Here is a 57,671-nt window from a genome sequence, read left to right on the forward strand (position 1 = left end):
CGAGATCGGCAGCGCAGGCAAGGCCGGTGTCGGCACCGGCGGCATGGTCACCAAGGTCGAGGCCGCCCGGATCGCGGCCGCCGCCGGCATCCCCGTGGTGCTCACGAGCGCGATCCACGCGGCCGACGCCCTCTCCGGCGGGGACACCGGCACCTACTTCCACCCCACCGGCAAGCGCTCCGCCGACCGCCTGCTGTGGCTGCAGCACGCCTCCACCCCGCAGGGCCACCTCACGCTCGACGACGGTGCGGTGCGCGCGGTCGTGAAGGGCCGCAAGTCGCTGCTGCCCGCCGGAATCGCCGCCGTCGAGGGCGAGTTCGGCGCCGGCGACCCGGTCGAGCTGCGCGACGGCGAGGGGCACGCGGTGGCCCGCGGGCTCGTCAACTTCGACGCCAAGGAGATCCCCCAGCTGATCGGACGTTCGACACGGGAACTGGCTCGGGAACTGGGGCCGGCGTACGAACGCGAGGTCGTACACAGGGACGACCTGGTGATCCTCCACCCGTAAACCGGGGCGTAACGACCGCCCCCGGTGGGGGACGTTCCGTAAAACCGCCCCGCGGAGCCGTGCGGCCTGCTCAACTTTCTCTCAGGAACACGTTCCCGAGTCGCTGCGTGAAGGAGGCCGTCGTGAGACGAGTGCGCCCTGGGGCGGCGGCGTCCCGTGGTGCTCTGACGAGCGTCGCGGCCGGGGACACCTACGAGGAGCCCAAGGACCTGCCGCGCCTGTGGCATGTCACCCTCAGCGTCTCCGGGGGCGAGGTCCCGCTGAAGGACCTGCGGCGCGCCCTGGAACAGCTCGCCCATGACCACCCCTTCCTGCTCACCAGCCGGTACGCCCACGACCACGCGGAGATCCGCTACTGGGAGGAGGCGCGCGACCTGCACGACGCTGCCGCCGTCGCGCTGCGCCTGTGGGGCGAGCACCGCCAGACCGCCGGGCTCCCCGCCTGGGAGATCGTCGGCCTGGAGGTCATCGACCGCGAGACCTACCACCAGCGCGTCGCCGAGGGCTACGGCCCGCCGCCCGCGACCCCGGTGGGGATTCACCCCTTCTGATCCCTTGCGGGCGCCTTCCGTGCCCTTGTGGGGCCATTTCGCTCGCTTAGGCACGTTTCACCCGCTTTGATCCCGTCTCGCGGTGTGGAACAACCGCTGGACCGCCCAGGCGGGCGCACTACCCTTCCCTCATGACGACGCTCTCGCCGTACGACGCCATGTCCCCGGTCACCCAGGCCGCCTACCGCGCCAAGGCCGCCGCCGCCGACCTCGCGCCGCTGCCGCGTGCCGTGAAGGACGACGCGCTGCTGGCCATCGCGGACGCCCTGGAGGTCCGTACGAGCGAGATCGTCGAGGCCAACGCCAAGGACATCGCCAAGGCCCGGGAGGCCGGCACCAGCGAGGCCATCGTCGACCGGCTCACCCTCACGCCCGAGCGGGTCCGCGCCATCGCCTCCGACGTGCGGGACGTCGCGGGGCTGCCCGACCCGGTCGGCGAGGTCGTCCGCGGCTCCACCCTCCCCAACGGCATCGACCTGCGTCAGGTCCGCGTCCCGCTCGGCGTCGTCGGCATCATCTACGAGGCCCGCCCGAACGTCACCGTCGACGCCGCCGCCCTGTGCCTGAAGTCCGGCAACGCCGTCCTGCTGCGCGGCTCGGCCTCCGCCTACGAGTCGAACACCGCCCTCGTCCGGGTGATCCGCGACGCCGTGGGCGGCGCCGGGCTGCCCGCCGACGCCGTGCAGCTCGTGCCGGGGGAGAGCCGCGAGAGCGTGCGCGAGCTGATGCGCGCCCGCGGCCTGGTCGACGTGCTGATCCCGCGCGGTGGCGCCTCGCTGATCCAGACGGTCGTCTCCGAGTCCATCGTCCCGGTGATCGAGACCGGCACCGGCAACTGCCACGTCTACGTCGACGCCCGGGCCGACATCGACATGGCCGTCGAGATCCTGATCAACTCCAAGGCCCAGCGGGTCAGCGTCTGCAACGCCGCCGAGACCCTCCTGGTCCACCAGGACATCGCCGCCGAGTTCCTGCCGCGCGCCCTGGACGCCCTCGCCGAGGCCGGGGTGACCGTGCACGCCGACGAACGCGTCCTGGCGTACGCCAAGGACTCCAAGGCGACCGTCGTGGAGGCGACCCCGGAGGACTGGGAGACCGAGTACCTCTCGTACGACATCGCCGCCGCCGTCGTCGACTCCCTCGACAAGGCCGTCGAGCACATCCGGCTGTGGACCTCCGGCCACACCGAGGCGATCGTCACCACCTCCCAGCAGGCCGCCCGCCGCTTCACCCAGCTGGTCGACTCCACGACGGTGGCGGTGAACGCGTCCACCCGCTTCACCGACGGAGGCCAGTTCGGCTTCGGCGCGGAGATCGGCATCTCCACGCAGAAGCTGCACGCCCGCGGTCCGATGGGCCTGCCGGAGCTGACCAGCACCAAGTACATCGTCACCGGCGACGGCCACGTCCGCCGCTGACGGATGCCGCCCTCGCGGGCACGTGAGAGGCGTCTCACCAGACGGATGAATTTCCATACCGTCTGCCCAAATTGACCCCCCAGGTCTACTCTGGATCCGTGCCGGAGGACGTGGGGGGCACGCCGTTCCCGGACGGCTGGGAGCCCGACGACGACCACGACCACGGGGTGTCGGACGAAGAGTTCGCCTCCGTGGTCTTCGATGAGGCCTTCGTACGCGCGGCCGTGGTGCACGAGCCGACCGCAGTCGAGCGCCTCCTGGCCGCCGCCCAGGCAAGAGCCGAGGCCTCCGAGGCCGAGGCGCGCCGGGCACACGCCGCCGGCGAACGCTTCGACGACGGGTACGGCCCCGACGGACACGATTTCGGCCGCGACCGCGACTTCGACGACCTGGACGACACCGAGGTCCTCGACGACGGCTACGGCGCCCCCGGGACCTACGGCAGACAGGTCCGCTGGCACCGCCCCGTCGCCTGGGTGCTCGCCCTGGTGATGGGCATCGGCATGGTCGCGCTGGCCTTCGCGGCCGTCTACCGCAGCGCCTCCTCGGGCGACCGGGACCAGGTCCCGCCCCCCGCCTCGACCGGCCTGGAACAGGGCACCGCGGCGGCTCCCTCCGTGTCCGCCGACACCTCCCAGCCGGCCGTCTCGGCGATCCCGCGCTCGCCCTGAGCTGCCTGTCGTCCTCCTGGTGAGAACCTGTCAGAACTTGTCGTGTACCAGGGCGTTTACCCGAGCCTCTCCAGACCTACTCTGAAAGTATGGGCGGGCCTGGAGACCCACCTGAGGGGACACCCGAGGGCGGCCCCGTGGGTGGTGAGGACGAGTACCGATCCGTCGTCTTCGACGAGTCGTTCGTCCGTGCTGCCCGGCTTCAGGAGTACTCCGCGCAGGAGCGCATGGCCGACCACGCGCCCGCCGTACGCCGTCGCCCGCCCCTGCACCGGGGGCTGACCCGGCAGGCGCTGATCCTCATCCTGCTGATCGCCGTCGCCTTCGGCACCGCGATCTACATGGGCGTGCGTCACCCGTACAGCTCCCCGCAGGCCCGGCAGCCCGTCGAGCCCCTGCGGATGACCGTCATCCCGCTCTCCCCACAGGGCAAGGTGCCCGGCTCGGCCGACGCCGAGTACCTGTACACGCAGAGCCCCGCCGCGCAGTACGCCGTCGGCGCCGAGGGGATTCCGCTGCCCGCCTCCCGGCGCACCGTCCACTTCTCGGACAGCGACGTCGTGACCGCTCTGAGCACGGCGAAGGACTACATAGTCCGCTCCGCGCTCTACCCCGAGGTGCTCAACAGCAGCCAGACCCACCCCGCGCGCGTCCTGGTCGACCCCGACCAACTCGACCAGTTCGACCAGAGCTTCGAGCACCCCGCCGCGGACGGCCGGCACGCGCCCACCGGCTGGCTGGTTCGCTTCGACCCCTCCCACGCACAGCTGGCAGACCGCAAGATCCGCGTCCAGGGCACGCTGCAGGCCGCCGAGACCAACTCGTCCACCCTTGAGGTCACCGCGGACCACACCTTCGTGTACGCGCTGCGGCCGGCCGGCGCCGACGCCAAGGCCCTGGTGTCCCTGTTCACCGTCCGCCGCGAGCTGACATTCCGCTTCGACCGCGACGACCTGCGCACCCACCAGACCCAGCTGGTCGTCTCCTATGTGCAGGCGGGCCCTCTCTCCTGCGCCGAGGACTCCACCAAGTACCTGCACCCGCTCCTGGCCGGCCAGACCGCCAAGGCAGGCGGCCCGGCGGGCACCAACCCCTACGCCACGGGCAGCGCAACGGCCCTCTGCGGAACCCTGGCCACCGGGGCCGAACCGACGACGTGAGAGGGGCTGCTCGAGGCGGCGGGGGCGGGCCGGACCGGGCCGGCCCGGACTGGGCGGGCCCGGACTGGGCGGGCCGGGACCGGGGCGGAGCCGGCGCCCGTGCCCGGCCATTGCCGCCGGTGATGGCGGTGGTGGCGGTGTCGGAGAAGGTGCCTGTCCCCGTGCCGGGTCCTGCGTCAGCAGGCGGCGGAGCTTGCGGCCGCAGCTTTGCCCCATGCCCTGCGCGCGTCTTGGCCGCGCCTGTCCTGGCCGTGCCGGTCCTCGTCCGTGCCCGTGCCTGCCCCTGCGGTGTGGGCCTCCCCGGCGCACCAGCGCGCTGCCGTGATGGCGCGGAGCGACCGTGCCGGAGCTGATCCGTGCCCGCTCGGCCCGCGCCCGGGGTCGGCCGACCCCGCCGTCACTCCTCGTCCTGCGGCGGAGCCTTCGGCGGGGGCTGGCTCGTGAAGCCGTCGAAGCCCCGCCGGACCCGGCCGCCCAGGTGCCCGGCCCCGCCCGCGAGGTCGGTGACCAGCTTCATCAGCGGGTCCTTGGAGGTCTTCACATCACTGGCGTAGCTCTGCGCCGACTCACGGAACGAGTCGCTGACCGAGGTGTCCTTGTCCTCGCTGCGCCGCGGGTAGTGCCCGTCCATGATCCGCTGGTGGTCGCGGCTCTCGGCCCACTTCTTCAGCTCGGCCGCCCGCACCGCGGTGAAGGGGTGGGAGCGCGGCAGCACGTTGAGGATCTTCAGCACGGAGTCGCGCAGGTCGCCCCCCGCCTCGTACTCCTCGGCCTGCTGCAGGAACGCGTCCACGTTCATCTCGTGCAGATGGTTGCCGCCCGCGATCTTCATCAGGCCGCGCATCGAGGCCTGCAGATCCTGGCCGACGAGCAGCCCCGCCCGGTCGGCGGACAGCTCCGACTTGCGGAACCACTCCCGCAGCGCCGTCACGATCGCCATGATCGCGAGGTTGCCCATCGGTATCCAGGCGATCCTGAGCGCGAGGTTCGTCAGGAACAGCAGGATCGTGCGGTACACCGCGTGACCGGACAGCGCGTGCCCCACCTCGTGGCCGACGACCGCCCGCATCTCCTCCTCGTCGAGCAGCTCGACGAGGCCCGTGCTGACGACGATGATCGGCTCGTCCAGGCCGATGCACATCGCGTTCGGCTGCGGGTCCTGCGTGACGTACATCGGCGGGACCTTCTCCAGGTCCAGGATGTAACAGGCGTCCCGCAGCATGTCGTTCAGATGAGAGAACTGCTGGTCCGACACGCGTACCGAGTCGGACAGGAACAGCAGCCGCAGGCTCCGCTCCGGCAGCAGCCCGCTGAGCGCCTTGAAGACGGTGTCGAAGCCGCTCAGCTTCCGCAGTGCCACCAGCGCGGAGCGGTCGGCCGGGTGCTCGTAGGCACGCGAGGAGATCCCCGGGAAGCGCCGGCGCTGCCTGCTGGGTACGCGCTCGTTCCCGTTCTGCTCGTGACCGTCGCTGGACATGTCATCCCCCATGTGCGTCTGTGTGCCCTATGTGCCCCCAAGGCAGAGCCCAGCCTAGGCGGAGATACCGTGGACGGGCAGTACAGCCGAAGGAGCCACGTCATGGAGCACCACCCCGCAGCCGCCTGGCTGACCGAGGCCGCGAGCGCCGCCCAGCAGCACGGGGCGGGCAATCTGCTCCGGATCGTCCTGATCGTGATGTTCTTCGGTTGTGCACTGACCGGCTGGTTCCTGCTGCGCGGGTACAAACAGAAGGACGACTGAGCCGCCGCGAACGTTCCCCGCTCGTCCCCAACGGCGGAGTCGGCGCGAGGGGCGCAGGGCCGCCCGCTTACGATGAGCCGACATCTTTATCCCGCCCACACCGGATAGGCCTGCCGAAGATGAGCTTCCACAGCACCGCTGCCCAGTTGGTCACCCTCGCCGCCGAGGGCGAAGAGGGCGGCAACCACAACAGCCTCAACCCTCTCGTCACCGGCGGAGGCGCCTTCATCATCCTCCTGCTCCTGCTGTGGATCACCACCCGCTTCAACCGCGACCGCTGAGCGCGGACACCCGTCGCCGGGCCGTCCCCCGAGGTCTGACGGACGAGGCCCGTAGGCCGGGCCGGTAGGGTCTGCACGCATGGAGGAGCAGGACATGCCTACCGGTCCGGCGAACGACATGGCGAACGACATGGTGAACGGCCCCGAGCGCGGGCCCGGCAACGGCCCCGTGAACACGGGCAAGCGCCGTCTCGGCGTCATGGGCGGTACGTTCGACCCGATCCACCACGGGCACCTCGTGGCGGCCAGCGAGGTCGCCGCGCAGTTCCACCTGGACGAGGTCGTGTTCGTCCCCACGGGCCAGCCCTGGCAGAAGACCCACCGCAAGGTCTCCCCGGCCGAGGACCGCTATCTGATGACGGTCATCGCGACCGCGGAGAACCCGCAGTTCTCGGTGAGCCGTATCGACATCGACCGGGGCGGCCCCACCTACACCGTGGACACCCTGCGCGACCTGCGCGCGCTCAACCCCGACACCGACCTCTTCTTCATCACCGGTGCGGACGCCCTCGCCCAGCTTCTGACCTGGCGCGACACCGAGGAACTGTTCTCCCTGGCGCACTTCATCGGGGTCACCCGTCCGGGTCATCACCTCTCCGACGCCGGACTCCCGGAGGGCGGGGTCTCGCTCGTTGAGGTTCCCGCGCTGGCCATCTCTTCCACAGACTGCCGTGCGAGAGTCGCCAAGGGCGACCCCATCTGGTACATGGTGCCGGACGGGGTCGTGCGTTATATCGACAAGCGCGAGCTGTACCGCGGCGAGTGAACCGAGAGGGGCACCGGTGAACGACCGATACGACGCGGGATACGGCGGCGATCAGTACGAACTCGTCGGCTACGACGAGTACGGGCAGCCGGTCTACCGCCAGATCCCGGCGCAGCAGGCTCCGCAGGCTCCGCGGCAGACGTACGACACGTACGCGCAGCAGGGCTACGGGTACGACCCGTACGCCACCGGGCAGCAGCAGCCCGTGCCGCCGTACGACGCCTACGACACCGGGCAGCGGCCGACGGTGTCCTACGACCCGTACGGCACGGGCGCCCCCGGCGGCGGCCAGGCACCCCCGTACGACCCCTACGGGCAGAACGCGGCAACCGGCCGGCAGCCCCGGGCCGCCGGGCAGACCGCCCACATTCCGCAGCAGCCCGGGCCCGCCGAGGAGCCGGAACCGCAGGCCCCGGCGGCCCGTGAACGGGACTACCGCACCGAGCAGTTCGCGTTCGTCGAGGAGCCGGACGGCAACTCCGAGGACGTCATCGACTGGCTGAAGTTCACCGAGAACCGCACCGAGCGCCGTGAGGAGGCCCGCCGCCGCGCCCGCAGCCGGGTCGTCGCCCTCGTCGTCGTCCTCGCGCTGGTCGCCGTCGGCGGTGTGGGCTACCTCTGGTACGCCGGGAAGCTGCCCGGTCTGTCCTCCTCCGGCTCCAAGGCCGGCACGACGACGTCCGCGGCCGCCCAGAACCGCGACGTGATCGTCGTCCATCTGCACAACACCGGCAAGGGCGGCACCTCCACCGCGCTGCTGGTCGACAACACCACCACCAAGCAGGGCACGACCGTCCTGCTGCCCAACTCCCTCGCCCTGACCGACGACGCCGGCAGTACCACGACCCTCGCCAAGTCGGTCGACGACGACGGCTCCTCCGGGACCCGGGACCAGCTCGACACCGTCCTCGGCACCAACATCGAGGGCACCTGGCGCCTGGACACCCCCTATCTGCAGAACCTCGTCGAGCTGGTCGGCAACATCGACATCGACACCAACGCCGACGTGCCCGACCCGGCCGCGAAGAAGAAGGGCGACGGGCCCCTCGTCCACAAGGGCAAGGGCCAGACCCTCAGCGGCAAGATGGCCGTCGCCTACGCCACCTACCGTGCCCCCGGCGAGGCCCAGAACGCACAGCTGGAGCGGTTCGGCCAGGTCATGCAGGGGGTGCTGCGCAAGTTGTCCTCCGACGCCTCGGCGGCCACGCTCACGGTGCAGACCCTCGCGCAGATCCTCGACCCCTCCCTGACCGACAAGGACCTGGGCACCTTCCTCGCCAAGCTCTCCGACCTCGCCAAGGGCGGCGACTACAAGACGGCCCTGCTGCCCGTCCAGACCGACGGCACGCTGAGCGCCCAGACCAGCTCCAGCGTGGTCAAGGACATCCTCGGCGGCACCGCCAAGAGCCCCGACGCGGGCTCCGCGGTCCGGGTCTCCGTGCAGAACGCCACCGGAGTCAAGGACAACACCGAGAAGGCCCGTGTGGTCCTCCTCAACGGCGGCTTCACCTTCCTGGAGGGCGGTACGGCGTCCACCACCCGGGCGACCTCGAAGGTGATCTACTCCTCCGCCGCCGACAAGGAGAACGCCACCGAGGTCGCCAAGACCCTGGGGCTGCCGGCCAGCTCCGTGACGAAGGGCACGGTCAGCTCCAACGCCAGCGTCTCGGTGGTCCTCGGCCAGAACTACACGCCCTCCTCCTCCTGAGGACGACCCCGGGGCACCCCTCGTGATCCGATAATCACGTGGGGTGCCCTCGGTGGTCCGTGAGACCCTTGATGTCAAGTGACCGCCGACGGAAAGCCACGCAGTGACCGCCACCGACCGTTCCATCGAGCTCATCAACACCGCCGCCCAGGCGGCCGCCGACAAGCTCGCCCATGACGTCATCGCCTACGACGTCAGCGATGTGCTCTCGATCACGGATGCCTTCCTGCTGGCGTCCGCCCCCAACGACCGCCAGGTCAAGTCGATCGTCGACGAGATCGAGGAGCGGCTCCTGAAGGAGCTCGGCGCCAAGCCGGTGCGCCGCGAGGGCGACCGCGAGGCCCGTTGGGTCCTGCTCGACTACGTCGACATCGTCGTCCACGTGCAGCACAGCGAGGAGCGCGTCTTCTACGCCCTGGAGCGGCTGTGGAAGGACTGCCCCGAGCTCGAGCTGCCCGCCGACGCCAAGGCCACCCGCGGCAAGGCCGAGGAGCACGCCAAGCTGCAGGCCGCCGAGGACGCGGCCGAACTGGACGGGGAGTGGTGATGAGCCCCACGGGTGAGGTGACCGACCGGAAGGACCGGGGCCGCCGGATCATCCTGTGGCGGCACGGGCAGACCGCCTGGAACGTGGAGCGCCGCTTCCAGGGCTCCACGGACGTCGAGCTCACCGAGACCGGCGTCGGCCAGGCCCGGCGCGCGGCGCGGCTGCTCGCCTCCCTGAAGCCCGATGTGATCGTCTGCTCGGACCTCCAACGCGCCGTGCACACGGCCGCCGAGCTCGCCGAGCTCACCGGTCTGGAGGTCGCCCGCGACGAGGCCCTGCGCGAGACCTACGCGGGCGTCTGGCAGGGCCTGACGCACGAGGAGATCATCGCCCGGTACGGCAAGGAGTACGCGGCGTGGAAGCGCGGCGAGCCGGTCCGCCGCGGCGGCGGTGAACTGGAGACCGAGGTCGCCGACCGTGCGGCTCCCGTCGTGCTGCGGCACGCCGAGAAGCTGCCGGAGGACGGCACCCTCGTGGTGGTCAGCCACGGTGGCACCATCCGCACGACCATCGGGCGGCTGCTCGGCCTGGAGGCCAACCACTGGGAGAGTCTCGGAGGCCTCTCCAACTGCTGCTGGTCCGTCCTCGGCGAGGGCGTACGCGGCTGGCGCCTCCTGGAGCACAACGCGGGCACCCTCCCGGAGCCCGTCCTCGGCGACGACGACTGAGCGTCCTTCGCGCCCCGGACCCCGGATTTCGCTTTCCGGCAGGTCGCAGGCTAAAGTTCTTCTTGTTCGCCCGCCGAGCGGGAGGAACGTACGGGGCTATAGCTCAGTTGGTAGAGCGCCTGCATGGCATGCAGGAGGTCAGGAGTTCAATTCTCCTTAGCTCCACGGATCGACACTCTCTTGAGTTGTCAAAGATCGGTGATGAGGATCCCGTCCCCTCAGGGGGCGGGATCTTCTGCGTTCCACCTACGGAGCATTCCGGCCGCCTCGCCGTCCGGAGGCGGCCACAGCCGATGTCTGCGCTCCCGGAGCAACACGAGCTTGTCGCGGGCCCCTTCGTCCTCCGGTGTGTAGACCACGATCCGGCACTCCGGCATCCCGTCCACCGACAGCGACTGCGAGGTCATGCGCAGTTCTCCCACCGCCTCGTGACGGAACGTCTTCACCCGTGGCCCCGGTTGCGTCACCGCACCGCTCGCCCACAGCTCGGCGAAGTACGGGCTGGCCGCCGACAGCGCGCGTATGTGGTTCTCCCAGGCCGGCTCGCCGACATGTCTGCCGTACGAGGACCGCAAAGTGGCCACCATCACCGGCAGTTCGTGCTCCAGGTGCACCACTGGGCAGGCCTCCTCCGGCACCGTGCACAGCAACCACAGCACGTTCGGCACGCCGGTCCTGAGGGGCGGCGGCACCGCGAACAGATCCCGGTAGGGCGAATTGGCGGCGAGGATGTCGTACCGCGCGTTGTAGACCACCGCCAGGAGCGGGTCGAGGGCGTCGATGATGCCCTGCACCTCCGGCCCGACCGTCCGCGACGGCACCTCCGGAACCGCGTCGAACGGCACCTCCGCCAGGCGGTACAGATGCTCCCGCTCCGGCGGATCCAGCCGCAGGGTGCGCGCAACGGCGTCCAGGACCTGCGCGGACGCGTTGATCGGACGGCCCTGCTCCAGCCATGTGTACCAGGTCACCCCCACGCCCGAGAGCTGGGCGACCTCTTCCCTGCGCAGCCCCGGTGTGCGCCTGCGCAGCCCCGGTGGCATACCGACGTCGGCCGGTGTCACCCGGGCGCGCCTGCTGCGCAGGAAGGCGGCCAGCTCCGGCCGGCGGCGCTGTGTCGTCCTCATCGTCACGTCCCCCGTCGTCACGTTTTCATCGTCGGTGCCCGGTCCATCCCCTGCCAGGTGCTGTCAGTACCAGCATCGGCGGGCTCTCGGCACCCGTATCGGCGCGCCGCCAGGCTCGACCGCATGACGACGACATTCCGAACGGGACCGGGTCCCACGCCCGCTCCGGGCCCTGCGATCAGTGAAACACCCGGCACTGACAACCGGCCCCGGCTGCTGCTCGCGCTCGTGCTCACGGCACAGTTCATGGCGGTCCTCGACGTCTTCATCGTGAACGTCGCGGCCCCCACCATCGGTTCCGAACTCCACGCCTCCGGCGCCGACTTGCAGCTGGTGATCGCCGGATACGCCATCACCTACTCCGTGCTGCTGATCACCGGCGCACGCCTCGGCGACCGGTTCGGCCACGGTCGCGTCCACCTCGTCGGCCTCGCCCTGTTCACCGCCGCCTCGCTCGCCTGCGGCCTGGCCCGGGGCTCCACCGAGCTGATCGTGTTCCGGCTGGTGCAGGGCGCCGGGTCGGCGGTGATGATCCCGCAGGTGCTCAGCCTGATCCAGCGCACCTTCACCGGCGAGGCCCGGGTGCGGGCGCTCGGCGCGTACTCGGCGGTCCTCGCCGTGGGCGCCGCGGCCGGGCAGACCATCGGCGGCCTGCTGGTCAGCGCCGACCTCCTCGGCACCGGCTGGCGGCCGGTCTTCCTGGTGAACGTGCCGGTGGGCGCCGTACTGCTGCTGCTCGGCAGGCGTGTCCTGCCGAGGGGCGGCGCGGCCGGGCCCGGCGCGGCGCGGGGCCTGGACCTGCCGGGGCTGGTGCTGCTCGGTGCCTCTGTCTCGCTGCTGACGGTGCCTCTGGTGCTCGGGCAGGAGGAGGACTGGCCGCTGTGGACCTGGCTGTCGCTGGTGGCCGCCGTGGTCCTCTTCGCGCTGTTCTGCGGCTACGAGGCACGGCTGGCCCGGCGCGGCGGCGCCCCGCTGATCGCGCCCCGGGTGCTGCGGCACCCCGGGATGGGCCTGGCCGTCTTCCGCATCCTGGCCGTCATGGCGGTCAACGCCGGATTCCTGTTCGCGCTCACGCTGCACCTCCAGGGCGGCCTCGGGCACAGCGCGCTGCGTGCCGGTCTCGGCTTCGCGCCGACCGCGGTGGTCTTCGGCGCGGTCGGGCTGACCTGGCGGCGCCTGCCTGCCTCCTGGCAGCGGGCACTGGCCCCGGCCGGCTTCGCGCTCACCGCCGTGTCGGTGGCCGGAGTCGGGCTCGCGCTCCGCGGCGGCGGCGACGGCGGAGCCGGGCTGTACGTCGCGTTCGTCGGCCTGGGCGCCGGGCTCGCGCTCGCCTTCGGCCCGACCTTGACCGGGGCGCTGGCGGCGGTGCGGCCCAAGGACGCGGCGGACGCGAGCGGGCTGCTCGCGACGGTCACCCAGCTCGGTCAGCTGATCGGTGTTGCGGCGTTCGGCACACTGTTCTTGAACCGCCTTGAGTCACTCGGGGCCCCAGCGGCGTATACCTCTGCGGAGGCGCTTTCTGCGTGCATGTGGGCACTGGCCGGCACCGCCTCGGTGGGTGCCGTGTCCGGACTGGTACTGAGGCGTCGCTGACCGTATTGGCCCGGCCGTGGCAGAATCAAACGGCCGGAAGGGGGCGCCGCCCGACGGGAGGGAGTAGCGATGCCTGCGAGCATCCTCGGGGAGGTGGGCCACCTCTTCGCTGCGACGTTGATACGGGACACGGCCACCCGTCTCAGCTGCCCTTCCTGCGGTTCCGGCCATGTGGCCCAAGTACTCGGCGACAACGGCGGGATCTCATACGTGTGCACGGCCTGCGGCCACAGCTGGAGCTGATCTATGGGTGCACACAGGCGAAAGTGCGACTGGTGCGGGAGCGGAACGCCGATCGTCCGGGACATGGAGCCGATCAACCCCGACTACCAGTACTGGTGCGAGGAATGCGCGCGGGCGCTGATCATAAAAGGCGACCCGATCGAGACGTACCGCGAGCTGGAGGGCGAGCCGATCTACGGCCGGCTCCTCGAGGAGCACTGCACGCTCAAGCGGTTCTACTCGTTCGTCACGGCCTGACTCCGGCCGGGCCTCGGCAACGATGTCCGGCCAGTGTCAGGAAGACGAGTCCGGCCCCTGCGTAGAGGCCGGACAGCGCCAACGCGACGCCCCCCTGGTGCAGTTCGGGCCGTGCCGGCCCGTGGGGCACCCACCACAGGGCGTACGAGCAGAAGACCAGCACGGTGCCCAGGGCGGCCGCCCGGTGCCCTCGCGTCCACAGCAGCAGTACCAGTGGCACACACCACACCCAGTGGTGCGACCATGAAACCGGGCTGATCAACAGCGCCGTCACCGCGCAGGCGGCCACCGCCCACGCCCGCCGGTCCCGCAGCTCCGCCAGGACCGCCACCGAGAGCCCTGTCACGGCCACCAGAGCCGCCAGGGCGGCCCAGAGGGCTCCCGGGACCGGTGTGTGCAGCAGACGCGCCAGAACGCCGCGCAGGGCCTGATTGGCGGTCTCCTCGGCATGCCCCACCCGGTTCATGCGGAAGACCATGCGCGTCCAGAACCGCCACGAGTCGTACGGCAGGACGGCCGCCGCCAGCAGCGTGGCCCCGGCGAACGCGGCGGCCGCCCCGCGCGCGTGCCGCAGCCAGGGCCGTCCGTCGCCGCCCCTGAGGCGCGCCACGCAGCCGGTGACGAGCAGGAACACCGCGAACAGCGCGGGCGTCAGCTTGACCGCCGCGGCGAGCCCCAGGCCGGCTCCGGCCCAGCGGGCCGGGCCGTCGCCCGGACGGCGAGACAGATCCCACAGCACCAGGACGGCGAGCAACAGGTTGACCTGTCCGTAGCGCAGAGTCGTCCACACCGGCTCGCACCACACGGCCGCCGCCGCGACCCACCAGACGCTCTCCACGCGCGCGTGCCCCACGAGTTTCAGCGACAGCCGCACGAACCCCACCAGCAGGGCGAGGTTCGCGGCCGTCGCCGTCGCGCGCAGGAGCGGGACGTCCAGGAGCGTCAGCGGAGTGAACAGCAGGGCCGCGAACGGCGGGTAGGTGGTGGGCAGATGCTCGGGGGTCGCCCGCAGCGCGTAGAGGTCGCCGCCCGCGCGGACGGTCGCTCCCTCGGCCCGGTACACCATCAGGTCGATCATCGACACGTCCGCGGCCCGCTGTGCGACCCAGAACGCGGCGAAGGAGAAGAGGCACGCGCCCAGGGCGACCGATGCGCTGCGGCGGGCTTCAGGGATCGCGATCACGGACACGAAGCGCGACACTAGCGCCCGAATCCGTACAGAACGGAAACGATTTGGTGGTGCACCCCTTCGACCGTGTAATGTTGGCGTCGCCGCCGGGGCAACCGGGCGACACGGTGAACATGTGGTTCCACCGCATGGCCGCACGGGGCTATAGCTCAGTTGGTAGAGCGCCTGCATGGCATGCAGGAGGTCAGGAGTTCAATTCTCCTTAGCTCCACAGAAATCGAAGGCGGGTCATCCGATCGGATGACCCGCCTTCGTCGTGTACGGAGGTGGTCGGGGCACGACGGGGGCGGGCCACCCGAGCCGGGTGACCCGCCGTTCGTGTGCTCAGCGGCCGAGGGCGCGGCGGCCGCGGCCCTGGGAGAGGACCGGAAGGTTGCGGGACGGCGCCTGCGAGCGCGTGTCCTCCTCGATGCGCAGCGCCAGCGCCGGGCAGCGGCGCACCGCGCGCAGGGCCTTCGCCTCCGCGTACTGCGGCACCTTCGCCTGGGCGACGGTCGGGAAGCCGTCGGCGCCGAGCTGGAAGACCTCCGGGAGGATGTCCGCGCACAGGCCGTGGCCCCGGCACAGCGTCCAGTCCACGTAGATCTTCTGGCGGCTGCCTCCGCTCTCCTCCGGCTCTCCGCCGCCCGTGATGCCCGACGGGGCCATGCCTCCCTCGAAGAGCGGCAGAACGCCCTCCACGGGCCTTCCGCAGCCGTTTCCGAGGACATGGGCGGCGAGGTCGTCGGTGAACGCCTTGATGGTCGACTCCAGGAACATCGCCGAGCCGTCCGGGTGCGAGCACGCGCCGCGCCGCTTCACGTTCTTGGCGACCTGCTTGAGAGCCTCCAGGGCGGCCGGTCCGCCGCCGTTGAGGATGTCCTCCATGCCGCGCGCGGCGGCGGGCAGCCCGAGGTAGCAGGGACCGCACTGTCCCGCGCTCTCCTCGGCCAGCCACTGGGCCACCCGCAGCGACTCGCCCAGCGGGCACGTCTCCTGAGTGATCGGCAGAATGGCGCCGGCCCCGAGCGCGCCGCCCACCGCGTCCAGGGAGTTGCGGGAGACGATCGCCTCGTTGACCGTCGCCGCGTCGATCCACTTGCCGTGGTAGCCGCCGGTCAGCACGCCCTGCGGCACCGGCGGGGCCCCGGCCAGCTGGAGGACGTAGCGCAGCGGCACGCCGGTGGGCACCTCGATCACCATCGGGCGGGCGACCGCGCCGGAGACCGTCAGCATGACGGTGCCCGGCTCGTCGTACAGGCCGGTGTTGCCGTAGCGCTCCGGGCCGATGCGGGCCGCGATCGCCAGCTGGGCGAACGTCTCGGCGTTCGACAGCAGTGTGGGCGCGCCGCCGACGCCGTTCTGCGAGGCGCTGGTCTTGCGGCCGGGCGGGATCGCCGGGCCGCCGTCGATCGAGCGGATCAGCGACGCGGCGGCGCCGGTGACCATGCGGACGGGGTTGCGCTGGACGAACGCCTTGAGCGCCGACCGGCGGCCGTTGGACAGGCCGCGTTCGGCGAGCGCGGCCTCCATGGAGCGCTGGGTCGACTCACGGGTGACCCCCACCACGAGCGTGCGCGCACCCAGGGCCTCGGCGCACAGCAGCGCGCCGTCCAGGATCAGGTGCGGGGCACGGTTGATCAGCACCGTGTCCTTGCGGCAGGCCGGTTCGTCCTCGCTTCCGTTGACGACGACGACCGGCCGTACGCCGCGCTTGATCGCCGCTTCGGCGACCGAGCGCAGCTTCTTGTGGAAGGGGAAGCCCGCGCCGCCGCGGCCCTTCAGGTTGATCCGTTCGGCGAGCTGCGCGAGCTGCTCGCCGCCCAGGGGTTCAAGCGGCCCGTGCACCTTCAGGTGCATGGGCAGATCGAGCCTTTCGACAAGGTCGAAGCCCGACGTGAGCTGAGGAAGTCCGACCACGCGGACTTCTGGTACGTCGGGCAGGGCCTCGTTCACCTATAGCCTCCGGAAGGCGTGTTCCAAGGTTCGCCCGAACCCGGCGTGTCGTACGACGTGCCGGGGGATGGTTCATTGGCGGGACCGCTGTTGTACGTGTCGTTCGAGTTGTACGTGCCGTAGAGGTTGTTCGTCTCACCGGTGTCGTACACGTCACTTCCGCGATACCCGGCACCGCCCGAATTGCCATAGACCGGAATGTTGTATCCGGTGTCCTGGAGCGGGTCGTACGCCGACGGCGGCGCCTCGCCCACCGGCGGCGGAGAGGGGATCGGCCAGCTGCCCGAGGTGCTGGAGGGGCCGTCCATGCGCGGCATCGCCGAAGTGGCCTGCATGTCCAGCGGCAGGTCCATGCGCGCGGTCTGGCCGGCGGCGAAGCCCTGCTCGGCTCGTGAGGGAGTCTTCACGGCCCGGTAGGCGGCCGCGAAGCCGGACGCGGGCTCGGGGGTCGCGGCGGCGCCGTAGGCGGCTGCCGCGGGAGCTGCCGCCGTGTCCGGGAACGACGGCCTGGCCGGACGCTCGTTCTCGTATCCCGGCAGTCCGGACGAGGCCTCCGCCGTCCGGGCCCGGCTCGCGTCCAGCCCCTCGAGGCCGGAGCGCTCCTCGTTGCCGATGATCGCGACGATCCGGTCGGCGACCTTGCGCTTGAAACTGCGCGGCGCGGCGCGCAGGGCGAGGGCCGCCATCACTCCGACCAGGCACAGCTCGTACGACACCATGAAGAACGTCTTGGCCGGACGTCCCGCGAACAGGCCGTGGATGAGAGCCGTGCACAGGGCCGGGTAGGCCAGCATGTGCATGGCGCGCCAGCGCGCGGCCACCGGTGCCGGCGACGCGAACTGGTTGCGCAGCGCGCCGGTGACACCCACGAAGATCATGAGCAGACCGGCCAGGGAACCGAGGCCGATGAGCCCGCCGCTGCCCGAGACACCGAGGCTGAAGGGGATCAGCGCGGCGATCAGGACGGTGTGCTCAAGCGCCAGCTTGATCGTGATGTGCACCAGGAGGAACGCGATCGAGGCGACCGCGGTCACCCGGTGGATGCCTTGGGCAATGATCCGCTGGCGCGTGTCGAGGATGAGCCGGTCCTGGGCGATCAGGCCCCAGATCACCGAGCAGGTGAGGCAGACGAGCGACAGGACGCCCGCACCGAAGTTGAGGAAGTCCTGGAGCCAGCTGCCGCCGTTCAGTACCACCACGGGTATGAGCAGCAGGACGACAGCCGACGCCACCCCATAGGCCGACCGGCCGGGCTTGGGGAGCGAGCTGTTACTACGACGAGGGTTCATGGGGGCAACTCCGAGCAGTTCGGGAAAGCGGTCCCGCTGCCGAACTCTAAGCGGCGCCATACCGATCAGTACGAGGTTTGAGTTATTGCGTTGTTATCAAAGGACAATGCGACTGATGCGATGTCCCTTAGTGCGGTGTTACGCGAAGTAAGCTTTGACCTTGGTTCAGACCTTGCTGCCGTGTTCGTTGTGTCAGCCAGGCATACGGAAGCGCGTCGCGACTTGCTCAACGCCTGCGGTACCCTGACGCCATGCGTGCCGTACGCCTTCTGCTTAGCGGGCCGCGCTGATCAGTCCCGACCGCCGGGTGAACCGGGCGGCCGGCATCGGCGCGGCATCCCCTCCTGCGTGAGGGGATTTTTCGTTTCTAGGACGACACGCCGCAGGCAGAGACGACCGATGGAGCTTTGAGGATCATGAGCGAGACGAACCCCGCTGCCGCCGCTGCTACGTCAGCGGAGGCCGCGCCGCACCGCTACACGGCCGCCATGGCGGCCGAGATCGAGGCACGCTGGCAGGACTTCTGGGACACCGACGGCACCTACGCCGCTCCGAACCCGAAGGGCGACCTGGCCGGCGACCCCGAGCTGGCCGCCAAGCCCAAGAAGTTCATCATGGACATGTTCCCGTACCCCTCGGGTGCGGGCCTGCACGTCGGTCACCCCCTGGGCTACATCGCCACCGATGTCTACGCCCGCTTCCAGCGCATGACCGGCCACAACGTCCTGCACACCCTGGGCTTCGACGCCTTCGGCCTGCCCGCTGAGCAGTACGCCGTGCAGACCGGCACGCACCCGCGCGTGTCCACCGAGGCCAACATCGAGAACATGAAGGCCCAGCTGCGCCGGCTGGGTCTGGGCCACGACAAGCGCCGGTCGTTCGCGACGATCGACCCGGACTACTACAAGTGGACCCAGTGGATCTTCCTGCAGATCTTCAACTCCTGGTACGACGACGAGGCGGACAAGGCCCGCCCGATCTCCGAGCTGATCGCCCAGTTCGAGAGCGGCGAGCGCGCCGTACCCGGTGACCACGGGCGCGCGTGGAACCAGCTGACCGCCACCGAGCGCGCCGACGTCCTGGGCGAGTACCGGCTGGCCTACGCCTCCGACGCCCCGGTCAACTGGTGCCCCGGCCTGGGTACCGTGCTGGCCAACGAGGAGGTCACCGCCGACGGCCGCTCCGAGCGCGGCAACTTCCCGGTCTTCAAGGCCAAGCTGCGCCAGTGGAACATGCGCATCACCGCCTACGCCGACCGGCTGCTGGCGGACCTGGAGGAGCTGGACTGGCCCGAGGCCATCAAGCTGCAGCAGCGCAACTGGATCGGCCGTTCCGAGGGCGCCCGCGTCGACTTCCCGATCGACGGCGAGCACATCACGGTCTTCACCACGCGCCCGGACACCCTGTTCGGCGCGACCTACATGGTGCTGGCCCCCGAGCACCCGCTGGTCGAGAAGTTCACCCCTCAGGCCTGGCCCGAGGGCACCCACGCGGTGTGGACCGGCGGCCACGCGACCCCGGCCGAGGCCGTCGCCGCGTACCGCGCACAGGCCGGCGCCAAGTCCGACGTGGAGCGGCAGGCCGAGGCCAAGGACAAGACCGGCGTCTTCACCGGCGCGTACGCCACCAACCCGGTCAACGGCGAGCAGGTCCCCGTCTTCATCGCCGACTACGTGCTGATGGGCTACGGCACCGGCGCGATCATGGCAGTCCCGGCGGGCGACCAGCGCGACTTCGAGTTCGCGCGCGCCTTCGAACTGCCGATCCACTGCATCGTCGAGCCGACCGACGGGCGCGGCACCGACACGTCCACGTGGGAGGACGCCTTCTCGTCGTACGACGCGAAGATCATCAACTCCTCCAACGACGACATCAAGCTGGACGGCCTGGGCGTCGCCGACGCCAAGGCGCGCATCACGGAGTGGCTGGAGCGCCGGGGCATCGGCCGGGGCACCGTCAACTTCCGCCTGCGCGACTGGCTGTTCAGCCGCCAGCGCTACTGGGGCGAGCCCTTCCCCATCGTCTACGACGAGGACGGCATCGCCCACTCGCTGCCCGAGTCGATGCTGCCGCTGGAACTGCCCGAGGTCGAGGACTACTCGCCGCGCACCTTCGACCCGGACGACGCCGACACCCAGCCCGAGACCCCGCTGTCCCGCAACGAGGACTGGGTCAACGTCACCCTGGACCTGGGCGACGGACCGAAGAAGTACCGCCGCGAGACCAACACCATGCCCAACTGGGCCGGTTCGTGCTGGTACGAGCTGCGCTACCTGGACCCGCACAACAGCGAGAAGCTGGTCGACCCCGAGATCGAGCAGTACTGGATGGGCCCGCGCGAGGGTCAGCCGCACGGCGGTGTCGACCTGTACGTCGGCGGTGCCGAGCACGCCGTGCTGCACCTGCTGTACGCCCGCTTCTGGTCCAAGGTCCTGTACGACCTGGGGTACGTCTCCTCCGCCGAGCCGTTCCACAAGCTGTTCAACCAGGGCATGATCCAGGCCTATGTCTACCGCGACAGCCGTGGCATCGCGGTGCCGGCCGCCGAGGTGGAGGAGCGCGACGGCGCCTACTACTACGAAGGCGAGAAGGTCTCCCGTCTGCTGGGCAAGATGGGCAAGTCCCTGAAGAACGCGGTGACTCCGGACGAGATCGCCGCCGAGTACGGCGCCGACACGCTGCGCCTGTACGAGATGGCGATGGGCCCGCTGGACGTCTCCCGGCCGTGGGACACGCGCGCGGTGGTGGGCCAGTTCCGGCTGCTGCAGCGGCTGTGGCGCAACATCGTCGACGAGGCGACCGGCGAGGTCACCGTCTCCGACGCCGAGCCAGACGAGGAGACCCTGCGTGCCCTGCACAAGGCGATCGACGGCGTGCGCCAGGACCTGGAGGGCCTGCGCTTCAACACCGCCATCGCCAAGGTCACCGAGCTGAACAACCACCTGACCAAGGCGGGCGGCACCCTGCCGCGCCCGGTCGCCGAGGCACTGGTGCTGATGGCCGCGCCGCTGGCTCCGCACATCGCCGAGGAGCTGTGGCGCCGGCTGGGCCACACCGACTCGGTCGTCCACCAGGACTTCCCGGTCGCCGACCCGCGGTACGTGGTGGACGAGACCGTGACCTGCGTCGTGCAGATCAAGGGCAAGGTCAGGGCCCGCCTGGAGGTCCCGCCGGCCATCTCCGACGAGGAGCTGGAGAAGGCGGCGCTGGCCGACGAGAACGTTGTGCGGGCGCTGGGCGGCGCGGGGATCCGCAAGGTGATCGTGCGGGCGCCGAAGCTGGTGAACATCGTCCCGGCCTGAGCGGCCGGCGCCTCGGGGTAGTCCCCTACGGGCAGGTTCGGGGTTCTTCCGGAACTCCGGACCTGCCTGCTGCGTTTACCGTGGAGAAGCACGAAGAGCGGCGCGGCGCGTGCCGCGAGGGGTCTGAGGAGGAGCGTCGTGGAAGCATTCTTCACCGTCTTCGCCCTGCTCTTCCTGCTCTTCGTGGTCCTGGGTACCTTCGCGGTGGTCAAGGCGATCGGCGCCGCCAAGCGAGGCGTCGACCGCACGATCACCCAGGCGCGCCGCACGGTCGAGGACCACACCCTGCGCGCCAAGTCCTTCACCCAGACCGGCCCGGCGGGCGAGATCGCCCAGCTCCGGCTCACCCTGCGCACCTCGATGCGCGCCACCCAGGACGCGCTGCACGCGGGCGTGGCCGAGGACGAGTCGCTCAGGGAGTCCTTGGGCCTCTTCCAGCGGCTGAGCGTGCACGGACACGAACTGGACGAAGAGCTCAAGCGCATGGAGTCCGAGCCGGACCGGGCCACGCTCGCGGCCCGGCTGCCCGAGCTGCGCAAGCGCACCGAGCGCATCACCCGGTCCGCCGACTCCCTGCGCTGGGCGGTCCGCGACCGGGCCCAGCGCTTCGCCGACGACGATCTGGACGCACTCAGCACCCAGATCGACGTCGAGACCGGCGCGCTGCGGCACTGGACCCGCTCGGACACCGAGGACACGCCCCCTCCGTGGCCCGAGGCTCCGGCCGACGCCGACGCCGACGCCCGCACCGCGCAGCAGACCTGGCCCGAGACCCCGGGGTCCGGCACCGCCGACGAGCCGACCCGGACCGCCATCACCCCGCCCGGCGCACGCCCTTCCTATCCTTGGCAGAAGAAGCCCCGCCCCGAGAGCACCACTTGATCCGGCCGGTCCCGGCCCAGGTGAGAGGGGCCGGGCTGCCGTTCGGCCACTACGCCAGGTAACCTCCAGCTCATGTCCCGCCATGTCGCGATCGTCACCGATTCAACGGCCTACCTGCCGCCGCGGACGATGGAGCGCCACGGCATCACCGCGGTGCCCCTGACCGTGGTCCTTGGCGACCAGGCGCTCGAAGAGGGCACCGAGATCTCGACGCGCTCCCTCGCCCAGGCACTGCAGAAGCGGCGCCCGGTCACCACGTCCCGTCCCGGCCCACAGGTGTTCGCGGAGACCTACCGCAGGGTTGCAGAGTCCGGGGCCAGCGGCATCGTCTCGCTCCACCTCTCCGCCGAGCTGTCCGGCACCTACGACGCGGCGGTCGTCGCCGCGCGCGAGGCGCCGGTGCCGGTGCGCGTGGTGGACACCGGGATGGTCGCGATGGCCCTCGGCTTCTGCGCGCTGGCCGCCGCCGAGGTGGCCGAGGCGGGCGGCACCGTGGACGAGGCCGTCACCGCCGCCGAGAAGCGGGCCGCGGGCACCTCCGCGTACTTCTACGTCGACACGCTCGACTATCTGCGCCGCGGCGGCCGCATCGGCGCCGCCCAGGCCCTGCTGGGCTCCGCGCTCGCCGTGAAACCGCTGCTGCAGCTGGACGGCGGCCGCATCGAACTCCTCGAAAAGGTGCGTACGGCGTCCAAGGCGATCGCCCGGCTGGAGGAGATCGTGGCCGACCGGGCCGGCACCGCCGAGGTCGACATCGCCGTCCACCATCTCGCCGCCCCCGACCGGGCGTCGGCTCTCGCCGACCGGCTGCGGACCCGGGTGCCCGGACTGGCCGACCTGCATGTGAGCGAGGTCGGGGCGGTGATCGGGGCGCACACCGGACCCGGACTGCTGGGCGCCGTCGTCTCCCCGCGATGACGGCTGCATCACCCGTGCGAGTGCCGGAGTTTTCCACAATGGGTCGCTGATCCACGGAAATTGAGCAAGATCATCGTGAATCGGCGGGATGTCCGATCCTCGTCGTATGGCACTTCGATCACGCACCCGCATCTCGTCCGCGACCAGCGGTCCGGGCCGCGCTCCCGCCTCCGACGGCCGCACCCGCCACCGCCGTTCACCGGCCCGCCACGACACCCGCCCCCGAGCCCGGCACCGCTCCGCACCGGCGGAGGAACTGCGCCGCCGCGCGGCACTGCTCTTCGGCGAACACGCCGTGCAGTGGCGGGAGTCGGGGAACGCGCCGCCCGGGCGGGGGGTGTGCGCGGACACGGTGAGGGTGACGGGTACGGCGCCGGGGTTGAGCCCCGTGCAAAAGGCGAGCCCGGTGCACAGGGTGAGCCCGGACGAGGACGGCACCGTCCTGTCCGACACCGACACCGACACCGACACCGACACCGACACCGACTCCGACGCTGACGACGAACGCGTGGTGCCGGACTGGAGGGAGCGTGCCGGGCTCGCCCTGCGTGAGCGGATGCCGATGTGGCTGCAGGCCAGGTGCGGCCTGGAACGGCGGGGCGTGGTCGCGCTCGCGGTGCTCCTCGTCGTTGCCGCGGTGTTCGCCGTGCAGCACTTCTGGGCCGGCCGTGCCCAGCCCGTCAGCGCGCCCCAGGTGGTACGGGCGGAGGCGCCGTACCGGAAGGAGGACAAGAGCGAGGGGAACGGGCAGGCCGGGCAGACCGGGCAGGCAGGTAGCTCCGGGCCCGGGGGCACCGGCGGCGGCGCTCCGGGTGCCGCCGGGACGGACATCGTGGTGGACGTCAGTGGCAAGGTCCGCGCCCCGGGGATCCAGCGCCTGCCCGCCGGTTCACGGGTGGCCGACGCGCTGCGGGCGGCGGGCGGAGTGCGCCCCGGCACCAGCACCGAGGGCCTCAACCGCGCGCGCTTCCTCGTGGACGGCGAACAGGTCGTCGTCGGCGGTCCCGCACCGGCCGCGGGGCCCGGCACAGGCGGCGTCACCGGCTCCGGGCCGGCCGGCTCCACAGCGGGCGCGCAAGGACCCTCGGCCCCGATCTCCCTCAACACGGCCACCACGGACCAGCTCGACACCCTGCCCGGTGTCGGCCCCGTGCTCGCTCAGCACATCGTCGACTATCGCACCCAGCACGGCGGCTTCCGCTCGGTCGACGAATTGCGCCAGGTCAACGGCATCGGCGACCACCGCTTCGCCGATCTGCGGAATCTGGTGCGGCCATGAGCCAGGTGTCCGGCGACGGCGTCACCACCGGCCGGGCGGACGTGCACGCCGCCTCCGGAAAACGGCTGGGCGCCGCGCATCCGCGGCAGGAAGGCCCGACGGACCTGCGCCTGGTACCGCCCGCGCTCGCGGCCTGGGCGACGGCGGCACTGACGCTCGACACACCGCCTGCACGGACAGCCGCCATCGCGGCCGTATGCCTGATCACAGCGTGCCTCGTCCTGGCGTCAGGAAGACGCGGACGACCAGGTGGACGACGCCGTTCGGACGACGGGGCGGCTGCCCTGCGCGCACCGACGAGGGCATGGTCCGCCTGGGCGGGGCCTCTGCCGCGTGCCGCGTCGGCCGCCGTATTGCTCTGCGTCGCCGCGGCCGCCGTCTCCGCCGGGCTGCATGGAGCGGATCTGCGTCGCGGGCCCGTGCCCGTGCTGGCCCGGCAGTACGCCGCCGTGACCGTCGAGGTCGAACTCGGCTCCGATCCCTGGCTGAGCAGGCCCCGGGTGAGAGGGGATCACGCGGCTCCGGTAGCCGTCCTGATCCACGCGGAGGTGCGGAGCGTCGAGGAGACGGACGGGACGACCGTGGCGACGCGGACACCGGTGCTGATGATTGTCGACGGCGATGTCCCGGCACCGGAGCCGGCGGCGCGAGCCGCCTCGGCCCGGCCCTCGGGGCGTTCGGCCTGGCTCGGGCTGTTGCCCACGACCCGGCTGCGGGTGAGCGCGCGACTGGCTCCTGTGATGACGGGCGGGGACCGGACCGCGGCCGTGCTGCGGGTCACGGCGCGGCAGGTGCCGGAGATCGTGGCGGGGCCGAGCGGGCCGCAGCGGCTGGCGGGACGGTTGCGGGCGGGGCTGCGCGAGGCCACCGACGGGCTGTCGGCGGATGCCCGTGCGCTGCTTCCGGGGCTGGTCGTCGGGGACACCTCACGGATCACGCCCGAGCTGGACGAGGCGTTCAAGGAGACGGACCTGGCGCACACGCTCGCCGTCTCCGGCAGCAACCTCACGATCCTGCTCGCGTTGCTGCTCGGGCCGCCCGGTCTGGCCCAGCGCGTGGAGCGCCGCGGGCTCGCCCCGCGCCTCGGCATCTCGCTGCGGAGCACCGCGCTCCTCGCGGCGGCGCTCACGACCGCGTTCGTCGTCGTGTGCCGACCGGACCCGAGCGTGCTGCGGGCCGCGGCCTGCGGATCGGTGGCGCTGCTCGCCCTGGCGACGGGACGCCGCAGATCGCTCGTCCCGGCGCTGGCGACGGCCGTCCTGCTGCTGGTGCTGTACGACCCGTGGCTGGCCCGTAGTTACGGGTTCCTGCTCTCGGTGCTGGCCACCGGCTCGCTGCTGGTGCTCGCGCCGGGTTGGAGCGTGGCGCTGCGGCGGCGCCGGCTGCCCGGGCGGTTGGCCGAGGCGCTGGCGGCGGCTGCCGCGGCGCAGGCTGTGTGCGCGCCGGTCGTCGCCGTGCTGTCGGCGCGGGTGAGCCTGGTGGCGGTGCCCTGCAATCTGCTCGCCGAGGCGGCGGTGGCGCCGGCCACGGTGCTCGGGTTCGCGGCGCTCGGGTCGGCACCGGTGGCGATACCGGTGGCCAAGGCGCTGGCCTGGTGCGCGAGTTGGCCTGCCGGATGGATCGCGCAGGTGGCCCGGACCGGGTCCGCGCTGCCGGGCGCGGGGGTGGACTGGCCGGGCAGTTGGACGGGGGCGCTGTTGCTCGCCGTGGTCACGGTGTTCCTTGTCTCCGCCGGTCGGCGGCTGCTGCGGCACCCGTGGTGGTGCGCCGTCTGCGGGGCGCTGCTCCTGCTCGTGGTGGTGCGGCCGGCGCCGCTGACCCGGGTGATCACGGGCTGGCCGCCACCGGGCTGGCGGTTCGCGATGTGCGACGTGGGGCAGGGGGACGCGACGGTGCTGGCGGCGGGGGAGGGCACCGGGGTGGTCGTGGACGCCGGACCCGATCCGGCGCTGGTCGACCACTGCCTGCGGGAGCTCGGCATCACCCGCATCCCGCTCGTGGTGCTGACCCACTTCCACGCGGATCACGTCACGGGGCTGCCCGGTGTGCTGAGGGGGCGCTCGGTGGGCGTGATCGAGACGACCGGCTTCGAGGAGCCCGCGGACCAGGCCGAGTTCGTACGGAAGGAGGCGGCGCGGCGGCACATTCGGCTCACCAGTGCCGTCGCGGGGGAGGAGGGGCGCACCGGTGCGCTGTCCTGGCAGGTGCTGTGGCCGCCCCCGAGCCCGGCGGTCCCTGGTCCCGACGGCCCCAACGACGCGAGCGTGGCGCTGCTCGTGCGCTCGGCCGGGTTGCGGCTGCTCCTCCTGGGGGACCTCGAACCCCCGGCCCAGCAGGCGCTGTTGAGATCGCCGACGGCAGCTGAGCTGGCCGGTGTGGATGTGCTCAAGGTCGCCCACCACGGCTCGGCCTATCAGGATCCGGATCTGATACGTCTGGTGGCCCCGCGGGTGGCGCTGATCTCGTGCGGTGCGGACAACCCGTACGGCCATCCGGCGCCCGGCACGGTGGCGGCGCTGCGTGCCGGAGGGGCGGTGGTCCTGCGTACGGACCGGGACGGGGCGCTTGCGGTCGTCGGGGCGGGCGGAGCGGACGGAGGGCTGCGGGTGGCGCGAGACTGAGGGCATGAATACAGCACAGGTCGATGCCTATCTCCGCCGTCTGGGGGCCGAGCGCCCGGAGCGGCCCACCGTCGAGGTTCTGCGGGACCTGCATGTGCGTCATCTGCGGGCCGTGCCCTTCGAGAACCTGTCGATCCACCTCGGCGAGGAGATCGTGCTGGAGGAGAAGCGGCTGCTGGACAAGCTGCTGGGGGCGCGAAGGGGCGGGTTCTGCTACGAACTGAACGGCTCCTTCGGGGCGTTGCTCGCCGCGCTGGGCTTCGACGTCGTCCTGCTCGCGGGGCGGGTGTACGGGGACGAGGGGCGACTGGGGATTCCGTACGACCATCTCGCGCTGCGGGTGCGGGCGGTGGACGGGAGCGAGTGGCTGGCCGATGTGGGATTCGGGGCGCACAGCCATGGTCCGCTGGCCTTCGCGGAGCGCGGGGAGCAGCGCGATCCCGGCGGAACCTTTCGGATCGCCCCGGCCGGGCCGGATGCCGCGGGGGTGGAGGGCGCGGGCGAGGTGGCCGGTGCCGGGGACCTGGACGTGACGCGTGACGGGAAGCTCCAGTACCGCCTGGAGACCAGGCCCCGGGTGCTCGGCGACTTCGCGGCCGGGGCGTGGTGGCACAGCACCTCGCCGGTGTCGCACTTCACGCGGTCGCTGGTGTGTTCGCGGGTGACGGAGGACGGAGGGAGGATCACGATCAGCGGGCGCGCGCTGACGGTGACGGGGGCCGACGGGACGAAGGAGGTGCGTGAACTGGGCACGGACGAGGAGGTTCTCGGGGTGTACCGGGAGCGGTTCGGGATCGAACTCGACTCGGTGCCGACCGTGCGGAAGCGGAGTCGGGACGACTGACTCAGGCACGGTTCGGGTGCCGGAGAATGACTTCGTGAGCGATGTGAGACACGTATTGGTGCTGCCCGACCGCGACGCGGCCGAGGAAGCGGTGGAGGCGCTCGTGGAGCGCTTCGGACTCGATGAGGAACCGCACCTCGTCCGCGATGCGCTGGCCGGTGAGGACGACGCCGAGGACGCGCAGTGGCTCGTGGTCCTGCGGGACGAGGACGAGCGGCTGGACCCCGCGGAGCTGAACGCGTTCGCGGGGGAGTGGGACGGCTGGCGCGAGGAGCCGTAGGCCGAGGAGCCGCAGGGCCTGGGAGGCCCCCGCGGGCCGGCGGCGGGGTCCATTGTCAGTGGCGCGTGGGATGCTTGTCCCGATGGCCAGGAAGACTGCGAATGACGACCCTCTCGCCCCGGTGACGCTCGCCGTGGGCCAGGAGGACCTCCTGCTCGACCGTGCCGTGCAGGAGGTGGTGGCCGCCGCCAGGGCCGCCGACGCCGACACGGATGTACGTGACCTGACCCCGGACCAGCTGCAGCCCGGCACGCTCGCCGAGCTGACCAGCCCGTCGCTCTTCGCGGAGCGCAAGGTCGTGGTCGTACGCAATGCGCAGGACCTGTCGGCCGACACGGTCAAGGACGTGAAGGCGTATCTCGGGGCGCCCGCGGAGGAGATCACCCTCGTGCTGCTGCACGCGGGCGGGGCCAAGGGCAAGGGGCTGCTCGACGCGGCGCGCAAGGCGGGCGCGCGGGAGGTGGCCTGCCCGAAGATGACCAAGCCGGCGGACCGTCTCGCCTTCGTGCGGAGCGAGTTCCGCGGGCTCGGCCGGTCGGCCACGCCCGAGGCGTGCCAGGCGCTCGTCGACGCGATCGGGAGCGATCTGCGGGAGTTGGCGTCCGCGGTGACTCAGCTCGTCGCGGACGTCGAGGGGACGATCGACGAGGCCGTCGTCGGGCGGTACTACACCGGGCGTGCCGAGGCCTCCAGCTTCACGGTCGCCGACCGGGCGGTCGAGGGGCGTACGGCGGAGGCGCTGGAGGCGCTGCGGTGGTCGCTGGCCACCGGGGTCGCGCCGGTGCTGATCACCAGCGCGCTGGCCCAGGGCGTGCGGGCGATCGGGAAGCTGTCCTCCGCGCGAGGTGGCCGGCCCGCCGATCTCGCGCGAGAGCTGGGGATGCCGCCGTGGAAGATCGACCGGGTGCGGCAGCAGATGCGCGGGTGGACACCGGACGGTGTCGCGCTCGCGCTGCGAGCGGTGGCCGAGGCCGACGCGGGCGTGAAGGGCGGCGGGGACGACCCCGAGTACGCGCTGGAGAAGGCGGTCGTGACGATCGCGAGGGCGGCCCGCTCCCGGGGACGCTGACGGCGGGCGCACGCACTGCCTCGGCACGCGCCACCTCGGCACGTGGTGCCTCTCCGGCCCATTCGCCGTGCCCGCTCACGGAGGCGCAGCCCGGGGGACGCCCCGGAGATGCCGCCGGCGGGGCGCACGGCCCCTCTGCCCCACTCCCGAGCCACCCGTCGACGTCGCGCGAGCGATCCCGTCCCACCCCGCGAATGCTGAAGGAAAGACACCCCGGGGCGCCCGGGGAACGCCCCGGAGAGCCCGCCCGGCGGAGGCACCCCGGACATGCCGAAGGCCCCGCCGTCCGCCCCGGGGAAGGGCGAGGTGGCAGGGCCTCGGATCAAGCTGGTGAGCTCATACCCGCGTGGCGAACGCAGGCCGCGTATGAGCTCGGGCTGCCGGTCGGGAGCGGATGAGAGAGGGCCCGCTCTGGGTCCGTCCGGCGGTCAAGTCGGAGTTGACTCAGCCCTTGAGGGAAGCGACCTTGGAAGCCAGAGCCGACTTCTTGTTGGCGGCCTGGTTCTTGTGGATGACGCCCTTCGAGACGGCCTTGTCGAGCTGACGCGCGGCAGCGCGCTGGTACTCGGTGGCCTTCTCGACGTCACCCGCGGCAGTGGCCTCGCGGGCCTTGCGGATCGCGGTCTTCAGGGAGGACTTGACAGCCTTGTTGCGCAGCCGAGCCTTCTCGTTGGTCTTGATCCGCTTGATCTGGGACTTGATGTTCGCCACGAATGAGCCTTTTCAGGTTCTGGTACGGGGCCGCACGGGTCCCGCACCGATGATTTCTTGAAGATGCGCCTCGCGCTGAGAGGGCATGAGGCACAGCCACCCAGGCTACCAGCGGCCCCCCGAGCGGCCCAAACCGGTCTCCGGTCCGCGCCCGTGGGACCATGGAGACTACGTATCGATCCGACCCGAGGCATAAGGCGCCTCAAGAGACAGGACCCTGCGTGCCCGCGACCCCTAAGAATGTGCCCGAGCCGAGCCGTACCGACCCGGCTCTGATCCGCAATTTCTGCATCATCGCGCACATCGACCACGGCAAGTCCACGCTAGCCGACCGGATGCTCCAGCTGACCGGTGTGGTCGAGCAGCGGCAGATGCGTGCTCAGTACCTCGACCGGATGGACATCGAGCGCGAGCGCGGCATCACGATCAAGTCCCAGGCCGTGCGTCTGCCCTGGGCCCCGACCGAGGGCCCCGACCAGGGCACGACCCACATCCTCAACATGATCGACACCCCGGGGCACGTCGACTTCACGTATGAGGTCTCGCGGTCGCTCGCGGCCTGTGAGGGGACCGTCCTCCTCGTTGACGCCGCCCAGGGGATCGAGGCCCAGACCCTCGCCAACCTCTACCTGGCGATGGAGAACGACCTCACGATCATCCCCGTACTGAACAAGATCGATCTGCCGGCCGCACAGCCCGAGAAGTTCGCCGAGGAGCTGGCCAACCTGGTCGGCTGCGACCCCGACGACGTGCTGCGGGTCTCCGCCAAGACCGGTCTCGGTGTCGACGCGCTGCTCGACAGGGTGGTCCGGGACATCCCGGCGCCGGTCGGGGTCAAGGACGCGCCCGCCCGAGCGATGATCTTCGACTCCGTGTACGACTCGTACCGGGGCGTGGTCACGTACGTCCGTGTCATCGACGGTCAGCTCAACAAGCGCGAGCGGATCAAGATGATGTCCACGGGCGCCACGCACGAGCTGCTGGAGATCGGCACCAACTCGCCCGAGATGCTGTCGGCCGACGGCCTCGGCGTCGGCGAGGTGGGCTATCTGATCACGGGTGTGAAGGACGTCCGCCAGTCCAAGGTCGGTGACACCGTCACCAGCCAGGTCAAGGGTGCCACCGAGGCCCTGGGCGGGTACAAGGACCCCAAGCCCATGGTCTTCTCCGGCCTGTATCCGCTGGACGGCTCCGACTACCCCGAGCTGCGCGAGGCCCTGGACAAGCTGCAGCTCAACGACGCCGCGCTGGTGTACGAGCCGGAGACCTCGGCGGCCCTCGGCTTCGGCTTCCGCGTCGGTTTCCTCGGTCTGCTGCACCTCGATGTGATCCGCGAGCGACTGGAGCGCGAGTTCGGGCTCGATCTGATCGCCACCGCGCCCAACGTGGTCTACCGCGTGGTGATGGAGGACGGCAGCGAACACATCGTCACCAACCCGAGCGAATTCCCCGAAGGCAAGATCGGCGAGGTGTACGAGCCGGTCGTGCGGGCCACGATCCTGGCGCCGACCGAGTTCATCGGCTCGATCATGGAGCTGTGCCAGACCAGGCGCGGCACCCTCCTCGGCATGGACTACCTCTCCGAGGACCGGGTCGAGATCCGCTACACCCTCCCGCTCGCCGAGATCGTCTTCGACTTCTTCGACCAGCTGAAGTCGAAGACGCGGGGTTACGCGTCGCTGGACTACGAGCCCACCGGCGAGCAGACCTCCAGCCTGGTCAAGGTCGACATCCTGCTGCACGGCGACAAGGTGGACGCCTTCTCGGCGATCACCCACAAGGACGCCGCGTATGCGTACGGGGTGCGGCTCGTCGCCAAGCTGCGCGAACTCATCCCGCGGCAGGCCTTCGAGGTGCCCATCCAGGCCGCCATCGGCTCCCGGGTCATCGCCCGCGAGACCATCCGCGCCATCCGCAAGGACGTCCTCGCCAAGTGCTACGGCGGTGACATCTCCCGTAAGCGGAAGCTGCTGGAGAAGCAGAAGGAAGGCAAGAAGCGGATGAAGATGGTGGGTTCCGTGGAGGTTCCGCAGGAGGCCTTCATCGCCGTGCTCTCCAGCGATGACAGCGCGGGGTCGGCCAAGGGCAAGAAGTAATCGCGGTTACCCGCAGTAAGCGCCGGTCGCCCCGGCAAATGGGGCGCAAGGGGGGCCCGTCGCACCAAAGTGCGGCGGGCCCCTTCGCATGCGCGCGGTCACTCTCTGGAGGAAGTGACAGGCCGCCGCCCCTTACGAACCGGCCGGTCGGGCCTTACTCTGATCTCTGCTCGATAGTTACTCGCGAGTTAAACAACGGCGCGAAACCACACCCGTGAGTTAACCCAGCCGCACTGAGCCAGCCGCACTGTCGCGGGCCCCGGAGGATGTCGTGAGCGACACACAGACCCTGATCGAGAACCGTCCGCCGTCCGTGGCGACGCTGTTCCTGGACCGCGTGGCGGCCACACCGGACGCAGAGGCCTACCGCTACCCGGTGCCGGCCTCGTCCGGCCAGGGCCCGGACGACTGGAAGTCGCTGAGCTGGGGACAGGCCGCCGAGCGGGTCTACGCGATCGCGGCCGGTCTCATCGAGCTGGGCGTGCAGTCCGAGCAGCGCGTCGCGCTCGCCTCCTCGACCCGCGTCGAGTGGATCCTCGCCGACCTCGGCATCCTGTGCGCCGGTGCGGCCACCACGACCGTCTACCCGCAGACCAACGCCGACGAGTCCGCGTTCATCCTCTCCGACTCCGCGAGCCGGGTACTGATCGCGGAGGACGCGGCCCAGCTCGCCAAGGCCGTGGAGAAGCGTCGTGAGCTGCCCGAGCTGACCCATGTGGTCGTCATCGACCCGGCCGGCGTCGAGACCGGCGACTGGGTGCTCACCCTCGCCGAGCTGGAGCAGCGCGGTGCCGCCTATCTGGAGAAGCACCCCGAGCTGATCAAGGAGCGGGTGGCGGCGATCACGAAGGACCAGCTCGCCACCCTCATCTACACCTCCGGCACCACGGGCCGCCCCAAGGGCGTGCGGCTCCCGCAGGACAACTGGTCGTACATGGCGAAGGCGATCGCCGCGACCGGGCTGGTCGGCAGCGAGGACGTGCAGTACCTGTGGCTGCCGCTGGCGCACGTCTTCGGCAAGGTGCTCACCTCCGGCCAGATCGAGGTCGGGCACGTCACCGCGGTCGACGGCCGGGTCGACAAGATCATCGAGAATCTGCCGGTGGTCCAGCCGACGTACATGGCGGCCGTGCCGCGCATCTTCGAAAAGGTCTACAACGGCGTCGCGGCCAAGGCCCGTGCGGGCGGCGCCGCCAAGTACAAGATCTTCCAGTGGGCGGCCGGGGTCGCCCGCGAGTACGCCAAGGTCAGCCAGGACAACTTCCGGCACACCGGTGCGCACTCCGTGCCCTTCGGGCTCGGCGCCAAGCACAAGGTCGCGGACGCCCTCGTCTACTCCAAGCTGCGCGAGGCCTTCGGCGGCCAGCTGCGGGCCTGTGTCTCCGGCTCCGCCGCGCTCGCCCCCGAGATCGGCTACTTCTTCGCCGGCGCCGGTGTGCACATCCTGGAGGGCTATGGCCTCACCGAGTCCTCCGCGGCCTCCTTCGTCAACCCCGGCGAGGCCTACCGCACCGGCACGGTCGGCAAGCCGCTGCCCGGCTGCGAGGTGCGCATCGCGGACGACGGCGAGATCCTGCTGCGCGGCCCCGGCATCATGCAGGGCTACCACGGGCTGCCGGAGAAGACCGCCGAGGTCCTGGAGTCGGACGGCTGGTTCCACACCGGCGACATCGGCGAGCTGTCCCCCGACGGCTATCTGCGCATCACCGACCGCAAGAAGGACCTGATCAAGACGTCCGGCGGCAAGTACATCGCGCCGGCCGAGGTCGAGGGCCAGTTCAAGGCCGTGTGCCCGTACGTCTCCAACATCCTGGTGCACGGCGCCGACCGGAACTTCTGCACCGCGCTCATCGCCCTCGACGAGATCGCCATCCTCGACTGGGCCAAGGAGAACGGCCTGGCGGGCAAGTCGTACGCCGAGGTCGTCGCCGCCCCCGCCACGGTCGAGCTGGTCGAGAGCTACGTCAAGCAGCTCAACGAGGGCCTCCAGCGCTGGCAGACCATCAAGAAGTTCCGCCTCCTCCCGCGCGACCTGGACGTGGAACACGGCGAAATCACCCCGAGCCTCAAGCTCAAGCGCCCGGTGGTGGAGCGCGAGTACAAGCACCTGATCGACGAGATGTACGCGGGAACGCGCGAGGGCTGACCGGTTCCTCGGCGGGGGGCGGAGTCCTGACGGACCCCGCCCCCCGCTCTTTGGCGGCCCCGCCCCCGCTGTCTAGCGGGCCCGCCCCGGCCCCCGTTGCCGGATCGACTCCACCAGCTCCTGCACCCGCTGCACCTGCGTCCGGGCCTCGCGGAGGTTCACCGGGTCTGCTGCCAGCAGTTTTTCCAGGGTGTTCAGGTGGGTGGTCACCTGGGCGCAGTGGGACTGTTCCTGGGCGAGCAGGTGTTCCAGTTGGCGGTTCTTGCGGTGGAGGTCCAGGAACACGGAGACCTTGGCGCGCAGTACCCAGGGGTCGAACGGCTTCGTCAGGTAGTCGGCGGCGCCCGTGGCGTAGCCGCGGAAGGCGTAGCCCGCGTCGTCGTCCGCGCCGGTCAGGAAGATGATCGGGATGTCCTTGGTCTGGTCGAGCCGCTTGATGTTCGCGGCCGTCTCGAAGCCGTCCATGCCCGGCATCCGGATGTCCATGAGGACCAGGGCGAACTGCCGGCGCAGCAGTGCCTTCATCGCCTCCTCGCCCGACCGCGCCCGCACGAGCGGCTGGTTGAGGGAGCCCAGGACGGCCTCCAGCGCGATCAGGTTGTCCTCCATGTCGTCCACGAGGAGGATCCCGGCCCGCTCGCCGGTCGTTGCCTCAGCGCTCATGGTGACGTTGCCTCACTCGGTCCGTTCCTCGGCGGCCGGCTCGTCGTCGTGTTCACCGGCGCCCCCCTCCGGCTCCTCGCCCTGTGTGCTCTCGGGGTCCAGGAGCGCGCACACGACGGTCAGCAGCCGGTCGACGTCCACCGGCTTGGGTACGTAGTCGTTGGCGCCCCGCGCGATCGACTTCTCCCGGTCTCCGGGCATCGCCTTGGCCGTCAGCGCGACGATCGGCAGCCCGGCCCAGCGCGGGGTGCGGCGGATGGAGGAGATGGTCTCGTAGCCGTCCATCTCCGGCATCATGATGTCCATCAGGACCAGCTCGACGTCCGGGTTGCGCTCCAGGGTCTCGATGCCCTCCCGGCCGTTCTCCGCGTAGAGCACCGGCATGCCGACGCGGCCCAGGACATGGGTGAGCGCGAACACGTTGCGGATGTCGTCGTCCACGATCAGCACGCGCCGGCCGGGCAGCACCTGTCCCGCCCGGCCCGTCTTCCACGCCTCCAGCTTGGTGGGCGCGGGCCAGGAGTCCTCCGTGTCGTGGGCCGCGGGGAAGGGCTCGGCGGCCGGCTGCGCGGGGAGCGGCAGGGTCGTACGGTCCTCGGGCACCGGCCCCGTCGCGCTGTGACCGGGGCTCACGACCGGGACGTAGAGCGTGAAGGTGGAGCCCTTGCCCGGCTCGCTCTCCGCGACGATACGGCCGCCCAGCAGGCCCGCGATCTCCCTGCTGATGGACAGGCCCAGGCCGGTGCCGCCGTACTTGCGGTTGGTCGTGCCGTCGGCCTGCTGGAACGCCTCGAAGATCACCGGGAGTTTCTCGGCGGCGATCCCGATGCCCGTGTCGGAGACCGCGAAGGCGACCACCTCGTCGCTGTCGCGGACGTAGTGGTGCTCGGGGTCCTTCAGCCGGCTCACCCGCAGCTCCACCCGGCCCGTCGCGGTGAACTTGGTTGCGTTGGACAGCAGATTGCGCAGGATCTGCTGGAGGCGCTGCTCGTCGGAGTACATCAACCGCGGCACGTCCTCGCCGACCGCCACCTCGAAGGCGAGCCCCCGGTCCAGGGTCAGTGGACGGAAGGTCGCGTGGACATAGTCCAGCAGCTTGATGAGCGGCAGCCGTTTCGGGCGTACGTCCATCCGGCCGGCCTCGATCTTCGACAGGTCCAGGATGTCGTTGATCAGCTGGAGCAGGTCCGAGCCCGAGCGGTGGATCGTCGTCGCGAACTGCACCTCCTGCTCGGAGAGATGGCCGTCCGGGTTGTCGGAGAGCAGCCGCGCCAGGATCAGCAGCGAGTTGAGCGGCGTACGCAGCTCGTGCGACATGTTCGCCAGGAACTCCGACTTGTACTGGGACGACGTGGCCAGCAGGGCCGCCTTCTCCTCCAGTTCCGCGTTGGAGTGCTGCAACTCCGCCTGCTGTTTCTGGAGTTCGTCCGAGCGTTCCTGGAGCTGCATCGCCAGCCGCTGGGACTCGCCGAGCAGGGACTCGGTGCGGGAGTTGGCGATGATCGTGTTGATGGCGACGCCGATGGTGTTCACGAACTGGTCGAAGAACGCCAGGTGCACATCGGAGAAGCGGGAGAAGGAGGCCAGCTCGATCACGCCGAGCAGCTTGTCCTCGAACAGGATCGGGATGATGACGATCGTCGTGGGCGCCGCCTCCCCGAGCCCGCTGTTGATCTTGATGTAGTCGGGCGGGGCCTCCTCCACCAGGATCCGCTTCTTCTCCCGGGCCGCCTGGCGGACCAGACCGTGCACCGGGAAGCCGCCCGTCTCGACCGTGGCGCCCTGCGCCGAGCCGTAGCCGGCGATGAAGGCCAGCCCCTTCGCCGGGACGGCCGTCGGGAGTGAGGAACCGTCCTCGTCGGGGTCGGCCAGGAAGAACGCGCCGTACTGGGCGTTCACCAGCGGCGTCAGCTCGCGCAGGATCAGATCGGCGACCTCCATCAGGTCGCGGTGGCCCTGCATCAGGGCCGCGAGTCGGGCCAGGTTGGACTCCAGCCAGTCCTTCGCGCGGGTCGTCTCGCGCAGGTTGGCCACCATCAGATTGATGTTGTCCTTCAGCTCGGCGACCTCGCCGCGCGCCTCCACGGTGATCGAGCGGGACATGTCGCCCTGCGCCACGGCGGAGGCGACCTCGGCGATCGCACGGACCTGGGTGGTCAGGTTCAGGGCGAGTTCGTTCACGTTCGTCGTCAGGCGCTTCCAGGTGCCGTACACGCCCTCGACCCGGGCCTGCCCGCCGAGCTGCCCCTCGCTGCCCACCTCGCGGGCCACGCGCGTCACCTCGGAGGAGAAGGAGGACAGCGTGTCCACCATCGTGTTGATGGTGGTCTTCAGCTCCAGGATCTCGCCGCGCGCGTCCACGTCGATCTTCTTCGACAGGTCGCCCGATGCCACCGCCGTCGCCACCTGGGCGATGTTCCGCACCTGTGAAGTGAGGTTGTCCGCCATGTAGTTGACGTTGTCCGTCAGATCCCGCCAGACGCCGGAGACCCCCAGCACCTGGGCCCGCCCGCCGAGCCGGCCGTCGGTGCCGACCTCGCGGGCCACGCGCGTGACCTCGTCGGCGAAGGCGCGCAGCTGCTCCACCATCGTGTTGACGGTGTCCTTCAGCTCCAGGATCTCACCGCGCGCGTCTACCGTGATCTTCTTGGACAGGTTGCCGTTGGCCACGGCCGTCGTCACCTGGGCGATGTTGCGGACCTGCGAAGTCAGGTTCAGCGCCATGAAGTTGACGTTGTCGGTGAGGTCCTTCCAGACTCCGCTGGCGCCCCGCACCTGGGCCTGACCGCCGAGGTTGCCCTCGGTGCCGACCTCGCGGGCCACGCGGGTGACCTCGTCGGCGAAGGCGGACAGCTGGTCCACCATCGTGTTGATCGTGGACTTCAGCTCCAGGATCTCGCCCTTCGCCTCCACCGTGATCTTCTTGCCGAGGTCGCCCTGGGCCACGGCCGTCGAGACGAGGGCGATATTGCGGACCTGCGAAGTCAGGTTGTCCGCCATGAAGTTGACGTTGTCGGTGAGGTCCTTCCAGACCCCGGAGACGCCCCGCACCTGAGCGCGCCCGCCGAGGTTGCCCTCGGTGCCGACCTCGCGGGCCACGCGGGTGACCTCGTCGGCGAAGGCGGACAGCTGGTCCACCATCGTGTTGATGGTCGACTTCAGCTCCAGGATCTCGCCCTTCGCGTCGACCGTGATCTTCTGGCTCAGATCGCCGTTGGCCACGGCCGTCGTCACCTGGGCGATGTTGCGCACCTGCGAAGTCAGGTTCGACGCCATGAAGTTGACGTTGTCGGTGAGGTCCTTCCAGACCCCGGACACGCCCCGCACCTGAGCGCGCCCGCCCAGCTGCCCCTCGGTGCCGACCTCCCGGGCCACGCGCGTGACCTCGTCGGCGAAGGCGGACAGCTGGTCCACCATCGTGTTGACGGTGAGCTTCAGCTCCAGCAGCTCACCGGTCGCCTCCACCGTCACCGTACGGGTCAGATCGCCGCGGGCCACCGCCGTGGTCACCACGGCGATGTCGCGGACCTGGGCGGTCAGCCGGGACGCCATCGTGTTGACCGCCTCGGTCACGGCTCGCCAACTGCCCGACAGACCCTGCACCTTGGCCCGCCCGCCGAGCCGGCCCTCGGTGCCGACCTCGCGGGCCACCCGGGTCACCTCGCCGGTGAACAGGGAGAGCTGGTCGACCATCTTGTTCACGGCGGTGCCGAGCCGCCGCAGGTCACCGCGCAACTGCCGGGTTCCGTCGTGCAGGTCGACCCGCTGGGTCAGATCGCCCCCGGCCACCGCGTCCAGGACCCGCGTGGCATTGGCCACCGGGGCCACCAGGGCGTCCAGTATCTGGTTCACGTCAGTGACCCGGGACGTCCACGAGCCCTGGCCCGGGCTGGCCGAGAGCCGCTCGTCGAGCCGGCCGTGCCGCGCCAGCTCCCGCTTCACGCGCCGCAGTTCGGAGTTGAAGTGCAGGCTCCGGTCGACGATCTGGTTGAAGACCGCGGCGAGTTCGGCGTCGATGCCGTGCCCGGTCTCCGGCACCCTGGCGAAGTCGCCGTCCCGCAGTGCGGTCATCGCGGCGAGCAGAGGACGCAGTGCGGATGCTCCGAGTTGTTCCGTTTTCTGTCCTTCTTCGAGCACACGCGTAGCACTGTTCTCACTCATGGCGGCCCACTTCGGTAACTCGGCGCTTATGGGCGCAGTCAGTCTGTCACTCTGTCCGCATCGACCGAGGCGTATTCGTCCGAACTGCTCCAGGAGCCGTAGATGGGGGCCATACCGACGCAACGGGAGACCATTGCCCGTGGCCGTGGTGCGCCTGTGCATCCGAGCGCGGGGGAGCACACGAGCCCGGAGGACCGTACGGATGCCGGGGCGCGTACGGATGCCGAGGAGCGTACAGAGGTGCGCACCATCCTGCCCGGAAGCCCCCTCGCCCCGGGCACCGCCCGCGGACTGATGCGCTCGGCCCTCACCGAGTGGACCGAGCTGGGGCTCGTGCGCTCCGAGCGGCTCGCCGACGACGCCATGGTCGCGGTCAGCGAACTCGTCACCAACGCCGTCGTGCACGCGGGCACCGACGTCGAACTCACCTGCTGGCTGGACGACTCCGGGGCGCTCGTCATCGAGGTCTGCGACCACCACCCCTCACGCGCGCCCCGCGAGCACGGAGGCGACTCGCCGTACGAGACACCGGAGTACGGCCGCGGCCTGCGCCTCGTCGCCACCCTCGCCGAGTCCTGGGGCGTCAGCTATCGCACCGGCGCCAAGACGGTGTGGGCACGGCTGCCCGCCGAGGGGAGCGCGGCCGCCGACGAGATCGAGGCGTACGCCGAGGAGCGCGCCCTGGAACGCGGGCTGAAGGTCGCCGAGATCCTGGCGCCCGAGCCGCAGCGGGCCGAGCGGGACCGGGACTGGCTCGGCCGTGGCGCCCTGTCCTTCCTCGCCGAGGCCTCCGACCTGCTCGCCGGACAGCTCGACGAGACCCTGGTCGCCGCGCTCACCGGACAGCTGATCGTGCCGCGGCTCGCCGACTGGTGCGCGGTGTGGCTGGAGGACGAGTCGACCGGGCGTTGGGGGTCACCCAGCTGGAGCGGAGCCGGAAGCGGGGGAGGCTGGGCGGACGGCACCGGCGCGGCGGGACCACGGCTCGCCCGGGTCTGGCACAGCAGCGAGAACCGCATCGAGGAGCTGCGCCGGGCACTGGAGAAGGACCCGCCCCGCCCCCGCGACGGGCTGCGGTCCGGGCCCGAGCCGTACCCCTGGCCCGGTGACGCGCTCGGTCCGCGGGGCATCGACGGCACGGCGCTCGCCTACCGGCTGATCGCGGGCGGCCGCCCGCTGGGCACGCTGGTCATCGGGCGGTGCGGGCTGCCGCGCTTCCCGGACGAGATCACCGGGCTCGTCGAGGACCTCGGCCGCCGGGTGGCCCTCGCCATCGGCGCCGCCCGCCAGTACGCCCGCCAGGCCACCATCAGCGCCGTCCTGCAGCGCGGGCTGCTGCCGGGCGCGGTCGCCGAGATCCCCGGGCTGCGCAGCGCGCTGGTCTACGAGCCGTGCGACAAGGGCGGCCCGAGCGGCGACTTCTACGACCTGTTCCCGGCGAGCGACGGCCGCTGGTGCTTCGCCGTCGGCGATGTACAGGGCAAGGGCCCCGAGGCCGCGGTCGTGATCGGGCTGGCCCGCCCCTGGCTGCGGCTCCTCGCCCGCGAGGGCTACCGCGTCGCCGACGTCCTCGACCGCCTCAACCAGCTCCTCCTCGACGACGCCACGGAGGCCGCCGACGCCGCGGCCCGCGCGCTGGCGGCCGCCGGGGGCCGCCCCATGGCCCCCGGGGACGGCCCGCAGACCCGCTTTCTCTCCCTCCTCTACGGCGAACTCGTCCCCTTCGCCGGCGGTGTCCGCTGCACCCTCGCCTCCGCCGGACACCCGCTGCCGCTGCATCTCGGGCCGGACGGGGAGGTGCGTACGGCCGCGCAGCCGCAGACCCTCCTCGGGGTCGTCGAGGACGCCACGTACACCAGCGAGACCATCGAGCTGCGCTCCGGCGACACCCTGCTGTGCGTCACCGACGGGGTGACCGAGCGACGCTCCGGCACGCGCCAGTTCGACGACGGCGACGGGCTCGCGCAGGCTCTGTCCGGCTGCGTGGGGCTGAGCGCCGAGCTGATCGCGGAGCGGATCAGACGTCTGGTGCACGAGTTCGGCGGCGGGGCGCCGGAGGACGATCTGGCGCTGCTGGTGCTCCAGGCGGAGTGACCGTCGTCGTACGGGACAGCCGTCGGACGGGACACGGGACAGTCGTCGTACGGGACAATGGAGGACATGCCTTCCGCACTCCCCGACGGCGAGCCCGTCCCCGCCGACGGTGCGCTGCCCGCGTCCGCGCTCGCCGGGGCCGCCGACCGGCCCCTCGGCTTCTACCTGCACGTTCCGTACTGCGCGACGCGCTGCGGCTACTGCGACTTCAACACCTACACCGCGACCGAACTGCGTGGCACGGGCGGCGTCCTCGCCTCCCGCGACAACTACGCGGACACGCTGATCGACGAGATCCGCCTGGCCCGCAAGGTGCTGGGCGACGACCCGCGCGCGGTCCGCACGGTGTTCGTCGGGGGCGGTACGCCTACGCTGCTGGCCGCGGACGACCTCGTACGGATGCTGGGGGCGATCCGCGACGAGTTCGGTCTGGCGGCCGACGCGGAGGTCACGACGGAGGCGAACCCGGAGTCGGTCGACCCGGCCTATCTGGCCGTGCTCCGCGCGGGCGGCTTCAACCGCGTCTCCTTCGGCATGCAGAGCGCGAAGCAGCACGTGCTGCGCGTGCTCGACCGGACGCACACCCCCGGACGCCCCGAGGCCTGCGTGGCGGAGGCCAAAGCCGTGGGCTTCGAGCATGTGAACATGGACCTGATCTACGGCACACCCGGCGAGTCGGACGACGACTGGCGGGCGTCGCTGGACGCGGCGATCGGCGCCGGGCCGGACCACGTCAGCGCCTACGCCCTGATCGTCGAGGAGGGCACGCAGCTGGCCCGTCGCATCCGCCGGGGCGAGGTCCCGATGACGGACGACGACGTCCACGCGGACCGCTATCTGATCGCCGAGGAGGCCCTGTCGGCGGCGGGCTTCGACTGGTACGAGGTGTCCAACTGGGCCACCTCGGAATCGGGCCGCTGCCTGCACAACGAGCTGTACTGGCGGGGGGCCGACTGGTGGGGCGCGGGCCCGGGCGCCCACAGCCACGTCGGAGGCGTCCGCTGGTGGAACGTGAAGCACCCGGGGGCGTACGCGGCGGCCCTGGCGTCGGGCCGGACACCGGGCGCGGGCCGGGAGCTCCTGTCGGACGAGGACCGCCGGGTGGAGCGGATCCTGCTGGAGCTGCGGCTGCGGGAGGGCGTGCCGCTGGAGCTGCTGCGCGAGGAGGGCCTCGCGGCTTCGCGCCGGGCACTGATGGACGGGCTGCTGCAGGAGGGGCCGTACGGGGAGGGGCGGGCGGTGCTGACGTTGCGGGGGAGGCTGCTGGCGGATGCGGTGGTCAGGGACCTGGTGGACTGATCACTCGGCGGGGTGAATCACTGCGGAACGCCGGTTCGGTCCCTAACCTGGTTCGTAGGCTGCCGCCGTAATTAACGGTGGCGGAAACCGGAGGGCTGCGGAGATGACCGCTGTGGACGACCGACCGATGACCACCGGCATCGTGAAGATCTTCGAGAACCTTGAGGTTCCCGAGGGCTTCAAAGTCGAGCTCCTCCGGGGGGTAATTGTGATGATGGCGGGGCCAGATGTGGCCCACAACGACATTGTGGAGGCGGTCCAGGACCAGGTCCCCCGGCGAGACTGGCGTCGACTCCAGACACAGGACATCGCCATCCTCGAGGAAACCAGCCAGCCACAGCCCGACCTTGTGGTAATCGAGCGAGGGGTCGGGCCCGAGCATGGAAGGCTGATGCCGTCCGAGGTCATCACCTTGCTGGTGGAAGTGGTCTCCAAGACGAGCGTGGACCGAGACTATGGGGTCAAGCGTTCGATCTACGCGGCGGCAAAAATCCCCGCCTATTTCATCATCGACCCCGTCATGGCCCAATGCGTACTGCTCACCGAGCCCGTGGGACGTGGAGAGGACGCGGACTACCGACGCCAGCGAATTACCAAGTTCGGCGACCGTACGCCATTGGAGCCTCTCGGCCTCGAACTGGACACCAGCGAATTCGCCACGTACGAGAACGTCAGGCCCCACCGCTACCCGTGACGAAGTCGATCAGCTCCTCCACCCTCCCCAGCAACTCCGGCTCCAGGTCCTTGTAGGACCGCACCCGCGACAGAATCCCCTGCCAAGCCGCCCCCGTGTTCTCCGGCCAGCCCAGCGCCCGGCACACGCCCGTCTTCCAGTCCTGGCCGTGCGGGATGCGCGGCCAGGCCGCGATGCCCAGGGACGCCGGCTTCACCGCCTCCCAGATGTCGATGTACGGGTGGCCCACCACCAGCGCGTGCTCGCTCGTCACCGACTCCGCGATCCGCCACTCCTTCGTACCCGGCACCAGGTGGTCCACGAGAACGCCCAGCCGCGCGTCCGGGCCCGGGGCGAAGTCCGCCACGATCGACGGCAGGTCGTCCACGCCCTCCAGGTACTCCACGACCACGCCCTCGATGCGCAGGTCGTCGCCCCACACCTTCTCGACCAGCTCCGCGTCGTGCCGGCCCTCGACGTAGATGCGGCCGGCGCGGGCGACACGCGCGCGTGCGCCGGGGACGGCGACCGAGCCGGAAGCGGTACGGGTGGGACGTACCGGCGCCGTCGAACGCCGCACCAGCGTCACCACCCTGCCCTCCAGCAGGAAGCCGCGCGGCTCCAGCGGGAACACCCGGTGCTTGCCGAAGCGGTCCTCCAGCGTCACCGTGCCCGCCTCGCAGCGGATCACCGCGCCGCAGAAGCCGGTGCCGGGCTCCTCCACCACCAGACCGGGGTCCGCCGGGACCTCCGGGACCGGCTTGGGCTTCTTCCAGGGCGGGGTCAGGTCCGGCGAGTACTGGCGCATTCGGATGACGATAGGAGAACCGCCGTACCCCCGCTCACGACACGCCGAAACGCGCCGCCAGCTCGTCGCGCTGCCGTCGGACGAAGCCCGCGTCGACCACCGCTCCGTGGCCGGGGACGTACAGCGCGTCCTCGCCGCCGAGGGCGAGCAGCCGGTCGAGGGCCGCGGGCCACCGCGACGGTACGGCGTCGGGGCCGGCCTGGGGCTCGCCGGACTCCTCGACGAGGTCGCCGCAGAACACCACCTCGGGGTCGCCCGGAACCAGGACCGCCAGGTCATGGGCGGTGTGTCCCGGTCCGACGTTCGCCAGCAGCACCTGGCGGCCCCCGCTCAGGTCCAGCGTCCACTCGCCGGAGACCGGATGACGGGGCAGGACAAGGGCATCGGCCGCTTCCTCCGCCTCCCGGGCGGGCAGCCCGTTGCGGATCGCGTCCCGGCGCAGTTCCTCCCGCTCGTACGCGAACACCGCGTCCGTGCCGACCGCGGCGAACACCTCCGCGCCCGCGAACGCCGCCGCACCGAAGACATGGTCGAAGTGGGGGTGGGTGAGCGCAAGATGGGTCACACGGTGACCGGCGAGCTGCTGCGCCCGCGCGCGCAACCACGCGCCCTCCCCGAGGCTCGACCCGGCGTCCACCACCAGCGCCGTACCCTCACCGAGAACCAGCCCCGCCGTGCAGTCCCAGCCAGGCAGTCGGCACCTGCCCACCCCGGCGGCCACCCGCTCCCACCCCAGCTCTTCCCAAGTCACCGTCATACGGCGACGCTATCCGTGACGGCCACCACGGGCACGAAGGCGCATGACCGGCCTTGCCCGGGGCGTACCCCACCGCCGTACACTGGGCCGGGGAACTCTGGCACTCGGACGAGCAGAGTGCCAGGCAGAGCGTCAAGATCACGACATTTCTGGAGGTGTGCGCGAATGCTGAGCGAACGCAGGCTCCAAGTGCTGCGCGCCATCGTCCAGGACTATGTCGGCACGGAGGAGCCGGTCGGCTCCAAGGCGCTGACCGAGCGGCACAACCTCGGTGTGTCCCCGGCGACCGTCCGCAATGACATGGCGGCCCTGGAGGACGAGGGCTTCATCGCCCAGCCGCACACCAGCGCGGGGCGGATTCCGACGGACAAGGGCTATCGGCTGTTCGTCGACAAACTCGCCGGCGTCAAGCCGATGAGCGCCCCCGAACGGCGGGCGATCCAGAACTTCCTCGACGGCGCCGTCGACCTGGACGACGTCGTGGCACGCACGGTCCGGCTGCTCGCCCAGCTCACCCGGCAGGTCGCCGTCGTGCAGTACCCCTCCCTGACCCGGTCGACCGTGCGGCACGTGGAGCTGCTGTCGCTCGCGCCCGCGCGGGTGATGCTCGTGCTGATCACGGACACCGGCCGGGTCGAGCAGCGGATGGTCGACTGCCCGGCACCCTTCGGGGAATCGTCCCTGGCGGATCTGCGGGCGCGGCTGAACAGCCGGGTCGCGGGCCGTCGTTTCACGGACGTGCCCCAGCTGGTCGAGGACCTGCCGGACGCCTTCGAGGTCGAGGACCGAGGCACGGTCTCGACGGTGCTCTCCACCCTGCTGGAGACGCTCGTCGAGGAGAACGAGGAGCGACTGATGATCGGCGGCACCGCCAATCTGACCCGCTTCGGACATGACTTTCCCCTCACGATCCGGCCCGTCCTGGAGGCACTGGAGGAGCAGGTCGTGCTCCTCAAGCTCCTCGGCGAGGCCAAGGATCCGGGTGTGATCGTGCGCATCGGGCACGAGATCGCCCATGAGGGACTCAACTCCACGTCCGTCGTGTCGGTCGGTTACGGTTCGGGCGGCGAGGCAGTCGCCAAGCTCGGCGTGGTCGGACCGACCCGCATGGATTACCCGGGAACGATGGGAGCGGTACGCGCAGTGGCACGTTACGTCGGACAGATCCTGGCGGAGTCGTAAGTGGCCACGGACTACTACGCCGTTCTCGGCGTGCGTCGCGACGCGTCGCAGGAAGAGATCAAGAAGGCCTTCCGCCGGCTCGCGCGCGAGCTGCACCCGGACGTGAACCCGGATCCGAAGACCCAGGAGCGGTTCAAGGAGATCAACGCCGCTTACGAGGTGCTGTCGGACCCGCAGAAGAAGCAGGTCTACGACCTCGGCGGCGACCCGCTCTCGCAGGCCGGCGGGGCCGGTGCGGGCGGCTTCGGGGCCGGTGGCTTCGGCAACTTCTCCGACATCATGGACGCGTTCTTCGGTACGGCGTCGCAGCGCGGGCCGCGCTCGCGTACCCGCCGGGGCCAGGACGCGATGATCCGTATCGAGGTCGAGCTGGACGAAGCGGCCTTCGGTACGACGAAGGACATCCAGGTCGACACGGCCGTCGTCTGCAACACCTGCAACGGTGAGGGCGCCGCGCCGGGCACCACCGCCCAGACGTGTGACATGTGCCGCGGCCGCGGTGAGGTGTCGCAGGTGACCCGGTCCTTCCTGGGCCAGGTCATGACGTCCCGCCCGTGCCCCCAGTGCCAGGGCTTCGGCACCGTGGTGCCCACCCCGTGCCCGGAGTGCGCCGGCGACGGCCGCGTGCGGTCCCGCCGCACCCTCACGGTCAAGATCCCGGCCGGTGTGGACAACGGCACGCGCATCCAGCTCGCCGGTGAGGGCGAGGTCGGCCCCGGCGGCGGTCCCGCCGGTGACCTGTACGTCGAGATCCACGAGCTGCCGCACGCCATGTTCCAGCGGCGCGGCGACGACCTGCACTGCACGGTGACGCTCCCGATGACGGCGGCGGCGCTCGGCACCAAGGTCCCGCTGGAGACCCTGGACGGCCTCGAAGAGGTCGACATCCGCCCGGGCACCCAGTCCGGCCAGTCGATCCCGCTGCACGGCCGGGGCGTCACGCATCTGCGCGGCGGCGGCCGGGGCGACCTCGTGGTCCACGTCGAGGTCCAGACCCCGAACAAGCTGGACCCCGAGCAGGAGCGCCTGCTGCGCGAGCTGGCCAAGCTGCGCGGCGAGGAACGGCCCCAGGGCCAGTTCCAGCCGGGGCAGCAGGGGCTGTTCTCTCGGCTGAAGGATGCCTTCAACGGTCGCTGACGGGTCGGGCGACGGTCGCCGATCCGGCCGCATGCCAATGGCGTATGCCAAGGGAAGGCCGGATTCGGACTTGATCGGAGGACGTGACAACATGCCGTCATGTCCTCCGCACTGACCGATCTCTTCCCTCATCCGATCGTGCAGGCCCCCATGGCGGGCGGTATCTCCGTCCCGCAGCTCGCGGCAGCCGTGTCCGATGCGGGCGGTCTCGGATTCCTCGCCGCCGGATACAAGACCGCCGACGGCCTGTACCAGGAGATCAAGCAGCTGCGCGGACTCACCAACCGCCCCTTCGGCGTGAACCTCTTCATGCCGCAGCCGGAGTACGCCGACCCGTCGGCCGTGGAGGTCTACGCCCACCAGCTGGCCGGCGAGGCCGCCTGGTACGAGATCGAGCTCGGCGACCCGGACAGCGGCCGCGACGACGGCTACGACGTCAAGCTCGCCGTGCTCCTCGACAACCCGGTGCCGGTGGTCTCCTTCCACTTCGGCGTCCCCACCCGTGAGGTGCTGGAGTCCTTCCGCCGCGCGGGCACCCTCACCCTGGTCACCGCGACCACCGCCGAGGAGGCCCTCGCCGTGCAGCGGGCCGGCGCCGACGCGGTGATCGCGCAGGGCGTGGAGGCCGGCGGACACCAGGGCACCCACCGCGACATCCCGGAGAGCGACTGCGCGGGCATCGGACTGCTCTCCCTCGTCGCGCAGATCCGCGAGACCGTGGACCTCCCGATCGTCGCGGCCGGCGGCATCATGCGCGGCGGTCAGATCGCCGCCGCCCTCGCGGCGGGCGCGAGCGCGGCCCAGCTCGGCACCGCGTTCCTCGCGACCCCCGAGTCCGGTGCGAACGCCCTGCACAAGCGGGCGCTGACCAGCCCGCTCTTCGCCCATACGGAGCTGACCCGCGCGTTCTCCGGCCGACCGGCCCGCGGCCTGGTCAACCGCTTCATGCGCGAGCACGGGCCGTATGCCCCCGCCGCCTACCCGGAGGTCCACCATCTGACCTCGCCGCTGCGCAAGGCGGCCGCCAAGGCCGGTGACGCGCAGGGCATGGCGCTGTGGGCGGGCCAGGGGCACCGGATGGCCCGGGACCTGCCGGCCGGGCAGCTGGTGGAGGCACTGGCGGCCGAACTCGCCGCGGCCGAGACAGCGTTGTCGACCAGGGGTGAGGCGCGATGACGGCACCGGTCTTCGTCGTCGAGCACTTCCGCGCGGGCGGCGGCGGGCAGTACGTCCTCGACGGCCCCGAGGGACGGCACGCGGTCTCCGTGAAGCGGCTCCAGCCCGGCGAGGAGGTCGTCCTCACCGACGGCGCCGGACGCTACGCGGTGTGCGAGGTGGTCGGCACCGAGGGCAAGGACCGGCTGATCGTCCATATGAGCACCGTGGACGAGGAGCCGGCGGACTCGCCCCGGATCACCGTCGTCCAGGCCCTGCCCAAGGGCGACCGTGGTGAGGTCGCCGTCGAGACCATGACCGAGGTCGGCGTCGACGCGATCGTGCCGTGGCAGGCCGCCCGCTGCATCACCCAGTGGAGGGGCGAGCGCGGGCTCAAGGCGCTCGGCAAGTGGCGGGCCACCGCCCGTGAGGCCGGCAAGCAGTCCCGCCGGGTCCGCTTCCCCGAGGTCGCGGACGCGGCGACGACCAAGCAGGTTGCCGCACTTCTCGCCAAAGCCGACTTCGCCGCCGTGCTCCACTCCGACTTCGAGCACCGCAGTGCACCGCTCGCCACCGCCGAACTCCCCGCCGAGGGCGAGATCGTGCTGGTCGTGGGGCCCGAAGGGGGCGTCTCCCGGGAGGAGTTGGCGCTCTTCGAGGAGGCGGGCGCCAAAGCGTACGTCCTGGGGCGTACCGTGCTGCGTACATCGACCGCCGGGACCGCCGCGGCGGCCCTCCTGCTGGGCCGTACCGGCCGCTGGTCCTGACACCAGGGGGAGACACCGTGGAACTCGCACAGGTCCGGCTGCTCGTCACCGACTTCGCCGCCTGCTACCGCTTCTACGCCGAAGTCCTCGGCCTCAAGCCGCAGTCCGGCGCGACCGGGGGCCCGTACGAGAAGTTCAGCCCGCACTCCGGCTCCGCCGGGATCGCACTGCAGGACCGCTCGATGATGGCCTCGGTGCTGGGCGAACTGGGCGAGACGGCCACCGGTCACCGCTCCATGGTGGTCCTGCGCGTCGACGACCTCGACGCCTACTGCGCCGACATCACCTCCCGCGGAGCCGTCCTGATCCACGGCCCCGCCCCCATGACCGACCGCATGCGCGTCGCCCACCTCAAGGACCCGGAGGGCAACCTGGTGGAACTCCAGGAGTGGCTGCTGCTGCGCGGCTGACCGCCACGGCGGCGTACAGCTCCCAGCCGTCCAGCTCCGCGGGGCCCGGCAGCGCCCCACGCCGCCGGGCCTCGTCGACGAAGGCGCGTACGACACCGGGTTCGTGCAGATTGAGCGGGTCGCCGCCGGCTTCGGCCACGCATCCCGAGCGCCAATACGCCCCTCGCCCGCCCGGAAGACGATCCGCGTGGGCATCGCTGCGCATCCGCTCAGGTTGGGCGAGCCGAATGCCACTCGACGGTGGCGTGCGCGAACACTTGAGTGGCCGTTTGTGCTCTTCCGTAGCGCCGGTGTCGGTGGGAGGCTGCCCTCCATGGGGGCATTGAGGAGGATTTGGCGTCGGCCGCGCGGGACGCGGGTGGTGGCCGTGGCAGGGCTCGCGGTGGTGGCTGTGGGCGGAGCCGTGGCCTGCCAGCCGGGTGATCTGAGCACGGCGTCGGTGGCGTACACCACCGACAGGACCGCGACCGCGGAGCTGGAACGGCAGCACGTCGACGTGCGCTGGCTCACCTGCACGGGCAACTACGGCAACCAGGGCTACACGCCCGGGAAGACGCCCTCGCCCAGCGAGTCCACCGTCGTCTCCGTCGACTGCCAGGGGCAGACGAAAGACGGACGGAAGATCACCGTCACCGGCAAGGTCACCAAGGCCGTCGACGGCGCGTGCGTGCGCGGAGACCTCGTCGCCAAGGTCGGCGGCAAGGAGTGGTTCCATGTCAAGGGACTCGGCAACTGCAACGCCAGGCCCGGACCGACCTACACCCCGCCCGTCACCTACCGGCCCTCGGGCGGACAGCAGCCCGGTCCCACCGTCACCGTCACCCGGACCATCTGGTGCAAGGGCGACCCGACCTGCTGGCCCGTCGAGGGCAAGTGATCGGAAAGGGATTCACCGACTCCGCCCGCTGCATATGGTGATCGGGTGACTGAGTCCACATCGACGGGTTCGGCGGGTTCGACACGATCGACAGGATCGGCAGGATCGGCACCTTCGTCTGCGTATCTCCGATTTCCCCACCTGCACGGCGACTTGGTCGCCTTCACCGCCGAGGACGACGTCTGGCTCGCGCCCCTCGACGGCGGCCGGGCGTGGCGCGTCGGCGCCGACAACGTGCCGGTGTCCCATCCGCGTATCTCGCCCGACGGTACGACCGTCGCCTGGACCTCGACCCGGGACGGCGCCCCCGAGGCACATATCGCCCCGGTCACCGGCGGTCCCGCCAAGCGGCTCACGCACTGGGGCAGTTGGCGGACCCAGGTGCGCGGCTGGACCCCCGACGGACAGGTCCTCGCGCTCACCACCCACGGCCAGTCCAGCCTGCGCCGCTCCTGGGCGCACGCCGTCCCGCTCGACGGCGGACCGGCCACCGCCCTGCCGTACGGGCCCGTCGGCGACGTCGCCTTCGGGCCGCGCACCGTGCTGCTGTCCGCGCCGATGGGCCGCGAGGCCGCCTGGTGGAAGCGGTACCGGGGCGGTACGGCGGGCAAGTTGTGGATCGACGCGGAGGGCACGGGCGAGTTCGCACGGCTGCACGAGGAGCTCGACGGGAACCTGGAGTACCCCTTGTGGGTGGGGGACCGGATCGCGTTCCTGTCCGACCACGAGGGCACCGGTGCGCTGTACTCCTCCCTCGCCGACGGCTCCGGGCTGCGGCGGCACACCCCGCTCGACGGCTTCTACGCCCGGCACGCCGCCACCGACGGCAGCCGGGTCGTCTACTCCAGCGCCGGTGAACTGTGGCTGCTCGACGACCTGGAGAGCGCCGAGCCACGCAGGCTGGACGTACGGCTGGGCGGGCCGCGCGTCGACCTGCAGCCGTACCCGGTGGACGCGTCCCGCTGGTTCGGGGCCGCGTCCCCCGACCACGGCGCGCGCGGCAGCGCCGTCTCCGTGCGCGGCGCGATCCACTGGATCACCCACCGCTCCGGTCCCGCCCGCGCGCTGGCGGCCAAGCCCGGCGTACGGGCCCGGCTGCCGCGCGCCTTCCGCGCCGACGGCGAGGAATGGGTGGTGTGGGTGACCGACGCCGAGGGCGACGACGCCCTGGAGTTCGCCCCGGCGACCGGACTCGCGCCCGGCGCGATCCCCAGACGGCTCGCCGCGGGACAGCTCGGCCGGGTCCTGGAGCTGGCCATGGCGCCCGACGGCAGCCGGGCCGCCGTCGCCGCGCACGACGGGCGACTGCTGCTCGTCGAACGGGAGACCGGCGAGGTGCGCGAGGTCGACCGCAGCGCCGACGGCGAGGTGTCCGGGCTGGCCTTCTCGCCCGACTCGGCCTGGCTCGCCTGGTCGCACCCCGGCCCGCGCCCCCTGTCCCAGCTCAAGCTCGCCCACACCACCGACCTGTCGGTCACCGAGGCGACCCCGCTGCGCTTCCAGGACTACGCCCCCGCCTTCACCCTCGACGGCAAGCACCTCGCCTTCCTGTCCAACCGCTCCTTCGACCCGGTCTACGACGAGCACGTCTTCGACCTGGCCTTCGTCGTCGGCGACCGCCCCCACCTGATCACCCTCGCCGCGACCACACCGTCCCCGTTCGGCCCGCAGCGGCACGGCCGCCCCTTCGAGACGCCCGACAAGGACGAGACCCCCGACAGCGAGGGCACCCCGACCACCCGCGTCGACCTCGAAGGACTCGCCGAACGGGTCGTCCCCTTCCCGGTCGAGGCCGCCCGCTACTCCAATCTGCGCGCGGCCAAGGACGGCGTGCTGTGGCTGCGCCACCCGGTGCAGGGCGTCCTGGGCGCCTCCCGGGCCACCCCCGACGCCCCCGAGCCCAAGACCGAGCTGGAGCGCTACGACCTCGCCCAGCGGCGCATCGAGCATCTCGCCGCCGACGCCGACCACTTCGAGGTGAGCGGCGACGGCAAGCGCGTCCTGCTGTGGAGCGACGGCCGGCTCCGGGTCGTACCCAGCGACCGGCGCGCCGCCCACGACGACGACGGCGACACCAGCGTCACGGTCGACCTCGCCCGGGTACGGCAGAGCGTCGACCCGGCCGCGGAGTGGCGCCAGATGTACGACGAGGCCGGGCGCATCATGCGCGACCACTTCTGGCGGCCCGATCTGAGCGGGGTGGACTGGGACGGCGTCCTCGACCGCTACCGCCCGCTGCTCGGCCGTATCGCCACCCACGACGACCTCGTCGACCTGCTGTGGGAGGTGCAGGGCGAACTCGGCACCTCGCACGCGTACGTCCAGCCGCGCGGCGGATACGGCGACGGGGCCCGGCAGGGCCTGCTCGGCGCCGACATCTCCCGGCATCCGGACGGCAGTTGGCGCATCGACCGGATCCTGCCCTCGGAGACCTCCGACCCCGAGGCCCACTCCCCGCTCGCCGCACCCGGCGTCGCCGTGCGCGCCGGGGACGCGGTCGTCGCCGTCGCCGGCCACCCGGTCGACCCGGTGACCGGGCCGGGGCCGCTGCTGGTCGGTACGGCGGGACAGCCGGTCGAGCTCACCATCTCGCCGTCGGGCGGCGGCGATCTGCGGCACGCGGTCGTGGTCCCCATCGCCGACGAGGAGCCGCTGCGCTACCACGACTGGGTCACCGGCCGGCGCGCCTACGTCCACGAGCGCTCCGGGGGCCGGCTCGGCTATCTGCACGTGCCCGACATGCAGGCCCCCGGCTGGGCCCAGATCCACCGTGACCTGCGCGTCGAGGTGGCCCGCGAGGGACTCGTCGTCGACGTCCGGGAGAACCGGGGCGGCCACACCTCCCAGCTCGTGGTGGAGAAGCTGGCCCGGCGGATCGTCGGCTGGGTCCTGCCGCGCGGCCTGCGGCCCTACAGCTACCCCCAGGACGCGCCCCGGGGACCGGTCGTCGCCGTCGCCAACGAGTTCTCCGGCTCCGACGGCGACATCGTCAACGCGGCGATCCGCGCCCTCGGCATCGGCCCGGTGGTCGGCACCCGCACCTGGGGCGGCGTGATCGGCATCGACAGCCGCTACCACCTGGTCGACGGCACGCTGATCACCCAGCCCAAGTACGCGTTCTGGCTGGAGGGTTACGGCTGGGGAGTGGAGAACCACGGGGTGGACCCGGACGTGGAGGTGGTCCAGCGGCCGCAGGACTGGGCGGCGGGCAGGGACCCTCAGCTGGACGAGGCGATCCGCCTGGCGCTGGCGGGACTGGAGGAGCGCCCGGCCAGGACTCCGCCGGGCCTGCCCGGCTGAGGCCGCGCGCGAGGCCACGGACGACCCGTCGGCCCGCGACGATACGATGCCCCCCGGTACCGCGACCACCGAACCCCGGAGGGAACCGCATGGCAGGGGAGCCGCAGGACGACTGCCTGTTCTGCAAGATCGTCGAAGGGCACATCCCGGCGACGATCGTCCGTGAGACGGAGACGACCGTCGCCTTCCGGGACATCAACCCCCAGGCACCCACCCACGTCCTGGTGATCCCCAGGGTGCACTACAAGAACGCGGCCGAGCTCGCCGCGGCCGAACCGGCCATCGCCGCGGACATACTGCGCGAGGCCCAGGTGGTCGCCGACGAGGACAAACTGGAGAGCTACCGCGTCGTCTTCAACACGGGCAGCGGTGCGGGCCAGACCGTCTGGCACGCCCACGCGCACGTCCTCGGCGGCCGCGGCATGCACTGGCCCCCCGGATAAGTCACCGTGTCCGTACGTGAATTGGTGGTCCTCGGCACCGCCAGCCAGGTCCCGACCCGGCACCGCAACCACAACGGCTATCTGCTGCGCTGGGACGGTGAGGGCATCCTGTTCGACCCCGGCGAGGGCACGCAGCGCCAGATGCTGCGTGCCGGGGTCGCCGCGCACGACCTGAACCGGATCTGCGTCACCCACTTCCACGGGGACCACTCGCTGGGCCTGGCCGGTGTCATCCAGCGGATCAACCTCGACAAGGTGCCGCACCCGGTCACCGCCCACTACCCGCGCTCCGGGCAGCGCTTCTTCACCCGGCTGCGGTACGCGACCGCCTACCGGGAGACGGTCGAGCTCACCGAGGCGCCGGTGGACGCCGACGGGCAACTCGCGGTGACCCCGTCGTACACGCTTCAGGCCCGGAAGCTGTCCCATCCCGTCGAGTCCTACGGCTACCGGCTCATCGAGCCCGACGGCCGCCGCATCCTGCCCGAGAAGCTCGCCGAGCACGGGATCAAGGGGCCGGACGTCGGCCGGATCCAGCGCGAGGGCGTCCTCGGGAGTGTGCGCCTCGACGAGGTCAGCGAGGTGCGGCGCGGGCAGCGGTTCGCGTTCGTCATGGACACGAGGCTGTGCGACGGGGTGCATGCGCTCGCCGAGGGCTGCGACATGCTCGTCATCGAGTCCACCTTCCTCGACGAGGACCTGGAACTCGCCGTCGAGCACGGCCATCTGACGGCCGGCCAGGCGGCGGGCGTGGCCCGGGCCGCGGGTGTGCGGCACCTCGTGCTCACCCACTTCAGCCAGCGCTACTCCGAACCGGAGGAGTTCGAGCGGCAGGCGCGGGCGGCCGGGTTCGAGGGCGAGCTGACGGTGGCGCACGATCTTCTGCGAGTGCCGGTCCCGAAGCGCCGATAGATCCCGCTTACGATGCTTCGATGCCCCTCCCGAAAGCAGAACTGCACCTCCACATCGAAGGCACCCTGGAGCCCGAGCTGGCGTTCCGGCTCGCCGGGCGCAACGGTGTCCGGCTGCCGTACGCGGACACGGACGAGCTGCGCAAGGCGTACCGGTTCGAGGATCTCCAGTCCTTCCTGAACCTGTACTACGAGCTCATGGCCGTGCTGCGCACCGAGCGGGACTTCGAGGACCTCGCGAACGAGTACCTCGCGCGGGCCGCCGCGCAGGGCGTGCGGCACGCGGAGATCTTCTTCGACCCGCAGGCGCACATCGCCCGGGGCGTCCCGATGGGCACGGTCGTCGAGGGGCTGTGGCGGGCGCTCGGGAAGAGCGAGGAGAACCATGGCGTGTCCACCCGGCTGATCATGTGCTTCCTGCGGGACGAGTCGGCCGACTCGGCGCTGGAGACGCTGGAGGCGGCCCGCCCCTACCTCGACCGCCTCACCGGTGTCGGCCTCGACTCGGCCGAGGTCGGTCACCCTCCGGTCAAGTTCCGCGAGGTGTACGAGGCCGCCGCCGAGCTGGGGCTGCGGCGCGTGGCGCACGCGGGCGAGGAGGGGCCGCCCGCGTACATCACCGAGGCCCTGGACGTGCTCGGTGTCGAGCGCGTCGACCACGGTCTGCGCTGCCTGGAGGACCCGGCGCTGGTGGAGCGGCTGGTGCGGGAGCGGATCCCGCTCACCCTCTGCCCGCTGTCCAACGTCCGGCTGCGGGCCGTCGACGTCCTGACGGAGCACCCGCTGCGCGCGATGATCGAGGCCGGGCTGCTGTGCACGGTCAACTCCGACGACCCCGCCTACTTCGGCGGCTACGTCGCCGACAACTACCATGCGGTGCGCGATGCCCTCGGGCTGACCAAGGAGCAGATGCGCGAGCTGGCCCGCAACTCCTTCCTCGCGTCCTTCCTGGAGGACGACGAGGAGCGGCGGGCGCGTTATATCGCCGCGGTGGAGGCGTACGAGTTCTCGTAGCCCGGGATCTCGATCTGCACGACCGCGTCTTCGAGAGCCGGACGGGCCGCGACGGGCCGGCGCCTGAGAGCCACGGCCGTCAGCGGTACGGCGATCACGAGCAGACCGGCGGCGAGGATCGCGCCCATGACCGGGAACCCCGCCCGCGCCGACAACACGCTCCCGGTCAGCGGTCCCGCCGCCGTGCCCAGTGACGCGGCCGAGCCGACCAGGACCGCCCAGCGGCCGCGCGGATCCAGGGAGGCGGCGAGGCCGATCATGTACGACAGCACGACCGGGTAGAGCACGTTCCAGGCGATCTCGCCCGCCGCGAAGGTCATCAGGTCGGTCGCGGACGCGCTGAGCGCGATGCAGACCGCGATGAGCGCCGTACCGGCACCGACGGGGGTCGCCAGACCCAGCCGCGGGCCGAGCGCCCCCGCACCCACCACCCCGATCAGCGCGGCGCCGAGCGCGACCGCGAAGACCGCGCCGACGGTGGCCTCCGTGAGGTGCGCCTGGGAGAGGCCGATCCGGCCGCTGACGCCCCACAGGGAGTTCTGCACGAGGGACCAGCACGGCATGGCGGCGACCAGGACCAGGCCGGAGCGCCGGTGGGGAAGCGGCAGCCTGCCGGGCAGGGTGCGCGCGGGCGCCGTACGGAGGGAGAGCCGGCCGGTGAACGGCCACGCGGCCAGCGCGGTGAGCGCGATCGCGGCCAGGGGCTGTCCATGGCCCGCGCCGAGGTGCGGCACCGTCAGATAGACGGCGCCCGCGAGCGCGGAGACGCCGAGCAGGCCCAGGATGGAGGCGCGGTGCGGGTCGCCCTGTGCGGCGATGCCGGTGGCCGCGACCGCGGTGACCGTACCCGAGCCGAACCCGCCGACGAGCGCGCCCACGACCACGGCCGGTACGACCGTGGTGAGGGCGGCCCCGCCGTAGCCGACGACCGCGAGCAGGAGTCCGGCGCGGGCGAGCGTGCGGGCCCCGATCCGGTCGACCCTGGACGCCAGCAGAAAGCCCGCCGCCGCCGAACTCAGCAGCAGGGCACTGCCGATGGCACCGGCCTGGGTGGGGGAGAGGGGAAGCCCCGTGTCGAGTCTGCCGACGGTGGTCGGCAGTAGATACGGAGCGAGGTACCCGGCCGTGAAAAGGGCGACGAGGGGCCAGGCAGTGGTGCGGGGGGCGGACACGGGCGTTCCCGGGGCATGCGAAAGGAGCGGTTCAGGAAGGGGAGTGGGCGACGACCGTCGACGGACAGGAACGCGCGAGCAAGTTGTATCAATCAGGCGGTTGGGGAAAAAAGGGCGTTGAGTGTGATGTGGGTCACCTTCTGTTTGGGGTGGGGGAAGGCGGGTAAAAGTGCGCGCCATCGCCGGTGCGGGGCGCCGATGGGCGGAGGGGGCGGCGGAGGGTGCCGTTGACGGCCGCTGTTCGCGTATCTAATCTCGGTTCTCATATATGGATGATGTCTACATGGGGAGATGGCGCCGGTGGCCGGTGACACGCGGACGGAGACCGTGGCGCGGAGGCTGCGGGACGGCATGGCGAACGGCGTGCTGTCCTTCCCGCTCACGGCCTTCCACGACGACGGCTCCCTCGACCCCGCAGGCTTCCGCGCCCATGTCGCGGGGCAGCTCGCCACGGCGCCCGGCGCCCTCTTCCCCGCCTGCGGCACCGGTGAGTTCTTCTCGCTCGACGAGGACGAGTACCGGCGGGTCGTCGAGATCGCCGTCGAGGAGGCGGCGGGCCGGGTGCCCGTCGTGGCCGGGACCGGGTACGGCTGGGCGCAGGCCGCCCGATTCGCCCGGATCGCCGAGCAGGCCGGCGCCGACGCGCTGCTCGTCCTCCCGCACTACCTCGTCGCCGCCCCGCAGGACGGCCTGGCTGCCCAGCTGGAGCAGCTGGCCGCCCGCACCCGGCTGCCGATCGTCGCCTATCAGCGCGGCCAAGTGGCGTACGGCGTAAGGGCGTTCAAGCGGATCGCGGAGATTCCCGGGGTGATCGGGCTCAAGGACGGCCACAGCGATCTGGACCGCCTCCAGCGGCTCACCCTGGCCGCCCCCGAGGGCTTCCTGTTCTTCAACGGCGCCGCCACCGCCGAGATCCAGGCCCGCTCCTACGCCGCCGTCGGCGTCCCCGCCTACTCCTCCGCCGTCCACGCCTTCGCCCCCGAGATCGCGAACGCCTTCTTCGCCGCCCTGCGGGACGGCGACCACGGCACGGTCGACAAGCTGCTGCGCGACTTCTACGTCCCCTTC

The 57,671-nt window shown here is 71.3% G+C and carries 48 protein-coding genes and 2 tRNA genes (2 of these 50 only partly in view); 39 read left to right on the forward strand and 11 right to left on the reverse strand.

The annotated features are described in order from the left end of the window. From proB to ACFY1J_RS02255, 5 genes are all read left to right on the forward strand, one after another. A protein-coding gene (proB, locus tag ACFY1J_RS02235) for a glutamate 5-kinase (RefSeq protein ID WP_390706967.1) crosses the window boundary here: on the forward strand, positions 1 to 508 show its 3' portion. It extends 599 nt beyond the left edge of the window; 508 of the gene's 1,107 nt are visible here — the last part of the coding sequence; its start codon lies beyond the left edge, outside the window; the stop codon is at positions 506 to 508. Positions 509 to 630: 122 nt separating this feature from the next. Continuing rightward, entirely contained in the window at positions 631 to 1,059 is a 429-nt protein-coding gene (locus ACFY1J_RS02240; protein ID WP_390706570.1) for a hypothetical protein, read from the forward strand. 131 nt (positions 1,060 to 1,190) lie between these two features. Beyond that, a complete protein-coding gene (locus ACFY1J_RS02245) occupies positions 1,191 to 2,477 on the forward strand; it encodes a glutamate-5-semialdehyde dehydrogenase (RefSeq protein ID WP_316757659.1) in 1,287 nt (428 codons plus the stop codon). A 71-nt stretch (positions 2,478 to 2,548) separates the two neighbouring features. Further along, positions 2,549 to 3,148, forward strand: coding sequence for a hypothetical protein (locus ACFY1J_RS02250; RefSeq protein ID WP_390706569.1), 600 nt, complete (start codon positions 2,549 to 2,551; stop codon positions 3,146 to 3,148). An 89-nt stretch (positions 3,149 to 3,237) separates the two neighbouring features. After that, a complete protein-coding gene (locus ACFY1J_RS02255; protein ID WP_390730432.1) occupies positions 3,238 to 4,308 on the forward strand; it encodes a hypothetical protein in 1,071 nt (356 codons plus the stop codon). Positions 4,309 to 4,705: 397 nt separating this feature from the next. On the opposite strand, the gene ACFY1J_RS02260 is transcribed toward ACFY1J_RS02255, so the two are convergent. Further along, positions 4,706 to 5,785 carry a M48 family metallopeptidase gene (locus ACFY1J_RS02260; protein ID WP_390730433.1) on the reverse strand — a complete coding sequence of 360 codons (1,080 nt, stop codon included), beginning with the start codon at positions 5,783 to 5,785 and terminating at the stop codon, positions 4,706 to 4,708. Positions 5,786 to 5,887: 102 nt separating this feature from the next. On the opposite strand from ACFY1J_RS02260, the gene ACFY1J_RS02265 reads away from it, so the two are divergent. The 7 genes from ACFY1J_RS02265 to ACFY1J_RS02295 all read left to right on the forward strand — a co-directional run bounded on the left by ACFY1J_RS02265 (position 5,888) and on the right by ACFY1J_RS02295 (position 10,184). Next, a complete protein-coding gene (locus ACFY1J_RS02265; protein WP_363295125.1) occupies positions 5,888 to 6,049 on the forward strand; it encodes a hypothetical protein in 162 nt (53 codons plus the stop codon). Between the two features lie 119 nt (positions 6,050 to 6,168). Continuing rightward, a complete protein-coding gene (locus ACFY1J_RS02270; protein ID WP_363295124.1) occupies positions 6,169 to 6,330 on the forward strand; it encodes a hypothetical protein in 162 nt (53 codons plus the stop codon). A 79-nt stretch (positions 6,331 to 6,409) separates the two neighbouring features. Then, entirely contained in the window at positions 6,410 to 7,096 is a 687-nt protein-coding gene (gene nadD, locus ACFY1J_RS02275; RefSeq protein WP_390706566.1) for a nicotinate-nucleotide adenylyltransferase, read from the forward strand. A 16-nt stretch (positions 7,097 to 7,112) separates the two neighbouring features. After that, positions 7,113 to 8,804: a LytR C-terminal domain-containing protein gene (locus ACFY1J_RS02280; RefSeq protein WP_390730434.1), complete on the forward strand. Its 1,692-nt coding sequence runs from the start codon at positions 7,113 to 7,115 to the stop codon at positions 8,802 to 8,804. A 103-nt stretch (positions 8,805 to 8,907) separates the two neighbouring features. Then, positions 8,908 to 9,351 carry a ribosome silencing factor gene (rsfS, locus tag ACFY1J_RS02285; protein ID WP_316757643.1) on the forward strand — a complete coding sequence of 148 codons (444 nt, stop codon included), beginning with the start codon at positions 8,908 to 8,910 and terminating at the stop codon, positions 9,349 to 9,351. Further along, on the forward strand, positions 9,351 to 10,019 hold the full coding sequence (locus ACFY1J_RS02290) for a histidine phosphatase family protein (RefSeq protein ID WP_390706564.1): 669 nt from the start codon (positions 9,351 to 9,353) through the stop codon (positions 10,017 to 10,019). The genes rsfS and ACFY1J_RS02290 overlap by 1 nt, the downstream gene beginning before the upstream one ends. 92 nt (positions 10,020 to 10,111) lie before the next feature. Continuing rightward, positions 10,112 to 10,184, forward strand: a tRNA-Ala gene (locus ACFY1J_RS02295). Positions 10,185 to 10,237: 53 nt separating this feature from the next. Here ACFY1J_RS02295 and ACFY1J_RS02300 read toward each other — a convergent pair. Beyond that, entirely contained in the window at positions 10,238 to 11,146 is a 909-nt protein-coding gene (locus ACFY1J_RS02300) for a helix-turn-helix transcriptional regulator (RefSeq protein ID WP_390730435.1), read from the reverse strand. 123 nt (positions 11,147 to 11,269) lie between these two features. Between ACFY1J_RS02300 and ACFY1J_RS02305 the strand changes: the two genes are divergently transcribed. After that, entirely contained in the window at positions 11,270 to 12,739 is a 1,470-nt protein-coding gene (locus ACFY1J_RS02305) for an MFS transporter (RefSeq protein WP_390706562.1), read from the forward strand. Positions 12,740 to 12,985: 246 nt separating this feature from the next. Further along, positions 12,986 to 13,219, forward strand: a complete 234-nt coding sequence (locus ACFY1J_RS02310) for a hypothetical protein (protein WP_006136074.1) — start codon at positions 12,986 to 12,988, stop codon at positions 13,217 to 13,219. On the opposite strand, the gene ACFY1J_RS02315 is transcribed toward ACFY1J_RS02310, so the two are convergent. Next, on the reverse strand, positions 13,209 to 14,408 hold the full coding sequence (locus tag ACFY1J_RS02315) for a glycosyltransferase 87 family protein (RefSeq protein WP_390730436.1): 1,200 nt from the start codon (positions 14,406 to 14,408) through the stop codon (positions 13,209 to 13,211). The genes ACFY1J_RS02310 and ACFY1J_RS02315 overlap by 11 nt on opposite strands. 138 nt (positions 14,409 to 14,546) lie before the next feature. On the opposite strand from ACFY1J_RS02315, the gene ACFY1J_RS02320 reads away from it, so the two are divergent. Next, positions 14,547 to 14,619, forward strand: a tRNA-Ala gene (locus tag ACFY1J_RS02320). Between the two features lie 113 nt (positions 14,620 to 14,732). Here the strand turns inward: ACFY1J_RS02320 and ACFY1J_RS02325 are convergent. Continuing rightward, positions 14,733 to 16,343, reverse strand: a complete 1,611-nt coding sequence (locus ACFY1J_RS02325) for an NADH-ubiquinone oxidoreductase-F iron-sulfur binding region domain-containing protein (RefSeq protein WP_390706560.1) — start codon at positions 16,341 to 16,343, stop codon at positions 14,733 to 14,735. After that, positions 16,340 to 17,632, reverse strand: coding sequence for a cytochrome b/b6 domain-containing protein (locus ACFY1J_RS02330; protein WP_390730437.1), 1,293 nt, complete (start codon positions 17,630 to 17,632; stop codon positions 16,340 to 16,342). Before ACFY1J_RS02330 ends, ACFY1J_RS02325 begins: the two co-directional genes overlap by 4 nt. Before the next feature lie 416 nt (positions 17,633 to 18,048). Between ACFY1J_RS02330 and leuS the strand changes: the two genes are divergently transcribed. The 8 genes from leuS (at position 18,049) to holA (ending at position 28,827) form a co-directional block, all read left to right on the forward strand. Continuing rightward, positions 18,049 to 20,934: a leucine--tRNA ligase gene (leuS, locus tag ACFY1J_RS02335; RefSeq protein ID WP_390730438.1), complete on the forward strand. Its 2,886-nt coding sequence runs from the start codon at positions 18,049 to 18,051 to the stop codon at positions 20,932 to 20,934. A 138-nt stretch (positions 20,935 to 21,072) separates the two neighbouring features. After that, entirely contained in the window at positions 21,073 to 21,816 is a 744-nt protein-coding gene (locus ACFY1J_RS02340) for a hypothetical protein (RefSeq protein ID WP_390730439.1), read from the forward strand. 72 nt (positions 21,817 to 21,888) lie between these two features. Then, positions 21,889 to 22,734: a DegV family protein gene (locus ACFY1J_RS02345; protein ID WP_390706556.1), complete on the forward strand. Its 846-nt coding sequence runs from the start codon at positions 21,889 to 21,891 to the stop codon at positions 22,732 to 22,734. Between the two features lie 106 nt (positions 22,735 to 22,840). Continuing rightward, positions 22,841 to 24,013 (forward strand): helix-hairpin-helix domain-containing protein, encoded by a 1,173-nt coding sequence (locus tag ACFY1J_RS02350; RefSeq protein WP_390730440.1) that lies wholly within the window; start codon positions 22,841 to 22,843, stop codon positions 24,011 to 24,013. Continuing rightward, the gene (locus tag ACFY1J_RS02355; RefSeq protein WP_390730441.1) at positions 24,010 to 26,634 is read left to right on the forward strand and encodes a ComEC/Rec2 family competence protein; all 2,625 of its coding nucleotides are present in this window, start codon (positions 24,010 to 24,012) and stop codon (positions 26,632 to 26,634) included. Before ACFY1J_RS02350 ends, ACFY1J_RS02355 begins: the two co-directional genes overlap by 4 nt. 4 nt (positions 26,635 to 26,638) lie before the next feature. Then, positions 26,639 to 27,478, forward strand: a complete 840-nt coding sequence (locus ACFY1J_RS02360) for an arylamine N-acetyltransferase (RefSeq protein WP_390706536.1) — start codon at positions 26,639 to 26,641, stop codon at positions 27,476 to 27,478. A gap of 34 nt (positions 27,479 to 27,512) precedes the next feature. Continuing rightward, complete coding sequence (locus ACFY1J_RS02365) at positions 27,513 to 27,758, forward strand: hypothetical protein (protein WP_390706535.1); 246 nt, start codon at positions 27,513 to 27,515, stop codon at positions 27,756 to 27,758. Between the two features lie 82 nt (positions 27,759 to 27,840). Next, complete coding sequence (gene holA / locus ACFY1J_RS02370; protein ID WP_263208616.1) at positions 27,841 to 28,827, forward strand: DNA polymerase III subunit delta; 987 nt, start codon at positions 27,841 to 27,843, stop codon at positions 28,825 to 28,827. A gap of 444 nt (positions 28,828 to 29,271) precedes the next feature. On the opposite strand, the gene rpsT is transcribed toward holA, so the two are convergent. Then, positions 29,272 to 29,538: a 30S ribosomal protein S20 gene (gene rpsT / locus ACFY1J_RS02375; RefSeq protein ID WP_382919652.1), complete on the reverse strand. Its 267-nt coding sequence runs from the start codon at positions 29,536 to 29,538 to the stop codon at positions 29,272 to 29,274. Positions 29,539 to 29,759: 221 nt separating this feature from the next. Between rpsT and lepA the strand changes: the two genes are divergently transcribed. Both lepA and ACFY1J_RS02385 read left to right on the forward strand, forming a co-directional pair. Beyond that, positions 29,760 to 31,634 carry a translation elongation factor 4 gene (lepA, locus tag ACFY1J_RS02380; RefSeq protein ID WP_390706534.1) on the forward strand — a complete coding sequence of 625 codons (1,875 nt, stop codon included), beginning with the start codon at positions 29,760 to 29,762 and terminating at the stop codon, positions 31,632 to 31,634. A 271-nt stretch (positions 31,635 to 31,905) separates the two neighbouring features. Beyond that, on the forward strand, positions 31,906 to 33,780 hold the full coding sequence (locus ACFY1J_RS02385; RefSeq protein ID WP_390706533.1) for an AMP-dependent synthetase/ligase: 1,875 nt from the start codon (positions 31,906 to 31,908) through the stop codon (positions 33,778 to 33,780). Positions 33,781 to 33,852: 72 nt separating this feature from the next. Here the strand turns inward: ACFY1J_RS02385 and ACFY1J_RS02390 are convergent, their stop codons facing one another. Together ACFY1J_RS02390 and ACFY1J_RS02395 are read right to left on the reverse strand one after the other, a co-directional pair. After that, positions 33,853 to 34,443 (reverse strand): two-component system response regulator, encoded by a 591-nt coding sequence (locus ACFY1J_RS02390; RefSeq protein WP_390706532.1) that lies wholly within the window; start codon positions 34,441 to 34,443, stop codon positions 33,853 to 33,855. A gap of 12 nt (positions 34,444 to 34,455) precedes the next feature. Further along, the gene (locus tag ACFY1J_RS02395) at positions 34,456 to 38,604 is read right to left on the reverse strand and encodes a HAMP domain-containing protein (RefSeq protein ID WP_390730442.1); all 4,149 of its coding nucleotides are present in this window, start codon (positions 38,602 to 38,604) and stop codon (positions 34,456 to 34,458) included. 102 nt (positions 38,605 to 38,706) lie between these two features. Here ACFY1J_RS02395 and ACFY1J_RS02400 point away from each other — a divergent pair, with 102 nt between their 5' ends. The 3 genes from ACFY1J_RS02400 to ACFY1J_RS02410 all read left to right on the forward strand — a co-directional run bounded on the left by ACFY1J_RS02400 (position 38,707) and on the right by ACFY1J_RS02410 (position 42,691). After that, the gene (locus ACFY1J_RS02400) at positions 38,707 to 40,698 is read left to right on the forward strand and encodes a SpoIIE family protein phosphatase (protein ID WP_390730443.1); all 1,992 of its coding nucleotides are present in this window, start codon (positions 38,707 to 38,709) and stop codon (positions 40,696 to 40,698) included. Positions 40,699 to 40,764: 66 nt separating this feature from the next. After that, entirely contained in the window at positions 40,765 to 41,997 is a 1,233-nt protein-coding gene (gene hemW / locus ACFY1J_RS02405) for a radical SAM family heme chaperone HemW (RefSeq protein WP_390706529.1), read from the forward strand. 103 nt (positions 41,998 to 42,100) lie between these two features. Next, a complete protein-coding gene (locus tag ACFY1J_RS02410) occupies positions 42,101 to 42,691 on the forward strand; it encodes a Uma2 family endonuclease (protein ID WP_390706528.1) in 591 nt (196 codons plus the stop codon). On the opposite strand, the gene ACFY1J_RS02415 is transcribed toward ACFY1J_RS02410, so the two are convergent. Together ACFY1J_RS02415 and ACFY1J_RS02420 are read right to left on the reverse strand one after the other, a co-directional pair. Continuing rightward, the gene (locus ACFY1J_RS02415; protein ID WP_390706527.1) at positions 42,669 to 43,478 is read right to left on the reverse strand and encodes a DUF3097 domain-containing protein; all 810 of its coding nucleotides are present in this window, start codon (positions 43,476 to 43,478) and stop codon (positions 42,669 to 42,671) included. The two genes, ACFY1J_RS02410 and ACFY1J_RS02415, sit on opposite strands and share 23 nt — an antisense overlap. A 34-nt stretch (positions 43,479 to 43,512) precedes the next feature. Beyond that, positions 43,513 to 44,235: an MBL fold metallo-hydrolase gene (locus ACFY1J_RS02420; protein ID WP_390730444.1), complete on the reverse strand. Its 723-nt coding sequence runs from the start codon at positions 44,233 to 44,235 to the stop codon at positions 43,513 to 43,515. A gap of 165 nt (positions 44,236 to 44,400) precedes the next feature. Here ACFY1J_RS02420 and hrcA point away from each other — a divergent pair, with 165 nt between their 5' ends. The 10 genes from hrcA (at position 44,401) to ACFY1J_RS02470 (ending at position 55,431) form a co-directional block, all read left to right on the forward strand. After that, positions 44,401 to 45,417: a heat-inducible transcriptional repressor HrcA gene (gene hrcA / locus ACFY1J_RS02425; protein ID WP_390706525.1), complete on the forward strand. Its 1,017-nt coding sequence runs from the start codon at positions 44,401 to 44,403 to the stop codon at positions 45,415 to 45,417. Beyond that, positions 45,418 to 46,554: a molecular chaperone DnaJ gene (gene dnaJ / locus ACFY1J_RS02430; RefSeq protein WP_390706524.1), complete on the forward strand. Its 1,137-nt coding sequence runs from the start codon at positions 45,418 to 45,420 to the stop codon at positions 46,552 to 46,554. A gap of 99 nt (positions 46,555 to 46,653) precedes the next feature. Then, entirely contained in the window at positions 46,654 to 47,730 is a 1,077-nt protein-coding gene (locus ACFY1J_RS02435) for a nitronate monooxygenase (RefSeq protein WP_390730445.1), read from the forward strand. Next, positions 47,727 to 48,476, forward strand: a complete 750-nt coding sequence (locus ACFY1J_RS02440; protein WP_390706522.1) for a 16S rRNA (uracil(1498)-N(3))-methyltransferase — start codon at positions 47,727 to 47,729, stop codon at positions 48,474 to 48,476. The genes ACFY1J_RS02435 and ACFY1J_RS02440 overlap by 4 nt, the downstream gene beginning before the upstream one ends. A gap of 17 nt (positions 48,477 to 48,493) precedes the next feature. Continuing rightward, positions 48,494 to 48,886 carry a VOC family protein gene (locus tag ACFY1J_RS02445; protein WP_390730446.1) on the forward strand — a complete coding sequence of 131 codons (393 nt, stop codon included), beginning with the start codon at positions 48,494 to 48,496 and terminating at the stop codon, positions 48,884 to 48,886. A gap of 313 nt (positions 48,887 to 49,199) precedes the next feature. Further along, the gene (locus tag ACFY1J_RS02450; RefSeq protein WP_390706520.1) at positions 49,200 to 49,763 is read left to right on the forward strand and encodes a hypothetical protein; all 564 of its coding nucleotides are present in this window, start codon (positions 49,200 to 49,202) and stop codon (positions 49,761 to 49,763) included. A gap of 153 nt (positions 49,764 to 49,916) precedes the next feature. Continuing rightward, positions 49,917 to 53,063 carry a S41 family peptidase gene (locus ACFY1J_RS02455; protein WP_390706519.1) on the forward strand — a complete coding sequence of 1,049 codons (3,147 nt, stop codon included), beginning with the start codon at positions 49,917 to 49,919 and terminating at the stop codon, positions 53,061 to 53,063. A gap of 89 nt (positions 53,064 to 53,152) precedes the next feature. Beyond that, on the forward strand, positions 53,153 to 53,506 hold the full coding sequence (locus ACFY1J_RS02460; protein WP_390706518.1) for a histidine triad nucleotide-binding protein: 354 nt from the start codon (positions 53,153 to 53,155) through the stop codon (positions 53,504 to 53,506). A gap of 6 nt (positions 53,507 to 53,512) precedes the next feature. After that, on the forward strand, positions 53,513 to 54,418 hold the full coding sequence (locus ACFY1J_RS02465) for a ribonuclease Z (protein WP_390730447.1): 906 nt from the start codon (positions 53,513 to 53,515) through the stop codon (positions 54,416 to 54,418). 20 nt (positions 54,419 to 54,438) lie between these two features. After that, complete coding sequence (locus tag ACFY1J_RS02470; RefSeq protein WP_390706516.1) at positions 54,439 to 55,431, forward strand: adenosine deaminase; 993 nt, start codon at positions 54,439 to 54,441, stop codon at positions 55,429 to 55,431. Here ACFY1J_RS02470 and ACFY1J_RS02475 read toward each other — a convergent pair. After that, entirely contained in the window at positions 55,395 to 56,603 is a 1,209-nt protein-coding gene (locus ACFY1J_RS02475; protein ID WP_390706515.1) for an MFS transporter, read from the reverse strand. The two genes, ACFY1J_RS02470 and ACFY1J_RS02475, sit on opposite strands and share 37 nt — an antisense overlap. A gap of 291 nt (positions 56,604 to 56,894) precedes the next feature. Between ACFY1J_RS02475 and ACFY1J_RS02480 the strand changes: the two genes are divergently transcribed. Beyond that, positions 56,895 to 57,671, forward strand: partial view of a 5-dehydro-4-deoxyglucarate dehydratase gene (locus ACFY1J_RS02480; protein ID WP_390706514.1) — the 5' portion only. 180 nt of this gene lie beyond the right edge of the window; 777 of the gene's 957 nt are visible here — the first part of the coding sequence; its start codon is at positions 56,895 to 56,897; the stop codon falls past the right edge of the window.

This window comes from Streptomyces sp. NPDC001406 (assembly GCF_042895285.1).
GTDB lineage: Bacteria > Actinomycetota > Actinomycetes > Streptomycetales > Streptomycetaceae > Streptomyces.

Coding starts and splice junctions, on each gene's coding strand:
- ACFY1J_RS02245 (WP_316757659.1), top strand. CDS start 1,191: ATGACGACGCTCTCGCCGTACGACGCCATGTCCCCGGTCACCCAGGCC.
- ACFY1J_RS02255 (WP_390730432.1), top strand. CDS start 3,238: ATGGGCGGGCCTGGAGACCCACCTGAGGGGACACCCGAGGGCGGCCCC.
- ACFY1J_RS02260 (WP_390730433.1), bottom strand. CDS start 5,785: ATGTCCAGCGACGGTCACGAGCAGAACGGGAACGAGCGCGTACCCAGC.
- ACFY1J_RS02265 (WP_363295125.1), top strand. CDS start 5,888: ATGGAGCACCACCCCGCAGCCGCCTGGCTGACCGAGGCCGCGAGCGCC.
- ACFY1J_RS02270 (WP_363295124.1), top strand. CDS start 6,169: ATGAGCTTCCACAGCACCGCTGCCCAGTTGGTCACCCTCGCCGCCGAG.
- nadD (WP_390706566.1), top strand. CDS start 6,410: ATGGAGGAGCAGGACATGCCTACCGGTCCGGCGAACGACATGGCGAAC.
- ACFY1J_RS02290 (WP_390706564.1), top strand. CDS start 9,351: ATGAGCCCCACGGGTGAGGTGACCGACCGGAAGGACCGGGGCCGCCGG.
- ACFY1J_RS02300 (WP_390730435.1), bottom strand. CDS start 11,146: ATGAGGACGACACAGCGCCGCCGGCCGGAGCTGGCCGCCTTCCTGCGC.
- ACFY1J_RS02305 (WP_390706562.1), top strand. CDS start 11,270: ATGACGACGACATTCCGAACGGGACCGGGTCCCACGCCCGCTCCGGGC.
- ACFY1J_RS02310 (WP_006136074.1), top strand. CDS start 12,986: ATGGGTGCACACAGGCGAAAGTGCGACTGGTGCGGGAGCGGAACGCCG.
- ACFY1J_RS02330 (WP_390730437.1), bottom strand. CDS start 17,632: ATGAACCCTCGTCGTAGTAACAGCTCGCTCCCCAAGCCCGGCCGGTCG.
- leuS (WP_390730438.1), top strand. CDS start 18,049: ATGAGCGAGACGAACCCCGCTGCCGCCGCTGCTACGTCAGCGGAGGCC.
- ACFY1J_RS02345 (WP_390706556.1), top strand. CDS start 21,889: ATGTCCCGCCATGTCGCGATCGTCACCGATTCAACGGCCTACCTGCCG.
- ACFY1J_RS02350 (WP_390730440.1), top strand. CDS start 22,841: ATGGCACTTCGATCACGCACCCGCATCTCGTCCGCGACCAGCGGTCCG.
- ACFY1J_RS02355 (WP_390730441.1), top strand. CDS start 24,010: ATGAGCCAGGTGTCCGGCGACGGCGTCACCACCGGCCGGGCGGACGTG.
- ACFY1J_RS02360 (WP_390706536.1), top strand. CDS start 26,639: ATGAATACAGCACAGGTCGATGCCTATCTCCGCCGTCTGGGGGCCGAG.
- holA (WP_263208616.1), top strand. CDS start 27,841: ATGGCCAGGAAGACTGCGAATGACGACCCTCTCGCCCCGGTGACGCTC.
- ACFY1J_RS02390 (WP_390706532.1), bottom strand. CDS start 34,443: ATGAGCGCTGAGGCAACGACCGGCGAGCGGGCCGGGATCCTCCTCGTG.
- ACFY1J_RS02395 (WP_390730442.1), bottom strand. CDS start 38,604: ATGAGTGAGAACAGTGCTACGCGTGTGCTCGAAGAAGGACAGAAAACG.
- ACFY1J_RS02400 (WP_390730443.1), top strand. CDS start 38,707: ATGGGGGCCATACCGACGCAACGGGAGACCATTGCCCGTGGCCGTGGT.
- hemW (WP_390706529.1), top strand. CDS start 40,765: ATGCCTTCCGCACTCCCCGACGGCGAGCCCGTCCCCGCCGACGGTGCG.
- ACFY1J_RS02410 (WP_390706528.1), top strand. CDS start 42,101: ATGACCGCTGTGGACGACCGACCGATGACCACCGGCATCGTGAAGATC.
- ACFY1J_RS02415 (WP_390706527.1), bottom strand. CDS start 43,478: ATGCGCCAGTACTCGCCGGACCTGACCCCGCCCTGGAAGAAGCCCAAG.
- ACFY1J_RS02420 (WP_390730444.1), bottom strand. CDS start 44,235: ATGACGGTGACTTGGGAAGAGCTGGGGTGGGAGCGGGTGGCCGCCGGG.
- hrcA (WP_390706525.1), top strand. CDS start 44,401: ATGCTGAGCGAACGCAGGCTCCAAGTGCTGCGCGCCATCGTCCAGGAC.
- ACFY1J_RS02435 (WP_390730445.1), top strand. CDS start 46,654: ATGTCCTCCGCACTGACCGATCTCTTCCCTCATCCGATCGTGCAGGCC.
- ACFY1J_RS02440 (WP_390706522.1), top strand. CDS start 47,727: ATGACGGCACCGGTCTTCGTCGTCGAGCACTTCCGCGCGGGCGGCGGC.
- ACFY1J_RS02450 (WP_390706520.1), top strand. CDS start 49,200: ATGGGGGCATTGAGGAGGATTTGGCGTCGGCCGCGCGGGACGCGGGTG.
- ACFY1J_RS02460 (WP_390706518.1), top strand. CDS start 53,153: ATGGCAGGGGAGCCGCAGGACGACTGCCTGTTCTGCAAGATCGTCGAA.
- ACFY1J_RS02470 (WP_390706516.1), top strand. CDS start 54,439: ATGCCCCTCCCGAAAGCAGAACTGCACCTCCACATCGAAGGCACCCTG.